53 protein-coding genes and 2 pseudogenes (1 of these 55 cut by a window edge) are annotated in these 49,592 nt (G+C 65.7%); 25 read left to right on the top strand and 30 right to left on the bottom strand.

Annotated features, from left to right (window positions below):
* Positions 1–78 precede the first annotated feature (78 nt).
* Both HCA61_RS12225 and HCA61_RS12220 read left to right on the top strand, forming a co-directional pair.
* Positions 79–1,305 carry an MFS transporter gene (locus HCA61_RS12225; protein WP_240959147.1) on the top strand — a complete coding sequence of 409 codons (1,227 nt, stop codon included), beginning with the start codon at positions 79–81 and terminating at the stop codon, positions 1,303–1,305.
* A gap of 37 nt (positions 1,306–1,342) precedes the next feature.
* Entirely contained in the window at positions 1,343–1,987 is a 645-nt protein-coding gene (locus HCA61_RS12220) for an NAD(P)H-dependent oxidoreductase (protein ID WP_169688429.1), read from the top strand.
* Between the two features lie 4 nt (positions 1,988–1,991).
* On the opposite strand, the gene HCA61_RS12215 is transcribed toward HCA61_RS12220, so the two are convergent.
* Complete coding sequence (locus HCA61_RS12215; protein ID WP_169688428.1) at positions 1,992–2,501, bottom strand: pyridoxamine 5'-phosphate oxidase family protein; 510 nt, start codon at positions 2,499–2,501, stop codon at positions 1,992–1,994.
* A gap of 55 nt (positions 2,502–2,556) precedes the next feature.
* Between HCA61_RS12215 and HCA61_RS12210 the strand changes: the two genes are divergently transcribed.
* The 7 genes from HCA61_RS12210 to HCA61_RS12180 all read left to right on the top strand — a co-directional run bounded on the left by HCA61_RS12210 (position 2,557) and on the right by HCA61_RS12180 (position 9,220).
* Positions 2,557–4,194, top strand: a complete 1,638-nt coding sequence (locus tag HCA61_RS12210; protein WP_169688427.1) for an ABC-F family ATP-binding cassette domain-containing protein — start codon at positions 2,557–2,559, stop codon at positions 4,192–4,194.
* Positions 4,195–4,569 carry an RNA-binding S4 domain-containing protein gene (locus HCA61_RS12205; protein WP_169688426.1) on the top strand — a complete coding sequence of 125 codons (375 nt, stop codon included), beginning with the start codon at positions 4,195–4,197 and terminating at the stop codon, positions 4,567–4,569.
* A 136-nt stretch (positions 4,570–4,705) separates the two neighbouring features.
* Positions 4,706–4,978, top strand: coding sequence for a helix-turn-helix transcriptional regulator (locus HCA61_RS12200; RefSeq protein WP_054806144.1), 273 nt, complete (start codon positions 4,706–4,708; stop codon positions 4,976–4,978).
* A gap of 3 nt (positions 4,979–4,981) precedes the next feature.
* Positions 4,982–5,512 (top strand): hypothetical protein, encoded by a 531-nt coding sequence (locus tag HCA61_RS12195; RefSeq protein ID WP_169688425.1) that lies wholly within the window; start codon positions 4,982–4,984, stop codon positions 5,510–5,512.
* A gap of 4 nt (positions 5,513–5,516) precedes the next feature.
* Positions 5,517–6,407, top strand: coding sequence for an ATP-binding cassette domain-containing protein (locus HCA61_RS12190; RefSeq protein ID WP_169688424.1), 891 nt, complete (start codon positions 5,517–5,519; stop codon positions 6,405–6,407).
* A complete protein-coding gene (locus HCA61_RS12185) occupies positions 6,404–7,597 on the top strand; it encodes an ABC transporter permease (protein ID WP_169688423.1) in 1,194 nt (397 codons plus the stop codon). Before HCA61_RS12190 ends, HCA61_RS12185 begins: the two co-directional genes overlap by 4 nt.
* A 105-nt stretch (positions 7,598–7,702) precedes the next feature.
* Positions 7,703–9,220 carry a carboxyl transferase domain-containing protein gene (locus tag HCA61_RS12180; RefSeq protein ID WP_169688422.1) on the top strand — a complete coding sequence of 506 codons (1,518 nt, stop codon included), beginning with the start codon at positions 7,703–7,705 and terminating at the stop codon, positions 9,218–9,220.
* 10 nt (positions 9,221–9,230) lie between these two features.
* On the opposite strand, the gene HCA61_RS12175 is transcribed toward HCA61_RS12180, so the two are convergent.
* On the bottom strand, positions 9,231–9,899 hold the full coding sequence (locus tag HCA61_RS12175; protein ID WP_169688421.1) for a GPP34 family phosphoprotein: 669 nt from the start codon (positions 9,897–9,899) through the stop codon (positions 9,231–9,233).
* 133 nt (positions 9,900–10,032) lie between these two features.
* Here HCA61_RS12175 and HCA61_RS12170 point away from each other — a divergent pair, with 133 nt between their 5' ends.
* The 6 genes from HCA61_RS12170 (at position 10,033) to HCA61_RS12145 (ending at position 15,117) form a co-directional block, all read left to right on the top strand.
* A complete protein-coding gene (locus tag HCA61_RS12170) occupies positions 10,033–11,925 on the top strand; it encodes a propionyl-CoA synthetase (RefSeq protein WP_169688420.1) in 1,893 nt (630 codons plus the stop codon).
* A 100-nt stretch (positions 11,926–12,025) separates the two neighbouring features.
* Positions 12,026–12,532, top strand: a complete 507-nt coding sequence (locus tag HCA61_RS12165; protein ID WP_169688419.1) for a flavin reductase family protein — start codon at positions 12,026–12,028, stop codon at positions 12,530–12,532.
* A gap of 38 nt (positions 12,533–12,570) precedes the next feature.
* On the top strand, positions 12,571–13,332 hold the full coding sequence (locus HCA61_RS12160; RefSeq protein WP_169688418.1) for a pyrimidine reductase family protein: 762 nt from the start codon (positions 12,571–12,573) through the stop codon (positions 13,330–13,332).
* Between the two features lie 115 nt (positions 13,333–13,447).
* Positions 13,448–14,020, top strand: coding sequence for a dihydrofolate reductase family protein (locus tag HCA61_RS12155; RefSeq protein ID WP_169688417.1), 573 nt, complete (start codon positions 13,448–13,450; stop codon positions 14,018–14,020).
* Positions 14,017–14,547, top strand: coding sequence for a CinA family protein (locus HCA61_RS12150; RefSeq protein WP_240959146.1), 531 nt, complete (start codon positions 14,017–14,019; stop codon positions 14,545–14,547). The genes HCA61_RS12155 and HCA61_RS12150 overlap by 4 nt, the downstream gene beginning before the upstream one ends.
* 81 nt (positions 14,548–14,628) lie before the next feature.
* Complete coding sequence (locus tag HCA61_RS12145) at positions 14,629–15,117, top strand: hypothetical protein (RefSeq protein ID WP_169688416.1); 489 nt, start codon at positions 14,629–14,631, stop codon at positions 15,115–15,117.
* Between the two features lie 7 nt (positions 15,118–15,124).
* Here the strand turns inward: HCA61_RS12145 and HCA61_RS12140 are convergent, their stop codons facing one another.
* The gene (locus tag HCA61_RS12140) at positions 15,125–16,924 is read right to left on the bottom strand and encodes an acyl-CoA dehydrogenase (RefSeq protein WP_169688415.1); all 1,800 of its coding nucleotides are present in this window, start codon (positions 16,922–16,924) and stop codon (positions 15,125–15,127) included.
* Positions 16,925–17,035: 111 nt separating this feature from the next.
* Here HCA61_RS12140 and HCA61_RS12135 point away from each other — a divergent pair, with 111 nt between their 5' ends.
* Positions 17,036–17,539 carry a hypothetical protein gene (locus tag HCA61_RS12135; RefSeq protein ID WP_206039921.1) on the top strand — a complete coding sequence of 168 codons (504 nt, stop codon included), beginning with the start codon at positions 17,036–17,038 and terminating at the stop codon, positions 17,537–17,539.
* A gap of 83 nt (positions 17,540–17,622) precedes the next feature.
* Here HCA61_RS12135 and HCA61_RS12130 read toward each other — a convergent pair whose 3' ends face one another.
* The gene (locus HCA61_RS12130; protein WP_169688414.1) at positions 17,623–18,261 is read right to left on the bottom strand and encodes a class I SAM-dependent methyltransferase; all 639 of its coding nucleotides are present in this window, start codon (positions 18,259–18,261) and stop codon (positions 17,623–17,625) included.
* A 124-nt stretch (positions 18,262–18,385) separates the two neighbouring features.
* Here HCA61_RS12130 and HCA61_RS12125 point away from each other — a divergent pair, with 124 nt between their 5' ends.
* Positions 18,386–18,691 (top strand): hypothetical protein, encoded by a 306-nt coding sequence (locus HCA61_RS12125; RefSeq protein WP_240959144.1) that lies wholly within the window; start codon positions 18,386–18,388, stop codon positions 18,689–18,691.
* 86 nt (positions 18,692–18,777) lie between these two features.
* Here the strand turns inward: HCA61_RS12125 and HCA61_RS26295 are convergent, their stop codons facing one another.
* The 5 genes and pseudogenes from HCA61_RS26295 to bla all read right to left on the bottom strand — a co-directional run bounded on the left by HCA61_RS26295 (position 18,778) and on the right by bla (position 23,071).
* On the bottom strand, positions 18,778–19,143 hold the full coding sequence (locus HCA61_RS26295) for an FKBP-type peptidyl-prolyl cis-trans isomerase (RefSeq protein WP_247273043.1): 366 nt from the start codon (positions 19,141–19,143) through the stop codon (positions 18,778–18,780).
* Between the two features lie 9 nt (positions 19,144–19,152).
* Positions 19,153–19,500, bottom strand: a pseudogene (locus HCA61_RS26290) (FKBP-type peptidyl-prolyl cis-trans isomerase); the annotation flags it as partial.
* Positions 19,501–19,554: 54 nt separating this feature from the next.
* A complete protein-coding gene (locus tag HCA61_RS12115) occupies positions 19,555–20,853 on the bottom strand; it encodes a citrate synthase (RefSeq protein ID WP_169688412.1) in 1,299 nt (432 codons plus the stop codon).
* A 221-nt stretch (positions 20,854–21,074) separates the two neighbouring features.
* Positions 21,075–22,028, bottom strand: coding sequence for an aldose 1-epimerase family protein (locus HCA61_RS12110; RefSeq protein WP_169688411.1), 954 nt, complete (start codon positions 22,026–22,028; stop codon positions 21,075–21,077).
* 83 nt (positions 22,029–22,111) lie between these two features.
* Complete coding sequence (gene bla, locus HCA61_RS12105; RefSeq protein WP_206039920.1) at positions 22,112–23,071, bottom strand: class A beta-lactamase; 960 nt, start codon at positions 23,069–23,071, stop codon at positions 22,112–22,114.
* Here bla and HCA61_RS26825 point away from each other — a divergent pair.
* Together HCA61_RS26825 and HCA61_RS26610 are read left to right on the top strand one after the other, a co-directional pair.
* Positions 23,050–23,409: pseudogene (locus tag HCA61_RS26825) on the top strand (LysR family transcriptional regulator); the annotation flags it as partial. The gene bla and the pseudogene HCA61_RS26825 sit on opposite strands and share 22 nt — an antisense overlap.
* A gap of 102 nt (positions 23,410–23,511) precedes the next feature.
* Positions 23,512–24,924 carry a serine hydrolase gene (locus HCA61_RS26610; RefSeq protein ID WP_346777555.1) on the top strand — a complete coding sequence of 471 codons (1,413 nt, stop codon included), beginning with the start codon at positions 23,512–23,514 and terminating at the stop codon, positions 24,922–24,924.
* A gap of 39 nt (positions 24,925–24,963) precedes the next feature.
* On the opposite strand, the gene pdxH is transcribed toward HCA61_RS26610, so the two are convergent.
* Positions 24,964–25,614, bottom strand: a complete 651-nt coding sequence (gene pdxH, locus HCA61_RS12095; protein ID WP_169688476.1) for a pyridoxamine 5'-phosphate oxidase — start codon at positions 25,612–25,614, stop codon at positions 24,964–24,966.
* A 324-nt stretch (positions 25,615–25,938) separates the two neighbouring features.
* Between pdxH and HCA61_RS12090 the strand changes: the two genes are divergently transcribed.
* From HCA61_RS12090 to HCA61_RS12075, 4 genes are all read left to right on the top strand, one after another.
* Entirely contained in the window at positions 25,939–27,066 is a 1,128-nt protein-coding gene (locus HCA61_RS12090; RefSeq protein WP_169688475.1) for a citrate synthase 2, read from the top strand.
* A gap of 66 nt (positions 27,067–27,132) precedes the next feature.
* A complete protein-coding gene (serC, locus tag HCA61_RS12085; protein WP_169688409.1) occupies positions 27,133–28,254 on the top strand; it encodes a phosphoserine transaminase in 1,122 nt (373 codons plus the stop codon).
* A gap of 246 nt (positions 28,255–28,500) precedes the next feature.
* Positions 28,501–29,403: a septation protein SepH gene (gene sepH / locus HCA61_RS12080; protein WP_247272779.1), complete on the top strand. Its 903-nt coding sequence runs from the start codon at positions 28,501–28,503 to the stop codon at positions 29,401–29,403.
* Positions 29,404–29,427: 24 nt separating this feature from the next.
* Complete coding sequence (locus HCA61_RS12075; RefSeq protein ID WP_169688408.1) at positions 29,428–30,144, top strand: hypothetical protein; 717 nt, start codon at positions 29,428–29,430, stop codon at positions 30,142–30,144.
* A gap of 12 nt (positions 30,145–30,156) precedes the next feature.
* Here HCA61_RS12075 and HCA61_RS12070 read toward each other — a convergent pair whose 3' ends face one another.
* The 4 genes from HCA61_RS12070 to HCA61_RS12055 all read right to left on the bottom strand — a co-directional run bounded on the left by HCA61_RS12070 (position 30,157) and on the right by HCA61_RS12055 (position 33,565).
* On the bottom strand, positions 30,157–30,429 hold the full coding sequence (locus HCA61_RS12070; protein WP_169688407.1) for a DUF2537 domain-containing protein: 273 nt from the start codon (positions 30,427–30,429) through the stop codon (positions 30,157–30,159).
* Complete coding sequence (locus HCA61_RS12065) at positions 30,426–31,232, bottom strand: RNA methyltransferase (protein ID WP_169688406.1); 807 nt, start codon at positions 31,230–31,232, stop codon at positions 30,426–30,428. Before HCA61_RS12065 ends, HCA61_RS12070 begins: the two co-directional genes overlap by 4 nt.
* A 73-nt stretch (positions 31,233–31,305) precedes the next feature.
* Positions 31,306–32,103 (bottom strand): SDR family NAD(P)-dependent oxidoreductase, encoded by a 798-nt coding sequence (locus HCA61_RS12060; RefSeq protein WP_169688405.1) that lies wholly within the window; start codon positions 32,101–32,103, stop codon positions 31,306–31,308.
* A gap of 49 nt (positions 32,104–32,152) precedes the next feature.
* The gene (locus HCA61_RS12055) at positions 32,153–33,565 is read right to left on the bottom strand and encodes a permease (protein ID WP_206039918.1); all 1,413 of its coding nucleotides are present in this window, start codon (positions 33,563–33,565) and stop codon (positions 32,153–32,155) included.
* Between the two features lie 217 nt (positions 33,566–33,782).
* Here HCA61_RS12055 and HCA61_RS12050 point away from each other — a divergent pair, with 217 nt between their 5' ends.
* Entirely contained in the window at positions 33,783–34,601 is an 819-nt protein-coding gene (locus tag HCA61_RS12050; RefSeq protein ID WP_169688404.1) for a GntR family transcriptional regulator, read from the top strand.
* Positions 34,602–34,640: 39 nt separating this feature from the next.
* Here HCA61_RS12050 and HCA61_RS12045 read toward each other — a convergent pair whose 3' ends face one another.
* The 15 genes from HCA61_RS12045 to HCA61_RS11975 form a co-directional block, all read right to left on the bottom strand.
* Complete coding sequence (locus HCA61_RS12045) at positions 34,641–36,575, bottom strand: FAD-dependent oxidoreductase (protein ID WP_169688403.1); 1,935 nt, start codon at positions 36,573–36,575, stop codon at positions 34,641–34,643.
* 72 nt (positions 36,576–36,647) lie between these two features.
* Positions 36,648–37,397: an aspartate/glutamate racemase family protein gene (locus HCA61_RS12040; RefSeq protein WP_169688402.1), complete on the bottom strand. Its 750-nt coding sequence runs from the start codon at positions 37,395–37,397 to the stop codon at positions 36,648–36,650.
* A gap of 28 nt (positions 37,398–37,425) precedes the next feature.
* A complete protein-coding gene (locus tag HCA61_RS12035; protein ID WP_346777550.1) occupies positions 37,426–38,238 on the bottom strand; it encodes a GntR family transcriptional regulator in 813 nt (270 codons plus the stop codon).
* A gap of 35 nt (positions 38,239–38,273) precedes the next feature.
* Complete coding sequence (locus HCA61_RS12030) at positions 38,274–38,525, bottom strand: hypothetical protein (RefSeq protein ID WP_169688401.1); 252 nt, start codon at positions 38,523–38,525, stop codon at positions 38,274–38,276.
* Positions 38,522–39,403, bottom strand: coding sequence for a nitrilase-related carbon-nitrogen hydrolase (locus HCA61_RS12025; RefSeq protein ID WP_169688400.1), 882 nt, complete (start codon positions 39,401–39,403; stop codon positions 38,522–38,524). The genes HCA61_RS12030 and HCA61_RS12025 overlap by 4 nt, the downstream gene beginning before the upstream one ends.
* Complete coding sequence (locus tag HCA61_RS12020; RefSeq protein ID WP_169688399.1) at positions 39,400–40,536, bottom strand: protocatechuate 3,4-dioxygenase; 1,137 nt, start codon at positions 40,534–40,536, stop codon at positions 39,400–39,402. Before HCA61_RS12020 ends, HCA61_RS12025 begins: the two co-directional genes overlap by 4 nt.
* Positions 40,537–40,539: 3 nt before the next feature.
* Complete coding sequence (locus tag HCA61_RS12015; RefSeq protein WP_169688398.1) at positions 40,540–41,553, bottom strand: hypothetical protein; 1,014 nt, start codon at positions 41,551–41,553, stop codon at positions 40,540–40,542.
* A 75-nt stretch (positions 41,554–41,628) separates the two neighbouring features.
* The gene (locus HCA61_RS12010; protein ID WP_169688397.1) at positions 41,629–42,402 is read right to left on the bottom strand and encodes an SDR family oxidoreductase; all 774 of its coding nucleotides are present in this window, start codon (positions 42,400–42,402) and stop codon (positions 41,629–41,631) included.
* Positions 42,403–42,436: 34 nt separating this feature from the next.
* Entirely contained in the window at positions 42,437–42,631 is a 195-nt protein-coding gene (locus tag HCA61_RS12005) for a ferredoxin (protein WP_169688396.1), read from the bottom strand.
* 2 nt (positions 42,632–42,633) lie between these two features.
* Positions 42,634–43,896 carry an NADH-ubiquinone oxidoreductase-F iron-sulfur binding region domain-containing protein gene (locus HCA61_RS12000; protein WP_169688395.1) on the bottom strand — a complete coding sequence of 421 codons (1,263 nt, stop codon included), beginning with the start codon at positions 43,894–43,896 and terminating at the stop codon, positions 42,634–42,636.
* The gene (locus tag HCA61_RS11995; protein ID WP_206039917.1) at positions 43,893–44,573 is read right to left on the bottom strand and encodes an isochorismatase family protein; all 681 of its coding nucleotides are present in this window, start codon (positions 44,571–44,573) and stop codon (positions 43,893–43,895) included. Before HCA61_RS11995 ends, HCA61_RS12000 begins: the two co-directional genes overlap by 4 nt.
* Positions 44,570–45,955 carry a Rieske 2Fe-2S domain-containing protein gene (locus tag HCA61_RS11990; RefSeq protein ID WP_169688393.1) on the bottom strand — a complete coding sequence of 462 codons (1,386 nt, stop codon included), beginning with the start codon at positions 45,953–45,955 and terminating at the stop codon, positions 44,570–44,572. Before HCA61_RS11990 ends, HCA61_RS11995 begins: the two co-directional genes overlap by 4 nt.
* Positions 45,956–46,051: 96 nt before the next feature.
* Positions 46,052–46,597, bottom strand: a complete 546-nt coding sequence (locus HCA61_RS11985; protein WP_240959140.1) for an aromatic-ring-hydroxylating dioxygenase subunit beta — start codon at positions 46,595–46,597, stop codon at positions 46,052–46,054.
* Between the two features lie 451 nt (positions 46,598–47,048).
* A complete protein-coding gene (locus HCA61_RS11980) occupies positions 47,049–47,480 on the bottom strand; it encodes a MarR family transcriptional regulator (protein WP_169688391.1) in 432 nt (143 codons plus the stop codon).
* 46 nt (positions 47,481–47,526) lie between these two features.
* Positions 47,527–48,996: an NCS2 family permease gene (locus HCA61_RS11975; protein ID WP_169688390.1), complete on the bottom strand. Its 1,470-nt coding sequence runs from the start codon at positions 48,994–48,996 to the stop codon at positions 47,527–47,529.
* An 81-nt stretch (positions 48,997–49,077) separates the two neighbouring features.
* Here HCA61_RS11975 and HCA61_RS11970 point away from each other — a divergent pair, with 81 nt between their 5' ends.
* The gene (locus HCA61_RS11970; protein WP_169688389.1) at positions 49,078–49,326 is read left to right on the top strand and encodes a DUF2530 domain-containing protein; all 249 of its coding nucleotides are present in this window, start codon (positions 49,078–49,080) and stop codon (positions 49,324–49,326) included.
* A gap of 26 nt (positions 49,327–49,352) precedes the next feature.
* On the opposite strand, the gene HCA61_RS11965 is transcribed toward HCA61_RS11970, so the two are convergent.
* On the bottom strand, positions 49,353–49,592 hold the 3' portion of the coding sequence (locus HCA61_RS11965; protein WP_169688388.1) for a phosphatase PAP2 family protein. It continues 309 nt past the right edge of the window; 240 of the gene's 549 nt are visible here — the last part of the coding sequence; its start codon lies beyond the right edge, outside the window; it ends in the stop codon at positions 49,353–49,355.

The following is a 49,592-nucleotide window of genomic DNA, read 5'->3' as shown; positions in this document are numbered from 1 at the left end:
TCACCATCGTGACATCACTCCTTCTGGGCCCTTCATGGCCCAGTGTTCAGGATGTCCACACTCCGGGGGGAATGCCCCATGTGGCTGATCGCGCTGGTGTGGCAAGTGATAGAGCTCGGCGGCGGACCCGCCCAGCTCTCGCTGGTCGCGACCGGTCCGGCGGTCGGCATCGTGCTCACGAGCCTCGTCGGCGGTGTGCTCGCCGACCGGATACCGCAGCGACGGATTCTGCTCGCCGCATTCTTCGCACGGGCCGCGATCGTGGCGATCGTCGCGGTACTCGCACTGACCGATCGGGTGACGTTCTGGCATCTCGCGGTCGCAGGCTTCGCTGTCGGCCTGTCGGAAGGATTCCACTACCCGGCCTATTCGGCTCTACTACCGTCGATCGTTCCCCCACAAGACCTGCTGGCCGCCAACGGAATCGAAGGACTACTCCGCCCGGTGTGCATGCAGGCCGCGGGGCCCGCGCTCGCAGGCGCAGTGGTCGCGTCGATCTCGCCGGGCGCGGCGCTGGCCGCGGTCGTCGTGTTGGAGGTCGCCGGAGCGCTATGCCTGCTCGCGGTGCGGCCCACACCGGTACGCCGCGATCTACCGGCCACGAACGGCCATCCGCTACGTTCGGCCACCATGGATCTCGTCGAGGGATTTCGCTATATGACGCGGACCCCGTGGCTACTCGGCACGCTCCTGTTCGGATCGATGCTCGTGCTCGTCCTGACAGGCCCGATCGAGGTGCTGATCCCGTTCGTCGTCAAGGACATCCCCGGCGGCGGGCCGGGCGCCCACGCGATCGTCCTGGCCGCGTTCGGCGCGGGAGGCGCCGTGGGCGCGCTGACGATGGCCTCCACGCGGCTACCTCGCCGCTATCTGACGGTGATGATGCTGATGTGGGGAGTCGGGTCGATTCCGCTCGTCGTCGTCGGATTCGCCGATTCGATCGTGCTGATCGTCGTAGCCGTGTTCGCCGTCGGAGTGCTGTTCGAAGCACCCACCGTGCTCTGGGGGACGCTGCTGCAGCGGCGTGTGCCGCCGCATTTGCTGGGCAGGGTATCGAGTCTGGACTTCTTCGTCTCGCTCGTGTTCATGCCGCTGTCGATGGCGGTAGCGGGTCCGGTTGCACTCGCAGTCGGTCTGGTCCCTGCATTCGTGCTCGCCGGTACGGTGCCCATCGTCGTCGCGCTCGTCGTGATCGTCGTGGCGAGGATGCCACGCGACGAAATCGCCAATCCGCTGGATGTCCAGATGGAGAGCGGACACTCCCCCTCCGTCGGCGGCGCTACGCAGCCGCAGACGGCGCAGTAAGCTCCGACGACATCACCGCCGGAACCCAGGAGACGCCATGCCTGCGCTGCTGCACCTCGATTCGTCCGCCGACCTGCATAACTCGGTCTCCCGTGGCCTGACCGCGCTGTTCGCCGACACCTGGCGTTCACTCGGCGACGAGCACACGGTGATCGTGCGGGATCTGCACCGATCGCCGCTGCCCCACCTGCCCGACGCCGGGCTGCACTACGCAGCGCGGTTGCGTACCGGAGCGGAGCGGCCGGATCCCGAGGCCGAAGCGTTGCAGGCCGCGCTGATCGAGGAGGTCACGAACGCCGACGTCGTCGTGATCGGCGCACCCATGTACAACTGGTCGATGCCGTCGACGCTCAAGGCGTGGATCGACTACATCCACGTGCTCGGTAGCACCGTGCCGTTCGACACCCCGGAGGCACCGCTGAAGGGCAAGCCCGCGGTGATCGTGTCGAGTCGCGGCAACACCTATGCACCCGGCACACCGGGCGACGGAACCGACTCGGTGATCCCGCCGCTCCAGCAAACGCTGGGCACCTCGCTCGGTATGTCGGTGTCGGTCGTGACAGCGGAACTCACCCTTGCCGAGAGAATTCCACCGTTGGCACCGCTCGCCGGGCAAGCCGCGGAGAGCCTCGCTGCCGCGCAGGACATGGTGCGTGAACTCGCGACGAAGCTGGGTTCCTGACCATCTACCCGAATCGGTGCGTCGTCTGACCGTGCGGCTTCTTGGCGAAGACCAGCACCTTCCGAGGTGGAATACGGAACACCCACGCGAACTCGTCGGCGATACCGAAACCTCCCTCGCCGACCTCGAAGCGCCAGGCTTCGTCGTATTTGGCGAGGTACGCGGCGGCGACGGCGGTGAGTGCCGCGTGGTCGGTGACGCGGTGAGCCTCCCCTTCGAGCACCACGTCGATGCCGGCATCCCACTCGTTGCAGCCGGTGGTGACCGCGATGTGTGGGTCCCGCACGAGGTTGAGCGCTTTCTGTTCGCCCGGGCCGACCGTCAGGTGGAAAGCGCCGTCGTGCCACACGCCGACGAGCGGTGCGACATGCGGCCGACCAGTCGTATGTATGGTGCTCACCCAATACAAGGGCGCCGACGCGAACAGGGCCTCGGTCTCAGGCCACGACGTGGGTTCGGCGCCGGGCTCGCCGTAACGGGAGTCGATCGTGGTGGTGACTGCAGCGTTGGTCATGCCGGTACAGACCCGCGGCGTACGTCGAACTCATCACGACGGCGATAATCGGGAGGTGAGCGCAACCCTACGTATCAGCGACCTGTCGGCATCCCGCGGCGAACGCACCTTGTTCGACGGACTGAACCTGACGGTCGCGCCCGGCGACGTGATCGGGCTGGTAGGCGCAAACGGCGCAGGCAAGTCGACCCTGCTCACAACCCTTGCCGGTACGGGAAGCGCCGACGTCACCGGTTCCGTCACGTTGAGCCCGCCCGATGCGACTGTCGGGTACCTCGCGCAAGAACCCGAGCGGGTGCCCGGGGAGACCATCCTCGGTTTCCTGGGACGCCGCACCGGCGTCGCCGACGCCGAGAACACCATGAATGCCGCAGCCGAAGCGCTGGGCACCTCCGACGTCGACGACTACACCCCCGCACTCGAACGATGGCTCGCGCTCGGCGGAGCAGATCTCGCGGAACGAGCCAAGAAGGTCGTCGCCGACCTCGGCCTCGACGTGGGTCTCGATGCCCCGATGGAGGGTCTGTCCGGGGGGCAGGCCGCCCGCGCCGGACTGGCAGCGCTGTTGCTGTCGCGCTACGACGTGCTCTTGCTCGACGAGCCGACGAACGATCTGGATCTGGCCGGGCTCGACCAGCTCGAGCGGTTCGTCGCCGACACCCGGATTGCGCTGATGGTCATCAGTCACGATCGGGAGTTCCTGGCCCGAACAGTGACGGGGATCGTCGAACTCGATCCTGTGCAGCAACAGATCTCTGTGTACGACGGGGGTTACGAGGCGTATCTCGTCGAGCGCGAGGTTGCGCGAAGACACGCACGCGAACAGTACGACGAGTACGCCGACACCAAGTCGGCGCTCGAGGATCGCGCGCAGATGCAACGCAACTGGCTCGAACACGGCGTGCGCAATGCCCGACGCAAAACGAAGGACAACGACAAGGCCGGACGGAAGGTTCGGGCCGAATCCACCGAGAAGCAAGCAGCGAAGGCGCGGCAGACTCAGCGACGGATCGAGCGCCTCGAGGTGGTCGAGGAACCCCGTAAGGAATGGGAACTGCGCATGTCCATCGCCGCGGCGCCGCGCAGCGGCACGATGGTTGCGTCCCTCGACGGCGCGGTCGTGACTCGGGGCGCGTTCACGCTCGGCCCGGTCAGCACCCAGGTGCAGTGGGGCGACCGGATCGTCGTCATCGGTCCCAACGGTGCGGGAAAGACGACTCTGCTGCGTCTGCTGCTGGGCACGCTCACCCCGGACGCGGGTCGCGCTTCACTCGGGTCCGGGGTTCTGGTGGGCGAAATCGACCAGGCGCGTGGACTGTTCGAGGGCAACGAGCCTCTGGTCGAAGCCTTCGGCACACACGTGCCCGAGTGGCCGGATGCCGATGTCCGCACACTGCTCGCGAAATTCGCGCTCAAAGGTCATCACGTGATGCGGCCGGCGTCGTCGCTGTCACCGGGCGAACGCACCCGGGCAGGTCTCGCCCTGCTCCAGGCCCGCGGCGTGAATCTGCTGGTGCTCGACGAACCCACCAACCACCTCGACCTTCCTGCAATCGAACAGCTCGAGCAGGCCATCGAGAGTTTCGACGGCACTCTGCTGCTGGTGACCCATGATCGGCGCATGCTGGAGACCACCCGCGCGACGCGCAGGTGGAAGCTGGAAGGCGGAGAACTGAGCGAGGAGTTGCTGTAAATGGGTGGAAGTGTTCGGGTCGACAGCTGGACGTGGTCGGTGCGGTTGTTCAAGACCCGCTCGGCAGCGGCGAGCGCATGCCGGGGCGGGCACGTACGTGTCGACGGGGTCACGGCGAAGCCGTCGACTCCCGTCACGATCGGCACCGAGGTGCGGGTTCGTGTGCACGGCATGGAGAAGGTCGTCGAGGTCGCGCAGCTGGTGAACAAGCGGGTCGGTGCACCGATCGCGGCCACGACGTACATCGATCACAGCCCTCCCCCGCCGCCGAAGGAGGTTCTCGCGTCCATTCCACGTCGTGACCGCGGCGCAGGACGGCCGACCAAGAAGGAGCGGCGCGAGATGGACCGGCTTCGCGGCTTCAACGAGGACTGACACCCTCACAGTCCTGACACCCTCCCCGTGTACGACGCCGGGTTTGTGCGGTCTTCGAGGCGATCAAAAGTTGGAAATCCGTTCTATCTGAATGTTCACGTTGACAAATCGTTGTGTTTTCACAACACTTTGTTCTATGAGTCCGGTACGTCGTGGGGAAACGCTCCCCATCTACAACCGCATCCGCGTACTGCGCGCGGAGCGTGGCATGAGCCGCGCACAGCTTGCCGAGCTCATCGACGTGAACCCGCAGACGGTGGGCGCGCTCGAACGCGGCAACCACTATCCGAGCCTGGACCTCGCGTTCCGCATCTGCGATGTGTTCTCCCTACCGGTGGAAGCCGTCTTCTCCCGCACGGAGTTCACCCCCTTGTCGACCGAGCTCTACAAACCTCGGAAGGAGGCCTGAGACATGCCCGCCGAAACACTGCTCGACCGCTACGAGACCTATCGCACCCGACGGTTCCTCGAGAACGAGGCCCTGACCGCTCACTGGCTACCGAACTGGCGCACCCAGAAACGTCGACGCGCTCTCGCAGGCACCGTGATGACCCTGCTCGCAATCATGTTCGTCATCGCGATCGTCTCGTACTTCTCGATCACCGCCGCACTTGCCTGGCTGCCGACAACCCTGGTGTTCCTGCTCACCTGGACGTGCCTCCAGATCGTGTCGGGCCGCCAATCGGACGCACCGCGCCATGCACTCGACGAACGCGAAATCGCCGAACGGAACAGCGCCCGTTCCATCGGTCTGTCGGTTGCTCAAACCCTGCTGCTGATACCGATTTTCGCACTTCTGTTCGGCGGGGCAACCGATTCGCTCGACCATCAATCGCTCGCGTACTCAGCGGGCGGATTCGCGCTCGCATCGATACTGTTCAGCGGATGCCTCCCCGCGGTCCTGCTCGCCTGGAACCGCCCCGACGACGACCCTGAGGACTGAAAACGTGACACTCACAATCGACAATCTCTCGAAACGCTACGGCAGCACAGTCGCTCTGGACGGCGCGAGCTTCGACGTCCACCCCGGCGAACTGTTCGGCTTCGTCGGCAGCAACGGCGCAGGCAAGACCACCACCATGCGCATCATCCTCGGAGTGCTTGCCGCCGACTCCGGCGAAGTCCGGCTCGACGGCAACCCCGTCGACCTCGACGTGCGCCGCACCATCGGGTATATGCCGGAAGAGCGCGGTCTGTACCCGAAGATGAAAGTGGGAAAACAACTTTCCTACCTCGCTCAACTCCACGGTCTGTCGAAGACAGAAGCATCCGACGCGGTGCAGCGCTGGACGAAGCGACTGGGAATCGCTGAGCGCCTCGGCGACACGGTCGATTCGCTCTCGCTCGGCAACCAGCAGCGAGTGCAGCTCGCCGCAGCCCTCGTCCACGACCCGAAGGTTCTCGTCCTCGACGAGCCGTTCTCCGGACTCGACCCCGTCGCCGTGGACGTCATGAGCGACGTGCTGGTAGAGAAGGCGAATGAGGGTGTCCCCGTCATCTTCTCGAGTCACCAACTCGATCTCGTGCAACGTCTGTGCCAGCGCGTCGGCATCATTTCCAAGGGGCAGATGCGTGCCGTGGGTACCGTGGACGAACTGCGCTCCGGTGGAGAGTCGCGCCTCGTGGTGCACGCTCCTCAAGCCCCGACCGGATGGGCGAACGGGCTCCCGGGTGTCACGACCGTCGAGCACTCAGGTGATCGGACCGTCCTGTCGGTCTCACCCGGTGTCGACGACCAGCAGATCCTCAAGACCGCGCTCGAAACAGGTCCCGTCCACGAATTCTCCCTGCACCAGCCGTCCCTGACCGATCTGTTCCGAGAGGTGGTTGCCGCATGAGCGCCCCGTTGTCCACCACGCGCGCCATCGGCCTCGTCGCCGGTCGCGAGTTCCAGACTCAAGTTCAGAAGAAGAGCTTCCTCATCAGCAACGCGATCATCCTGGTCGCGATCGTTGCGGGCATCGTTGCCATGTCCGTCTTCGGTGGGGGTGACGAGGAGCGGCCCACCGTCGGCATCGTCGGAACGCCGAGCCTGAGCACGACCCTCGGCGCGCTCGGCGACGCCACCGGATCACCGCTCGAGATCTCCGAACTTCCGGACGCCGACGCCGGACGCACCCAAATCGCCGCAGGTGAACTCGAAGTCGCCCTGATTCCCGGCGACGACGGCAGCGTCGTCGCCCTCACCGAATCCGACATCGACTCCACGTTGAAGACCCTGATCGATGCTGCTGTTGCGCAGGAAGCACAGTCCGCTGCGCTGACCGGCCAGGGTGTCGATCCGGCAGAGATCGCCGCTGCGGCCGCACAGGCCACCGTCACGGTCGAAGCCATCGACCCGCCGGACCCCGAACAGGGTGAACGCATGATCCTCGCGATCGTCGCGGTGATCCTGCTCTACATGCAGATCCTCATGTTCGGAATGTACGTCGCCATGGGTGTCGTCGAAGAGAAGTCGTCGCGCGTGGTCGAACTGCTGCTCTCGACACTGCGTCCGCTGCAGTTGCTGTGGGGCAAGATCCTCGGTATCGGCGCCGTCGGCTTGCTCCAGCTCGCGGCGTACGGTGTCGTGGGCGTCGGTGCTGCGCTGGCCACCGACACTCTCACCATCACCGGAACCGCGATCAGCGTGTTCGCAGGCACTCTCGGCTGGTTCGTACTCGGCTTCGCATTCTTCGCGGTGCTCTACGCCGCTGCCGGGTCGATGGTGTCGCGGCAGGAGGACGTCAACTCCACCTCCGGTCCGCTCATGTTCATCATTCTGGCGATGTTCTTCGCGGCGTTCTCGTCGATCGACGATCCCGAGGCCACGTGGAGCACCGTGCTGAGCTGGATCCCGCCGTTCTCCGCCATCCTGATGCCGCTGCGCATCGCGGCCGGCGTCGCGTCGCCGTTCCAGATCGTGGGCACCATCGTGCTGATGGTCGCGGTCACCGCACTCCTCGGCCTGGTGGCTGCGAAAATCTACCAGCGTTCGATCCTGCGCATCGGGCGCACGGTGACTTGGAAGGAAGCACTCGGCCGCTGAACCCGAACGAGGGGGCGGTTGTGCGCGAGATTCTCGTCGAACTCGCACACAACCGCCCCCTCGTCTGTCCAGGACGCGTCGTAGAGTCGCACGTGACCGGATCGAATGGGAGGCAGCGTGGCAGGCAGTAGGATCTCTGCACATCAGTTCATCGATGCCGTGCTCGACAAGGGCAGTTTCACCTCGTGGGACGAGGCGCCGCTCGATGTCGGGCCCGACGACTCCTACCGCACCGAACTCGAGCGCGCCGCGGAGAAGTCCGGCGTGGACGAGTCGGTACTCACCGGAGTCGGAACCGTACACGGACGCCGGGTCGCGCTGATCGCCTGCGAATTCGCTTTCCTCGCAGGGTCGATCGGGGTAGCTGCGTCCGAGCGAATCGTCTCCGCGATCGAACGTGCCACCGCGGAGGGACTCCCGCTGCTCGCGTCACCCACCTCGGGCGGAACCCGCATGCAGGAGGGCACCCTCGCGTTCGTGCAGATGGTGAAGATCGCGGCTGCGGTAGCGGCGCACAAGGCCACGCATCTCGGCTACCTCGTGTACCTGAGAAACCCCACCACCGGCGGGGTGTTCGCGTCCTGGGGGTCGCTCGGTCACGTCACCGCGGCAGAGCCCGGTGCACTCGTCGGCTTCCTCGGTCCACGCGTCTACAAGGCCCTGTACCAGGAGGATTTCCCCGAGGGAGTCCAGACGGCCGAGAACCTGCATCGGCGCGGCGTGATCGACGGGGTGATCCCGCTCCCTGGCATCCGACAGGTGGTGCATCGGCTGCTGCGGGTTCTCGTCGAACCCGATCAACCCGACACCTCCGCAGAGTCTGCACTCACCGATGTCGACGACATCCCCGATATTCCGGCCTGGCAGTCGGTGATCCTCACCCGCCGACCCGAGCGTCCCGGAATCCGTCAGCTGTTGCGGCACGCGGCGTCAGCTCAGGTGCCTTTGTCCGGTACCGGTGAGGGCGAATCCGATGCCACGGTGATGTTGTCTCTGGCGCGGTTCCGCGGTGTGTCGTGCGTGTTGTTCGGACAGGACCGCAGTGGCCAATCTGCCGCAGCACCAATGGGTCCCGGAGCGCTACGGGAAGCACGGCGCGCAATGAGACTTGCCGACGAACTACAACTCCCCCTGGTCCTCGTCATCGACACACTGGGTGCTGCGTTGTCGAAGGAAGCCGAGGAACGTGGGCTCGCGCCAGAGATCGCCCGTTGCCTCGCGGATCTGGTGACATTGCCGACGCCGACCGTGTCCGTGTTGCTCGGCCAGGGCACCGGAGGCGGCGCTCTCGCATTGCTTCCTGCGGATCGGGTGCTGTGCGCGCAACACGGCTGGCTGGCACCGCTACCCCCGGAAGGCGCAAGCGCGATCGTCCACCGCGACACCACCCACGCTCCTCGGATGGCCGAGGCGCAGGGGATTCGCTCGAGGGATCTGTTGCGCAACGGGATCATCGACGGTGTCATACCTGAGCAGCAGGATGCAGCAGATGAGCCGATCCAGTTCCTCAAACGGGTCGGCGCCGCAGTAGCGTGCGAGTTGTCCTCTCTTGCAGATGAACCCGCCGACGAGCGTTACCAGCGCCGAATCTCCCGCTTCCGGGCTCTGGGCTTGCCCGCCTGAGTCGCGGCGCTCAGCTGCTCGCTACCACTGCGGGCACGGTGACGGCAACGAGGATCGCGGTGTTGATCGCATCGACCGCTTGACGAACTGCCTGACCTGCCCACTGACCTTCGGCTATGTCCTTGGCACGCTCTGCAACTCTCTTCTTGTCGGCATCGGGGAAGATCTTCGGCGTCAGTTTCGTCGCCGACAACAAGGAGATCAGCGCTGCTGAGCGGGGCGAGGGTGTCGTCCCGTCGACCAGTACGGAATGAAGCTCGCTGCGTACCCGCCGTTCATGACTCTCGTCGACCGCGGGCCAACGACGAGCCGGGAACAGCCCGAGTACCTTGCCGCGCTCTTCGCGAACCCAGCCGTTCGCCACGACACGTTCGAGCACGGAGTCTCTCATGTTCTTGCTCAGCTTCTCGATCGCTGCCGCCGGTTTCATCGGCCTGCGCTGGTCGAGGCGCGCCACCGCGTCGGTCAGTATCGGGTCAGTGGTCACCGCACTGCCCACCACGACCCGGCCCTTCTTTCCCCTCTCCCCTTTCTCATCGAGGAGAACGACATTGTCGAGTGCCAGTTCGAGGAGCACAGCGCCTGCAAGCGCACGGGGCAAGGTGATGCTGTCGACGATCGCCTTTCCCGAGTCGTCGTCGAGCGCGAGAAGCAGCAGATCCTCCGCAAGCAAAGACATGCTCACACGGTACGGCCGTTCACCGACCCATCGGTACCACCCGGCGCAGATGCGTCCGATCCTGTCCCGCCCGGCAGACGGTGTCGAATAGGGTGGTCGCGGTCACGTCGATGTCGAGGAAGGACACGAACCGATGAGCTCGTACGAGGACGCGTTCCGGCGAAGTGTGGAGGATCCGGAGTCGTTCTGGCTCGCGGCCGCGCAGGATGTCGAGTGGGACACCGCCCCGACCCGTGCCCTCGACGACACTCGGGCCCCGTCGTACCGGTGGTTCCCGGACGGCACCCTCAATACGAGCGTCAATGCCCTCGACCGGCACGTGGGCGCCGGTCACGGCGACCGGACGGCTCTGATCTGGGATTCGGCGATGGTGCCTGCCAAGCGCACCTACACGTATTCGGAGTTGCTCGGCGAAGTGGCCACGTTCGCGGGCGCCCTGCGGGACCAGGGCGTAGTTGCCGGCGATCGCGTCATCATCTACATGCCGATGATCCCCGAGGCCGCCATCGCGATGCTCGCGTGCGCCCGTATCGGCGCAGTGCACTCGGTGGTGTTCGGCGGGTTCGCTGCCAAGGAACTCGCCACCCGTATCGACGATGCGCAACCGGTGCTGCTGGTGACGGCATCCGGCGGACTCGAGCCGGGACGCACCATCGAGTACCTGCCGATGGTCGATCAGGCACTGCAGTTGTCGCAGACTCCCCCGCACACGGTGATCGTGAAGGACCGCGAGCAGATCCCCGGTTCCGCAGACGATTACAAGGCATCCTCGGCCGCATGGTTCGACTGGGATGCGCTCGTCGCGGACACCTCCCCGGCCGAACCGGTGGCTGTGGCTGCAACCGATCCGCTCTACATCCTGTACACCTCCGGCACCACCGGGAAGCCGAAGGGCGTCGTTCGCGACAACGGCGGCCACGCAGTCGCACTCATGTGGTCGATGCGCAACATCTACGACATCGCCGCGGGCGATGTCTGGTGGACCGCCTCCGACGTCGGCTGGGTAGTCGGCCATTCGTACATCGTGTACGGACCGCTGCTGGCCGGAGCGACGACCGTCATGTACGAAGGCAAACCCGTCGGTACCCCCGATGCGGGCGCGTTCTGGCGAATCATCGCCGAGTACGGAGTCAAGGCTCTGTTCACCGCACCCACCGCCGTTCGGGCCGTGCGTAAGGCTGATCCCGACGCCGACGAGCTGAAGAAATACGACATCTCCTCGATGCAGACGCTGTTCGCGGCCGGTGAGCGTCTCGACCCCGATACCTACGAATGGGCGACGAAGGTCCTGGGACGTCCGGTGGTCGACCACTGGTGGCAGACCGAGACCGGTTGGGCAATCGCCGCGAACCTGCGCGGACTCGACCCGATGCCACTCAAGGCCGGCTCCCCCACCGTCCCGGTCCCGGGTTATCGAGTCGAGATCGTCGACGGCGAAGGCAAGCAGGTCGAGGCAGGCACCGAGGGCAACATCGTCGTCGGCTTGCCGTTGCCACCCGGCACCCTCACCGGGTTGTGGCACGATGACGACCGCTACCGCCGGTCGTATCTCGACACGTTCCCCGGCTACTACCTCACCGGCGACTCCGGCTTCATCGACGACGACGGCTACGTCTTCGTGCTCGGCCGCTCCGACGATGTCATCAACGTCGCAGGCCACCGTCTGTCCACCGGAAGCATGGAGGCCGTAGTGGCGTCACATGCGGCGATCGCAGAATGCGCCGTCGTCGGAATCCGCGACGAACTCAAAGGTCAGCGTCCGTCCGGATACGTCGTGCTCAAGGCCGGTGTCGACATCGACCACGAAACCCTTCGCCAGGAACTGGTGGCGCTGGTGCGCGACCAGATCGGGGCTGTTGCCACATTCCGCGACGTGACAGTCGTGGACGCGCTTCCCAAGACCCGATCCGGCAAAATCCTGCGAAAGACCATGCGGCAGATCGCCGACCACGAGCAGTACACCGTGCCGTCGACCATCGAGGACCCCGCCGTACTCGACGCGCTGAGGGAGCAGCTCGGCGGCTGACGGACGCGGCTCCGAATGGTCCGTCATGGCCTCTCGGGTACCGCATGAACGGACAGTCAAACCGGGCCGGCTCGGACTACTTGCCACGTACGATGCGTGCATGCCCACCGACGACCACGGCTCGGCCGACGGCTTCTCGGCCATCGTCGGCCGGCTCGACTATCCGATGTTCATCGTCACCACAAAGGCAGTGAACGAACGCAGCGGATGTCTGGTCGGCTTCGCCACACAGGTCGCGATCGATCCGCCGAGATTTCTGGTGGCCCTGTCCGACAAGAACCGGACGTTCCGGGTAGCGGGTGCCGCCGAGCATCTCGCGGTCCATATACTCGACCGGTCGCAGCTGGCATTGGCCGAGCTGTTCGGTTCACGAAGCGGCGACGACACCGACAAATTCGCACAATGCAACTGGAGCGACGGACCACACGGGCTACCGATCCTCGACGACGCGGCCGCGTGGTTCACCGGCGCCATCGTGGGGAGAGTCGACCTCGGAGACCACGTCGGATTCTTGCTCGCCCCGGATAGCGGCGAACTCCGCTCGGATCTGAGCGACCCAGTGATGTTCGACGACGTGCGGCACTTGGATCCCGGGCACGGCGCGTGACGTGACGGTACTGCCGCCTCCGTGATCTGATCGACGGCATGCGACGACTCGACGACCCCACAGTGCCCGGCCAAGTCCTCGGCGGCTCCGATCTGCACGAGTTGTACGCCTATCCGCCCGACCTCACCGAGCCGTGGGTGCGTACGAACTTCGTGTCCTCTCTCGACGGCGCGGTCGCTGTCGACGGCCGTTCGGGCGGGCTCGGGACACCGGCGGACAAGGTCGTGTTCGGGCTGCTCCGCGAACTCGCCGACGTGATCGTCGTCGGTGCAGGCACCGCGCGCACCGAAAACTACGGCGGTGCACGGACGAGTAATTCTCTTCGGGAACGCCGCACCGCCGCGGGTTTGTCGGCGGTGCCACCGATTGCGGTGGTCACTGCATCGGGCAATCTCGATCCGGGGATGCGGTTGTTCACCGACACCGTCGTACCACCGGTTGTGTTCACGAGCGGCGCAGTGCCGGAGGAGAAACGTCGCACACTCGCTGACGCCGGCGCGGACGTCCGTGTCATCGCGGACGGTGACATCGGCGGTGAGGCCATCGTCGCCGCCGTGGCTCGAGCGGGGTGGAACCGAGTCCTGTGTGAGGGAGGCCCCCGACTGTTCGGTCGTATGATCGCCGACGGCGTCGTCGACGACCTGTGCCTGACCTGGGCGCCGCTGCTCGCTGCAGGGTCTGCGGACCGTATCGCTCATTCCCCCGCCTCCGCTGTCACCGAGATGCGGCGCACTCACCTGGTGTGCGACGACGACGGCACGATCCTCACTCGATGGGTCCGCGATACGGCCACCGACTAGCGAATGACAACTTTTCGGTGGAAACCGGTCGAATGTGCTGGCTTCGGTGCTGAGCCCGTTCTAGCGTTGCAGTTCGATCAGGTCTCGGCCTGTACCCAGATTCGAGGAGGGCTGCGTGCGCACACTGACCTATTACGTCGCGACGACACTCGACGGATTCATCGCCGACCCCTCCGGTGGCACCGAATTCTTTCCCACCGAGGGCGATCACATGTTTCACCGGATCGAGGAGTATCCCGAGACACTGCCGGTGCACGTTCGCGACCAACTCGAGGTCACGGCGCCCGGCAAGCACTTCGACGCGGTGGTCATGGGTCGTCGCACATGGGAGCCCTCGCTCAGCGTCGGCCTCACCAGCGCCTATCCGCATCTCCAGCAGTACGTCTTCTCGAAGACGCTGCAGCAATCCCCCGACGACACCGTAACCGTGGTGGCGACCGACCCACTCGAATACGTTCGCGACCTGAAGAAGCAGGACGGCAGGGGAATCTGGTTGTGCGGCGGCGGGACCCTCGCGGGTGAGCTGCTCTCGGAGATCGACGAACTCGCAGTCGAGGTCACTCCGATCATCACCGGAAACGGGATTCCCTTGTTCCGAACCGGTTTCGAGCCACAGTTCTTCGAGCTGGCGGAAAGTCGTGTGTTCGACAGCGGTGTCGTCTTCAATCGCTTCACGACGAAGGCATGACGCCGACCATGGCGCGCCGGGGGAACGACCCCGATGTCCACGATGACGATGTCGTCGAAGGGACGGACCTGTCCGATGCACTGATCGACGAACTGGGCACACTCGCATCCGGCCGCCATTTCACCATCGGATGCGCCGAATCTCTCACGGCGGGCACACTGGCGGCACGACTCGGAGCAGCAAAGGGAAGCTCCGAATGGTTTCGCGGCGCGATCGTGGCCTACTCACGATCCGTCAAACACGGATTGCTCGAAGTGCCCGAGGGGCCGGTGGTATGCGAATCGGCAGCGCGCACGATGGCCGAGTCGACGGCCGGGTTACTCGCCTCCGACATCGTCGTCGCCGTCACCGGCGCCGGCGGCCCCGACCCACAGGACGGACGGCCGCCCGGCACCGTATGTTTCGCGACGACCGGACCGCGTGGAACACGCTCCGAAGAACAGCATTTCGACGGAGACCCGGAAAGCGTGCTGGCACAGACGGTACGTCACGCGCTGCGGCTGCTGATCGACGAAGTATCTTCCTGACGCGGACCGGCCGATTCACACCGACCCAGCGGCGCCGAAAACCACGTGCGCATACCGTGCCCGTCACCTACCGTGCACGGTATGCGTGTCATGTTCACGAAAGGCCCGGGCACGAGTTACGAGATCGCCGTACACCGTGAGACCGGGGCGGCGCTCGCTCCTCGCAACGGTCCCGGCGGGCATCCCTATCTCCCCCACGACCTGCTGCATTTCCTCGTCGAAGTCGAGGCAGGCATTCCCAACGGGGTGTTCGGGCAGCTCGCTTCCGGCGACAACGGCCTGTTCTGGCCCGCCGACCCCGCCGCACGAGCCAAGGCAAACCGGCGCCGAAAGACAAAGGGAGACAACGCGCATTCCCGATCGAAGGCCGACCTGATCCGCTCCGAGGAACTGGTGGGAATGACGCTACCCGTCTGGGAGTACCGACGCGGCCACGCGCGGGCACTGCCACCGCCTATGACGGCAGACGCAGTCCCCCCGCTGGTCGAGCGCATCGTCGGCCGATTCGACGACTACGCCGACCGCTGGCACGCCCTGGAGGTGGGCGGGACTCTCACGATGAAGTGGTGAAGTCGTATCAGAACGCAGCCGGTGAGACGTCGAGCGTCGTACGGTCGAGGCCGTCGAGCAGATCGAATTGCGGTCCGGTCTTCGGGAGCTCGAAACGATAGAAGTACCTCGCCGCCGCACGTTTTCCGTCGAAGAAGTCGCCCTCGCGGCCGGCTACGGCCAGCACCTGCTCGAGCCATATCCATGCGACCACCACGTGACCCACCGCTTCGAGATACACCGTCGAATTCGCCAGCGCCAGGGCAGGGTCACCGGTCGCCCACAGCGTCGCCGTCGTGGTGCCGACACGCTCGGTCGCGGCGCGCAACAGCTGCGCGTACTCGGCCGCATCGCCGCCGGCTGCGAGCGCCTTCTTCACGGTGGCCTCGATCGTCGAACCTAGCAGCGCCAGTCCGGCTCCACCCTGCATGACGACTTTGCGCCCCAGCAGATCCATCCCCTGAATGCCGTGCGTGCCCTCGTGGATGGGGTTGAGCCGGTTGTCGCGATAGTACTGCTCGACGTCGAATTCGCGGGTGTAGCCGTAACCGCCGAGAACCTGGATCGCCAGACTGTTGGCCTCGAGGCACCACTGTGACGGCCAGGACTTCGCAATCGGTGTGAGCACGTCGAGGAGCAGCCCTGCTTCGGCACGTGCTTCGTCGTTCGTGGCGGTGTTCTGCTCGTCGACGAGCTTCGAACAGTACAGTCCCAGGGCGAGAGCACCTTCGACGTACGATTTCTGCGCGAGCAGCATCCGCCGGATGTCGGAGTGCTCGATGAGCGGAACCTGTGGCGATGCAGGGTCTTTCGCCCCGATCGGCCTTCCCTGTGTGCGGGTGCGCGCGTAGTCCAGCGACTGGAGGTAGCCCGCGTAGCCCAGCGAGGTCGCCAAGAAGCCGACACCGATACGCGCCTCGTTCATCATGTGGAACATGTACTGCAGGCCCTTGTGCGGTTCGCCGAGGAGATAGCCGACGGCCCCTGCCTGCCCACCCGGTGTGAAGGCGCCTTCACCGAGATTGAGCAATGCGTTGGTGGTGCCACGGTTGCCCATCTTGTGGTTGAGACCCACCAGCGCAATATCGTTGCGGTCGCCCAGCGTGCCGTCGTCGTTCACCAGGAATTTCGGGACGATGAACAGCGAGATTCCCTTGACCCCGGCGGGGCCGCCGGGAATCTTTGCGAGGACCAGGTGGACGATGTTCTCGGTCAGCTCGTGGTCTCCGCCGGAGATCCACATCTTGGTCCCGGTGACCCGGTAGGTGCCGTCGTCCATTGGAACGGCCCTGGTCGTGATGTCTGCCAGCGACGATCCCGCCTGCGGTTCGGACAGACACATCGTGCCGAAGAACCGGCCCTCGAGCAGCGCCGGAACGAACCTCTCGATCTGCTCCCCGCTACCGTGAGTGACGAGAAGGCTCGCATTGGCGGCGGTGAGGAACGGGTACGACGAGGTTCCGGCATTGGCAGCCTGGAACCACGCCATCGATGCACGCAGCAGCGTCATCGGGAGCTGCATTCCACCGAGGGACTCGTCGAAGCCCCCGGCGATCAGCCCGGCTTTGGCAAACAGATCCAGCGCCGCCTTGACCTCGGGAATGATCTCGACGCGTCCGTCTTCGCCGATCTGCGGCTCCTGGGCGTCGGCCTTCTTGTTGTGTGTCGCGAAATGCTTGGTGGCGAGATCGGCGCTCAGATCGAGGACGGCGTCGAACGTGTCTCGTGAGTGCTCGGCGAAACGCTCCCGCGACGTCAGGGATTCGACGTCGAGCCAGTCGTAGAGCAAGAAGTCGAGGTCGCGACGGGACAGGACGGGAGCGGGCACGGACAATCCTTTCGGAGGATCTTTCGCGGGGGACACTGTGCCAACAAGTACACCAACGAGCATGCATGATGTCCAGCAAGGGCAGTGTTCCTCAGAGAGGAAGCGGAACCGATGAGCAACGAGATCGTCGTCGAGCACGAGTCGGCCGTCGATGCACCGAATACGGTTGTGTGGGCCCGGGTCACGAGCGCCGAGGGGATCAACGACGAGCTCGCACCGGTACTCGCAATGCGCATGCCCCGGTGGGCTCACACACTGTCCGAGGACACGGTCCCCATCGGACGCCCACTCGCCCGAGTTCCACTACTGCTATTCGGCGTGCTGCCGGTGGACTACGACCACCTGTCCATCGCTGCGCTCGAACCCGGGCGTCGGTTCCACGAGAAGTCGACGATGCTCCTCATGAGTCGCTGGGAGCACGAACGCACTCTGGATCGGCTCGCTACGAACCGCACCAGGGTCCGTGACCGACTCACATTCGAGTTGCGCGTGCCGCTGTCGAGGATTCCGGGCGCAGGCACGCTCGCGCGCCGCCTCGTCGCTGCCCTGTTCGCGCACAGGCACAAACGGCTGGCCACGTTCTTCGACTCGCCGTACAACAGCCGGCCGTCATAGAAACGGAGCAACGGACAGATACAACCTCCGCAAGGTCCTGTATCTACCCGTTGTCGTTGTAACTACCGTCTTTCCAAGAGGATTCAGTCTCGGCGCCGTGCGGCGATGGCGCCATGCGGTCTATGGCCGCTCGCCGTTCGCGTGTGGGCCTCGATCACCTCGAAGCCGGCGTCGGCGAGTTCGCGACCGAGCTCGTCGACCGGCCATCGAAACGCCGTGGTGACGGCATGATCGAATGCTTCCACGGCCGGACCTTCGAAGAAACCCACCAGCAATCCTCCACCGGGCCGGATCACACGCGCGAACTCGCTGAGCGGAATCGCGATGTCCGCCGGATCGTGATGGATCAGCGAATACCAGGACAGCACACCTCCCAATGATGCTGTGGTGGCGTCCAATTGTTCGAATCGGCCGAGATCGAAGGTGAGCTCCGGATACCGGTCGCGAGCTCGTGCGAGGAACTCGGGCACCAGATCGATTCCGCTGACGTCCAGTCCGCACTCGGCCAGAAAGCCCGTCCACTGCCCCGGACCACAACCGGCATCGAGTACAGCGCCCGTGAGCGCGGTGGCCCAACTGCCCACCAGCGCACGGTCGGAAGGGTGCGTCGAGGTCATGGTGCCGAACAGATCCACATATTCCTGCGATCTCGCCGAGTAGGCCTCCCGGACCGAACTCGACTTCCGGACAGTGTGAGCAACCCGGCCGTGTGCGCTCTCCATACCGTCGATGATCACATATCGCGCCCAGCCGGGTGCCTCGAACCCACCCCTGGGGTGGGTTCGGTGAACACCGCCGAGGGCGCACTCTTGTATCAGCCACCACGCCCCGCCCCAGGAGAATCGAATGTCGAAGCACCACAAAGTTTTCGCCGCCACCATCATGATCGCCGCAGCTGTGCTCGGCGGGGCCGCCACGGCCTCCGCGGAACCGAAGGTCGATCCGGTCGGGGGACCCGGAAAGGGCTGCCCGATCGTGCACGAGGACGACAACGGCAACGTCGTGAAGGTGGAGTACGCCTCACCCGGCACCCGGAATGGTGCCCTCGTGTGCGGCAACGACGGCGAGTGGAGTTTCGGCAGGACCGTCGGCAACTCCGGAGCCATCCGGGGCAGCATCACCGACAACGGACTTGCCACTTCGGGCTACTGATCGTAGCCACCCGAAACAAACGCAGGCCGCGCATCACCATGGATGCGCGGCCTGCGAATGTGATCGGAATCAGCGGACTGCGCTGATCAGTTGGTGCCCATCAGGTCGATGACGAACACCAGGGTCTTACCGGACAGCTGATGCCCCGACCCCGCCGGACCGTAAGCGAGCTCCGGCGGCACCGTCAGCTTGCGACGGCCGCCGACCTTCATGCCGGGGATGCCGTGCTGCCAGCCCGGGATCAGACGCGCGAGTGGGAACGCCACCGACTGGCCGCGGCTCCACGACGAGTCGAACTCCTCGCCCGTGTCGAACTCGACACCCTTGTAGTGGACGTCGACGGTGGCGCCGGGCTGAGCTTCGGCGCCGTCGCCGACCTCGATGTCCTCGATGACCAGCTCTGTGGGAGCCGGACCTTCGGGCTTCTCGATCACCGGCGGCTCCGGCGGCACCTGGACGCCGAGCAGGTCGATGATGAACACCAGGGTCTTGCCGGACAACTGGTGCCCCGACCCTGCCGGACCGTAGGCGAGCTCCGGCGGAATCGTCAGTTGGCGGCGCCCACCGACCTTCATGCCGGGGATGCCTTCCTGCCAACCGGCGATCAGACCTGCGAGCGGGAAGCGGATCGATTCACCGCGGCTCCACGACGAGTCGAACTCCTCGCCCGTGTCGTACTCGACGCCCACGTAGTGGACATCGACGATTGCGCCCGCAACAGCCTCTGCCCCGTCTCCGACGGTGATGTCCTTGACCACCAGCTCGGTGGGGGCGGGCCCTTCCTGGAATTCGATCTCCGGTTTGGTCATAGGTCCAGCTCCCTCGTCGAACGGTCGATCGTCGAACTCATGGTCGATCGCACGTCAGCGTGCGTCGAGTCCCTTGTAGTCGCGCTCGGTGTACCCGGTGTAGATCTGACGCGGACGGCCGATCTTCAGGGTCGGATCCGAGTGCATCTCGCGCCAGTGCGCAATCCAGCCCGGCAGACGACCCAGCGCGAACAGCACGGTGAACATGCGGTCCGGGAAGCCCATCGCCCGGTAGATCAGGCCCGTGTAGAAGTCGACGTTCGGGTACAGCTTGCGCTCGATGAAGTAATCATCGGTGAGCGCGGCTTCCTCGAGCTTCATCGCGATCTCGAGCAGTTCGTCGCCGGCGCCGAGCTTGTTGAGGATCTTGTCCGCGGTCTTCTTCACGATCGCAGCACGCGGGTCGTAGTTACGGTAGACGCGGTGACCGAAGCCCATGAGCTTCACACCGTCTTCCTTGTTCTTGACCTTGCGGACGAACTCCGTGACGTCGCCACCGGACTTCTGGATCTCGTCGAGCATCTCCAGCACGGCCTGGTTGGCACCGCCGTGCAGCGGACCCCAGAGTGCATTGATGCCGCCGGAGATCGACGTGAACAGGTTCGCATCCGAGGAACCGACCAGACGCACCGTCGACGTCGAGCAGTTCTGCTCGTGGTCGGCGTGCAGGATCAGCAGCATCTCGAGAGCCTGCGCGACCTCGGGGTCGATCTGGTACGGCTCGGCCGGGAATCCGAACGTCATCCGCATGAAGTTCTCGACCAGCGACAGCGAGTTGTCGGGGTAGAGGAACGGCTGACCGACCGACTTCTTGTAGGCGTAGGCCGCAATCGTCGGCAGCTTGGCCATCAGACGGATGGTGGAGAGCTCGACCTGCTCGGGATCGTCGGGGTCGAGGGCGTCCTGGTAGTACGCGGACAGCGCGTTGACAGCGCTGGAGACGACGGGCATCGGATGCGCGTTGCGCGGGAAACCGTCGAAGAATCGCTTGAGATCCTCGTGCAGCAGCGTGTGCCGGCGAATCTGATCGGTGAAGACGTCGAGCTGCTCGGTGGTCGGCAGCTCGCCGTAGATCAGCAGATAGCTGACCTCGATGAACGTCGACTTCTCCGCGAGCTGCTCGATGGGGTATCCGCGGTAGCGCAGGATTCCCTTCTCGCCGTCGATGTATGTGATCGCCGACTTCGTGGAGGCGGTGTTGACGAATCCGGGATCGAGGGTGGTGTACCCCGTGTCCGCAAGGAGCTTGCCGAGCTCGATGCCGTCATTGCCTTCCGTCGCCTTGGCGATAGCCATTGTGTGCTCGCCACCGGGGTAGCTGAGGGTGGGCTGTGTGTCATTCTCAGCGGGCACGAAGGATCCCTCTCAAGCTCAGACCTACCAGAAACTTCCGAACATTCACGTAGAACCTAACGGTTCCGTGGCCGCAGCGCGGAGGCAGGGTCGGTCGAAAGTCCCCGAACGGTGTGTCGCACCTACCGCCGAGGGCGACCCGACAGCACCTTCCGAATCTCCGACGGGACGTCGATGCACGCCGCTCACCAGCATCGATCGTACGCGAAGTGCGGCAGAACTCAGCCCTGGGAGTCGTACGCCCGCAGACCCCATCGTCCGCTCCACCGCTCCCCGGACTGCAGGACGAGCAGATCGATACCGAGATTGAACGCATCGGGCGGGCACGTCATCGGGGTAAGGGCGAGCGCGCGCGTTCCGGCATCCTCGATCGTCGTCGCCTGCAGCCATCCGAATCCCGGGCCGGTCCAGAGTTCGACACCCCGGCCGTCCGGCCCACACAGGCGATGCCGGGAGTGACCGTCCAGATCCGCGTCGAGGGCACTGAAGGGAACATCGAGGTGCACGTCCCCCAGCAACCTCGCCCGGGTGAAGTCGTATTCGGTGTCCGTGACGGACTGCGAATATGCATCGGGCAGACCTCGCGCGCGGTCGAGAGGCATCCTCGTCCCCGCCGCCAACTGCAGCGTGCATTCGTCGAGCGGGGTGTCACCGGCCCGCAGGTAGGGACGCACCCCCAACCCGAACGGCGAATGGTATCCGCCGACGTTCGTCGCCGTGTGTGTGACGGTGAGTCCGTCCGGACCCAGTTCGTGCGCGACCGTCAACCGCAATTGGTACGGCCAGCCTTTGTGCAGCCCGACTTCCAAGGTCTGCTGGATCCTCGAGTCGGTGTGTGCCGTCACCTCCCATCGCCGATGCCAAGCGAGACCGTTGACCGCAGTACCTCGCTCCGGATCGGTGAGGGCGAGCTGATGCTCGATTCCGTCGAAATAGAAGTGCCCGTCGCGGATGCCGCCGGGCCACGGGGCGAGCACAGCTCCGACGTAGCCCAGTGGGGGTTCGTGGCCGGGCGAGCTCTCGACCAGCCGGTATGCCTCCACCGACCCTCGAGAAGCCGATTCGGGCGCGTCCGAGCTGCCGTCGTAGTCGAGTGCGAGCAGCGCAGCACCGGTACCGGACACCTCGGCCCGGTATCCGCCGCCCCGGATGGAGTGATGGATCGGCTCGGACATGATCAACAGTCTGCCCGGCGGACACCGTCTTCACTGCGGATTCGGCCTGCCGATTCGGGGCGTCACGGCAGGAGTGCCAACCGTCAGGGCACAGCACTCATCGCCGAGACGAGTGCCGCCGTCGTGTCCACGATCGAAGCGTCCGCGAACGGAGCATCGCGGTCGCCGGTGGTGGTGTCCGAGAGAATCACCAGTACCAACGGCTCCCCCTCCGGCGACCAGACCACCCCGGCGGCGTTCAGCGTGGCGAAATTTCCTCCCCCCGACTTGTCTGCGGCCACCCAGCCCGGCGGGAGACCTGCACGCATCCTCGTATCTGACGTGACGCTCGCACGCATCCATCCCGTGAGGATTCGTCGGCGCGCCGGGTCCAGCGCCGAGCCGAGAAGCAGTTCCCGGTATCCGCGTGCCGCTCCGGCAGGAGTCGTAGTGTCACGCTCGTCGCCGCGCGCGGCGTCGTTCAGCTCGGGTTCCCACCGGTCGAGGCGTGTCGCATCGTCCCCGACCGAGCGTGCGAACGCGGTCACCGCATCCGGGCCGCCCAGCCGCCTCAGCAGCAGATTGCCTGCCGTGTTGTCGCTACGGGTCAGTGCGGCTTCGCACAGTTGTGCGTAGGTCATCTGTCGACCCTGGTTCTCGGCGGTGACCGGTGAGTTGACGACGATGTCACCCGGTTCGACGGCGACGGTGTCGTCGAGCCGCAGCCGTCCTTGGGATTCGAGTTGCAGGATGCCCGCGGCGGCGTACGGCTTGAACGTCGAACACATCGCGAACCGCTCGTCGCCGCGATACGTGTAGGTCCGGCCTGTCCCCGGTGAATGTGCGGCCACTCCGAGACGCACCGCATGCATGTTCTCGATCTCGACGAGGCGCTCGTCGAGTGCCGCCAGGTGGACCCCCATACCGCGTGGCGCGTCCGATGGACGATCCGGAACGGACGCGGCAGTCGGTGCGCCACATGCTGAAACGAGGGGAATCGACACCGCAGCCAACGCTGAGTTGAGAAACCATCTGCGGGACAATGTTGTTCGCTGCTCGGTCATGCCATCACCACAGCACCCGAGCAATCCGGACCGCCAATATCTGCATCGGTCGGGAACGGGTCGCAAAAAGTATCGCCGCCGGTGAGCGACCCGCAGGAGACGGACATCGAACTCCCGAAGCGCCACTGCACACTGCGCACAGCAGGCGCTGGTTGAATAGCGGAATGGATCTGATCCGCCATCTCCGCTTCTTCGTCACCGTCGCGGAAGAAGGTCACTTCGGTCGCGCTGCAGCCGCCCTCGACATGACGCAACCTCCTCTGTCACAAGGACTTCGAAGGCTGGAGCAGCACATCGGCACCACCCTTGTGCACCGCACGCAGCGGGGAGCCGTCCTGACCACCGCCGGCGCCACACTGCTCCCCCGAGCACGGCTGCTCGTCGACGACTCCGAACGGTTCCTTGCCGAAGCCGAGCGCGTCTCGCGGACCCGCGGTGTCGTGCGCTGGGGCGCGACGGCCGCACTCCCCGATCGGATCATTACCACCTGCGCCGCAGTGCTGCGTACCGACCCGGACGTGACGATCGCGACCGAGGTGGCTGCAACAACCGACCTGATCACGGCAGTCCGCTCCGGCATGTGTGACCTCGCGGTCGTCGAACACCCTGCACTACTCGACGGTATCGAGGCCGGACCGGTGACGAAGGTGCCTCGATGGGTGGTTGTCCCTGCCGGGCACCGCAGCGCCCGAGCGGAGCGGCCCCGCTTCCCGATGCTCTGCGACTTGTCGTTCGCGACAGCCCCGCGAGCCGGAAAACCGGCGGGTTTCGATGCCACACAAGACATTCTGCGAGAGCGCGGACTCGATGTAGATCCGACGACCGTCCCTGACGACCGGACGATCCTCGCGGCGGTCGCAGCCGGAAGGCACTTCGGAATATCCACCGCACCACCGGGCTCGGCGCCCGGCGTCGCGTGGCTGACACTCGCTCCGGATGCCATCGCGCTGCGCGTGCGCATCGTGTGGCGTCCCGACGCCGGGTGCAGCGGCTGGTTGCACGCGCGCCGCTGCTCGACCGACGACGTCACGTTGTCGGTGCACGGTGATGAGCGGGTGGTGCTCGCGTCGGTCTACAAGCTTCCGCTGTTCCTCGCGTTCTGCGCCGAGGTGGACGCGGGCAGGATCGACCCGGCGTCCGAACTGCGGATCGATCCGTCCGAGTGCACACCGGGGTCGACCGGCATCGCGAGCATGCGTGATCCGGTGACCATGAGCAGACGCGATCTCGCCGCGTCGATGATGACGGTCTCCGACAACGCCGCCGCTGACGTGCTGCTCGGAGAGATCGGCCCCGTCGCAGTCCACGACATGCTCGCCCGGCTCGGTCTCGAGCGCACGAACATCGTCGGTGGTACCGCCGATATGTACCGGCGACTGGTCGAGGAGACCGACAGCCGCACCACCGTCGAAGCATTCAAGGCCCTCACCGACAGCGACGCGGCGTGGTCGGTCTCCGCATACGATCCGGCATTCACCAGCGCGACCACCGCCGAGGAGATGACGCGGCTGCTCGCCGCTGTGTGGGCAGGCGACGCACTCTCCGCCGAGCAGACGACCTTCGTCAAGAACGTGATGCGCAACCAGATCTGGCCGCACCGCATCGCCGCGGCCTTCCCCTATCGCGGAGTATCGATTGCGGGTAAAACCGGCACGATCGGCATCATCCGCAACGAGGTCGCGGTCGTCGAGTTCCCCGGTGAGCACCCGGTAGCGGTCGCGGTCTTCACCCGCGCCGCACGCGCGGAACCTGCACTACCGGTGGTGGATGCGGCGATCGGCGAGGCCGCACGGATCGCAGTCACCGAATTGCGGGCACCGAACATGTCGAGTGTGGAGTTCTCCTCGGCTTGAATCCTCCGGGGGCAGGTCGCGACAACAGCTACACCCGAATCACGGTTGCAGCCGTTGCGTGTACCACCTGCCATCGACGAGCCGGGACCGGACACGGTTGTGCATCCTGTTGGGCCTGCCCTGCCAGAACTCGACGAACTCCGGAGAAATACGGAATCCTCCCCAGAAAGGAGGCCTCGGAATGTCGTCGTCGACACCGAACCTCTCGCCTGCCTCGACGAGTGCGTGGTCAAGGTCGGCGCGCGAGGCGACGGGCTGCGACTGATGTGACGCCCACGCACCCAGCTGCGACCCGCGCGGCCGAGTCCGCCAGTAGGTTTCCGTCTCCTCGGCCGGGATTCGAGTGACCTGGCCTCGGATGCCGATCTGCCGGTGCAGCGGTAACCACACGAATGTGGCGGACGCGTAGGGCACGGCGTCGAGGTGACGTGCCTTGTCCGATCCGTAGTTGGTGAAGAAGGTGACGCCGTCGACATCGATTCCTTTGCACAACACGGTCCGGGTCGCGGGATGTCCGTGTTCGTCGACGGTGCCGAGAACGATGGCGTTCGGTTCCGGGGCACCTGCGGACACCGCGTCGGCCAGCCATCGTCGTGCCAACGGAAACCAGCCGTCGGCGAGGTCTTCCGGTGTCAGATCGGTCTCCGGCGACGCCGTTACCGGGGTCGCGGGGGTGTAGTCCACGCGCATGGACGCGAAGGGGTTCTGCGGATCGTGCTGCACGGATGTGGACGCTACTCCGCGATCGCCGCCCCTCGCCGGTCGGCGGATTCGGAGCGATCGCCCCAGCCGAGACGTCGCTCATCCGACTCTCGGACGTCCTTGATTTCCTGCTGCGAGTCGGCCATTCGCCGATTATCCACAGCGAGCACCTCCCGGAGGTCGAAGATGGTCTGGGAGACTAGAGTCCTCTTCGACGACAGAGATGAGCTGCCGATCACAACACTGCGCACTCATTCCACCGGCAGTGCCGCCCGGACCGGGCCGCACGTGAACGAGGAGAGCCACACCGTCATGGCACCACACGCGTCCGTACCCGAGGATTTCGTCGCAGGACTCGAAGGCGTCGTCGCCTTCACCAGCGACATCGCCGAACCCGACAAGGACGGCGGGTCACTGCGATACCGCGGCGTCGACATCGAGGAACTCGTCGGCAAGGGTGTCACCTTCGGCGACGTGTGGGCGCTGCTCGTCGACGGCGAGTTCGGGCGCGGACTGCACCCCGCCGAACCGTTCCCCCTGCCGATCCACACCGGTGACGTGCGTGTCGACGTCCAGGCAGGCCTCGCGATGCTCGCACCCATCTGGGGTTTCTCACCGCTGCTCGACATCGACGACGACACCGCCCGCGACAACCTCGCCCGGTCCGCGGTGATGGCCCTGTCCTACGTCGCCCAGTCCGCGCGCGGCATCTACCAGCCTGCCGTGCCCCAGAAACGGGTCGACGAAGCACAGACCGTCACCGAACGCTTCATGGTGCGCTGGAAGGGCGAGCCCGACCCCAAGCACGTCGAAGCCATCGACGCCTACTGGGTCTCCGCCGCCGAGCACGGCATGAACGCCTCCACCTTCACTGCCCGTGTCATCGCCTCGACCGGCGCCGACGCCCCGGCCGCACTGTCCGGCGCAGTCGGCGCGATGTCCGGTCCCCTCCACGGCGGGGCACCGGCGCGCGTGCTGCCGATGATCGAGGAAACCGAGCGCACCGGAGATCCGCGCGGCATGGTCAAGGGCATCCTCGACCGTAAAGAGAAGCTCATGGGCTTCGGGCACCGTGTCTATCGTGCAGAAGACCCTCGTGCCCGCGTGCTGCGCGCCACCGCCGAGCGCCTCGACGCGCCGCGCTACGAGGCCGCCGCTGCGCTCGAGCAGGCCGCCCTCGCCGAGCTGCGTGAACGTCGTCCGGACCGCGCGATCGAAACGAACGTCGAATTCTGGGCCGCGGTCATCCTCGACTTCGCGGAGGTTCCCGCCGCGATGATGCCCGCGATGTTCACGTGCGGTCGTACCGGTGGCTGGTGCGCACACATTCTCGAGCAGAAGAAACTCGGCAAGCTGGTGCGTCCTGCCGCGATCTACACCGGCCCCGACCCCCGCGCAGCCGACACCGTCGCGGGATGGGATTCGATCACACATCGGTGATCGGCCGGGCGAGGCGGTTTAGACTACTCCTGCACTTGTCCCTCGACGCTTAGGACACGCTTTCCGATGGCTGACGCTTCACCGATCATTCCCGCCGATCTCAAGCCCGCAGACGGCCGCTTCGGCTGCGGTCCCTCCAAGGTCCGCCCCGAGCAGCTGCAGTCGCTGGTCGACGTCGGCGCTTCGGTGTTCGGCACCAGCCACCGCCAGAAGCCTGTCAAGGACGTCGTGGCTCGGGTCCGCTCGGGGCTGCGCGATCTCTTCTCGCTGCCCGAGGGCTACGAGGTGGTCCTCGGTAACGGTGGCACCACCGCATTCTGGGATGCCGCAGCATTCGGCCTGGTCCGCGAACGCTCGCAGCACTTCACGTACGGCGAGTTCTCGTCGAAGTTCGCGACCGTCACGAAGAACAACCCGTTCATCGGCGACCCGGTAGTTGTGAGCGCCGATCCGGGTTCGGCTCCCGAAATCGTCGCCGACTCGTCGGTCGACCTGATCGGCTGGGCACACAACGAGACGTCCACGGGTGTCGCTGTGCCGGTGTCCCGTCCCGCGGGGTCCGGCAACTCGCTGATCGCGATCGACGCCACGTCGGGTGCGGGCGGACTCCCCGTGAACATCGCCGACACCGACGTCTACTACTTCGCGCCCCAGAAGTGCTTCGCGGCCGATGGCGGTCTGTGGATCGCGCTGATGAGCCCGGCAGCGCTCGAGCGGGTCGCCGAGGTCAAGGCATCGGGCCGGTTCACGCCGGAGTTCCTGTCGCTGCCGATCGCCGTCGACAACAGCAGCAAGGACCAGACCTACAACACGCCTGCGCTTGCAACGCTGCTGCTGTTCGCCGATCAGATCGAGTGGATGAACAGCAACGGTGGCCTGGACTGGACGGTCGCGCGCACCAAGGATTCGTCGTCGCGTCTGTACGAGTGGGCCGAGGCTTCCGAGTTCGCCACGCCTTTCGTCACCGATCCGGCTCTGCGGTCGCAGGTCGTCGGCACCATCGATTTCGTCGAGTCCGTCGATGCGGCGCAGGTCGCGAAGATCTTGCGGGCCAACGGGATCGTCGACACAGAGCCGTACCGCAAGCTGGGCCGGAACCAGCTGCGTGTCGGAATGTTCCCGGCGATCGACCCCGAAGACATCACCCAGCTGACCAAGAGCATCGACTGGGTCGTCTCCCAGCTCTGATCCTCGCGGCTCCGACAGCCGGCGCAGCATCGGGCGAGGGCCGGACCCTGTGGGTCCGGCCCTCGCGCCGTTTCCGAAACTCTCAACCACACATCGAGACATAATCGGCAAACTCAGTACGATAACGCCTCCGACCCGAATTCCTGTGATCCGACCCGGCGTGGCGCGGCGTGTCCGCCTCCCGGATCGCGGACAACTCCGATAATCTCGGGCAAGTCGATCGCGAGCCGGCGCGAGGAGGTCAGTGTGCGAGAACTGAAGGTGGTGGGTCTCGAGCCGGATGCTAAGCATGTGGTGCTCGCGGATCCCACAACGGGGGACAAGTTCCGCATTCCAGTCGATGACACACTCCGCGCCGCATCACGCGGCGATCTCGCCCGACTGGGACAGATCCAGATCGAAACCGCCAGCACCCTCCGACCGAGGGAGATCCAGGCCCGCATCCGGGCAGGCGCATCCGTCGAACAGGTTGCCGAGGAAGCAGGAATCCCGACCTCGAAGGTCGAGCGATTCGCTTACCCGGTGCTCCTCGAACGTTCCCGTGCCGCCGAGATGGCACAGCAGGGACATCCGGTGCGCCCCGATGGTCCCACCGTGCAGACACTGCTCGAGATCGTCACACAGGCATTCCGCTCGCGTGGCCACAACCTCGACGAGGCGACGTGGGATGCGTGGCGCGACGACGACGGGCACTGGGTCGCTCAGCTCGAGTGGCAGGCCGGTCGCTCCACCAATGCGGCGCACTGGCGTTATCAGCCCGATGCACACGGCGGCACCATTTCGGCGCTCGACGACATCGCCGCCGACCTCGTCGATCCGGATTGCGGTCGCCCCTTGCGATACCTGACGCCCGTGTACTCGTCACGCGACATCGACGACACGGTGGAGTCGGAGACCGAGCGGTTCGTCGCCCCACCGGCCGACGCCGTCGTCATCGATCGCCAGCCGGAATCCGAAGAGCACGAGCTACCCGTCGTGGATACGGGCCGGACGATGCCGACCGCCACCGAGCACGACACCGACACCCAACGCGGCGCTACCGCATCGGCCAAGGCAGTAGCGAACCCGAGCAAGGACAAGCGCGGTAAGCCCGCACTTCCGTCCTGGGACGACGTACTCCTCGGCGTCCGAAGCAACGGACGCGCCTGAGAGCCGACGCCGATGGCGGCGGTCGTGTCGACGCTCTGGTACGTCGACGCCCCGGATCCGGCTGCGGTACTGCGTAATTCGACTCCCAACCGCGACATCGCGCATGCTCTGGTCACGCGCTTGCATCCCGATCGGCACGTCACTGCGGGCGGGCGCGCGACGCTCGCACAGGTCGCTGCAGGAAAAGGGCCGGACGATACGGAGTTCGACGACAACACAGTTTTCGTCGGCAGCTTCCCCGGTGTGACAGTGGTGTGCAGCCGCGAACTCATCCATCGTCGCCCCTCCGCAGTGGGTGCCAACTGGCTGCACACACTCGCATCGGAGAACACCTACCTGATCGTGTCCGACGCAGCCGGTGGGTGGGGCTCGTTCGCAGCATGGGAGCGCGGTACGCTCCGGCGCGCATTCGGGGCCGGTGCCATCGAGTTCTACGAGGACGAGGGCATCCCATTTCTGTGGGAGCGTCCGTACTGGTCGGGCGAACACCCCATGCGGTGGCCTGCCGGCTCCGTTCCGCACCCCGAAGCACTGCCGTTCCACCCCCGGCGCCTCGTCGAAGCCGCCAATGCTGCGTGGCTCGGCTTCCGGTATGTCGGTCGCACCGAGGGCGAACCCGAGCCGAGCGGTATCGACGTCTGGAGTTTCATCCTGCACAGGCCAGGGGAAGCCACACCGCCTGCCGCACCGGCCGGGCAACAGCCCACGCGCTCCTGGTGGCGTCGCGCAGTGGGCCTCTAGTCGACTCCGCACTCATCCGAACAGCAGCACACCCCACGCCACAGGCACCGCGGCGGCGATACCCCACGCCATCCACCGCCACACCTCTCGCTGTCGCCAATGAAGGAAGGTCGGGAGGGCTCCCACGACGGCGACGACATTGACCAGTACCGCAACCGCGGGATGAATGTCGGCGAGCACATCGCCGATCGCGATGAGAGTGACCGTGCTCATCGCGAAGACGAACACCGACAGCGGTAGCCCCGTCGCCCACGGGGTCGGTGAGGACCCGGAGGTCGTGTTCACCGCGGGATCCGAACCCGTTCGTAGAACGCCATCGCCGCAGCCGTCGCAACATTGAGCGAATCTGTCCCCGGCGCCATCGGTATCCGGGCACGTACATCGGCGGCGCCCATCGCCTGCTCGGTCAACCCGGGTCCTTCCGCACCGAGCAGCAACGCAACCTTCTCCCCCGTCATCGCCTCGGCGAGCGGCATCGCCTCCGGGTTCGGGGTCAGCGCGATCAACTGGAAGCCGCGGTCACGCAGCGTATCGAGGTCGCTGGGCCATTGCTCGACCTGCGCGAACGGGACGCGCAGCACATGCCCCATCGACACGCGCACCGCGCGCCGGTACAGCGGATCAGCGCAGCTCCTACCGAACAGCACAGCGTCGACACCGAGCCCTGCGGCATTGCGGAACATCGATCCGATGTTCTCGTGATCGTTGACGCCTTCGAGTACCGCAACGGTGGTTGCCTTCTCGATCATTTCGACGACGTCCAGCGGTTCGGGCCGATACGAGACCCCGAGTACGCCTCGATTGAGATGGAAACCGACCACCTCTGCCATGGTCGCCGCGTCGGTCCTGTAGAACGGCACATCCACGTCGTACAGGTCGTCAGCGAGTTCACTCAGACGACGATCGACACCGAGCATGGCGTGCAACGGGAATCGGGAGTCGAGCATGCGCTGGACGACCAGCACGCCCTCGGCGACCACCAGTCCCTTTCCGCCGGGAAGATCTGGCCGCCTGTCCGAGGAGTTGAGATCGCGGAAGTCGTCCAGCCTGGGATCGGCGGGATCGTCGATGTCGATGACGTGAACCACGACGACCATTCTCCCAGCCGCACACGCGATCGCAGCATCCGACTCGATCGGAGCTCATCCGACAATGTCCGGGCTACGCCCTGACGCGACCGCCGGGACGGGCGATTCCGCGAATCGACAACCCGCTGTCGACGGTCACGAGGGTGCCCGTCATCGCGGCCGACTCGGTGCGCGATGCGAACATTGTGAACACGCCGTCGTAGGCGCTCACCGACGCTACCTCCTGCAACGGCAGCGCCTTCTCGGTGCCGTCGAGTACCGAATCGGACATCTGCTGCCCCAACGACTCGGTGCCCCGCAAGCGCGTCGGCGCGACGCCCGGCGCGATGCCGTTGACACGGACATCGGGAGCGAGTTCATAGCCGAGTTGGCGGACGAGGCCGTGCACCGCGTGCTTGGATGCCGTGTAGAGGGCGCCGCCGCCTGCGGCATTGGTGCTGGCGAAGGATCCGGTGAGGATGATGCTGCCGCGGGAGGCGATCAGGGCATCGAGGCATGCCTTCGCACCGAGCATCGGCGCGAGGACGTTGACACCGAACAGCTCACCGAAGGCACCGGACAGCTGATCGCCGTCGATGTCCTCGAGGGCCTGGGCATTGTCGGTGATACCGGCGTTGCCGACGAAGACGTCGATGCGTCCCCATGTATCGAGGGCGGCCCGGGCAGCGGTGACGTTGTCGTCCCAGTTCACGACGTTTCCCACGATCGGGATCACCGAGTCGCCGAGTTCGGCGGGCAGTTCCTTCACCGATTCCGAGAGGTCCAGCGCGACGACTCGTGCCCCTTCGGCGACGTAGCGCGTCACCACTGATCGACCGATTCCCGCGCCCGCGCCTGTAAAGACGACGACCTGGCCGTCGAGTGCACCCATAATGTCGCTCCTGATCTGATCGTGCTGATTGTTCGAAGTTGGTGGGTGGTCAGGCGACCGGTACTCGGTCGCCGGTCGCGCGCGTCCGATCGCCGGCCGAGCCGGAGCGGCGAGAAATGCAGCTGATCACCGTGTAGGACACCACGGCCAGAGCCAGGACGACGAGCTGCGCGGATTGCGCGAGTAGTGTTGGTACACCGTCGACCTCGAGGAGTGCGATGCCGATCACCGACGGCACGATCCACGCGGCGAGTCCGACGCCGACTGCGGGCACGGCGGCATCGTCGACGGCCGGGCCCTGCCGACGATCGCGGACGTGGAGCGCGAAGTGGGTGAGGACGACGCCGACCCAGCCGACGACGAGAACGCCCTGCCAGTTGAGGGCGGTCTGCAGGTAGTGGAAGACATCGGTCAGCATGAGCGCGAACACGGCGAGGGACACGCCGCCAACCCACACGACCCGGGGTAGGCGTACCGAGGAGAAGCTGCTGAGGATCCTCTCGAAATTGGTGGTGGACAGGTAGTAGTTGACGCTGTTCACGCGAGTCTGGGAGACGACGATGAACAGGAGTCCGAGGAATCCGAGGCTGGCCAGGATCGCCCGCACCACACCGTCTTCGGTGGCGGGTTCGGTAGGCAGGACGGTCTGCACGAGGTAGATGCCCGCGATCCCGTTGACGACGAACAGTCCGGCGTAGAAGACCCATCCGAAGGTGACGCGCTCGTGGAAAGTCTCGTCCTCGAGCTTGGAGAATCGCGCGAAGTCGATGGTGTTCGGCATGTTGACGAAGATGCCCATGTAGAGGATCGCGCCGAGTAGCCAACCGGGGAGCGAGCGGCCCTCGTCAGGGACGACACCGGCGAAGGCGAGCCAGTCGGAGTTGCCGCCGAACTTGACGTGTGCCGCGATGAGGACACAAACGAGGCCGATCACATAGAACGGCAACAGAATTCCGTTGAGTTTACCCATCCACGATTGCACGCTGCCGAGCATGAGCGGCATCATCGCGATCACGACGACGGCATACCAGATGCGGATGTCGCCGGCGTCGAAGTACAGCTGGAAGGCGACAGCGAGGGTGCTGGACTCGAAGAGAGCGTAGTAGAGCGTGGTCGCAGCGAGGAGCACCGCGGTCAGTATCGAGCCCCAGCGGCCGAAGATCGTTTTGGTGAGGAGGGTGCTGTTCAGGCCGAAACGAGCGCCGAGGCGGGCGGTGAAAATGTTGACGATCGAGTAGACGACGGTGGACAGGGCGATCGCGAGGATCGCGTTCTTCGTGCCGTACAGACTGGCAGCGAGGGCACCGTAGAAGAGCCACACCATGGCGGACAACAGCGACCAGTACGACATCGTGACCTGCCAGCGGCCGAGTCGGGCAGTCAGCGGTACGGGGGCCGCGCTGAAATTCCCGTCATCGACGGCATCGCACGTTGACGATGCGGGTACGGGCACAGCAGGCATGTCCACCTCCAGAAGTGTGTGCAGATTTGAATACAGTTGTAGAGAGTCAGTGTAAGGAGCGTCACGTTAATTGGAAGACCCCCACGTAACGGTCCAGTTACAGATCTTCGGAGCGCCGCGTGGCGCGCCGTGCGGCGGACACGGGACGCATTCCGACCACAGGAGGTGCGAAACTGTATGCAAAAGCGGAACCGCCCTCGACAGCTAGGAGCAGACGATGACTTCGGTGACTGCCCGCACACGCTCCGGCACCACAGTCGACGAGCTGTGCACCGTCCTGCGTGATCGCATCATCACCGGCACCTATCCACCGGGACAACGGATGTCACAGGAACAGCTGGCAGCCGAATTCAACGTCAGCCGCACTCCCCTACGCGAAGCGTTGCAACGCCTCGAAGCGGACGGACTCCTCGTCGCAACCGCCAACCGCGGAATGCACGTCGCACCGATCGTCAACTCGGAAACCGAGCAGAACTACGCGCTCCGGATCCTCGTCGAACCCCCGACACTCGCAGCCGTCATCGACGACCTCACCGACGACGACGTCGCCGAGATGCGCGTCGCACTCGACGACATGCAAGCCCACCGCGCCCACAATCGAAGGTTTCAGCAGGCTCACCAGCGGTTCCACGATGTCGCGCTGACCCGCTACCCCCAGACGTTCGCCGATCTGACCCGCTCGCTGCACACGATGATCTACCGGCACCAGAGCGTGTACCTCTCCCACCAGCGGACGCCCGAGGATTTCATCCATTCCGACCGCCACTTCCTCGCGGCGATCGAGGCCCGCAATGCACCGTCCGCCCGCCGAATCATGGAGTTCCACCTGATCGACGCCGCGCTCGGACTGGTCCTCGACGCGGATCCCGACCACGAGTTCGACTCTCTGCTCGTGGCACTGCGCGGACGCGAGATCGTCATCGAGCACGACGACGCCGGGCGGATCAACCGTCCGGCCCCGATCTACTGGCTCGATCACGACCCGATCCTTCCGGAGGTGGCGACCTCCAATCTCATTCTGCGACCGGCCCCCTGACCCCGCGCCGGCCGGGGCTTCCGGCCGGCGCGGGCACCGTCAGACGAGCCGCGCCGCGAAGAACGCGGAGTGGATCGCGTCGAACACTCGTCCGGGCGCCACTGCCGAACCGACGACCCGGACGTCCAGACCCGCCGCCCGGAGCTCGGATTCGAGGCCGCCGTCCGCCGGGACACGGCCGAGTGCGAGCACCACCGTGTCCGCGGCGATCACCGCACTCTCGTCGCCGATCTGCACGTGCACCCCGGTCGTGTCGACGCCGACCACCCGGGTGTCCAGTCGCACGTCCACCGCGGCGGCGTCGACGTGACGGGGCAGTCGCTCGACGTCGGTGAACACCTCGTCGCCTTGCAGCAGCCCACTGCCCTGTTCGACGAGTGTCACCTTGGCGCCGGGCATCTCGGCGAGCCGCAGGGCCGCCTCACAGCCCTGCAGTCCGCCGCCCACGACCACCACGTTGCCGGAGATCGGAGTGCCGGCGCGGACGGAACTCGCCAGGATCACCGGGGCAGCCTCGTCGACAGGGAAGCCGGGGCGGCGGTGTGGCGCACCGGTCGCGACAACTACCGTGTCGTGGCCGGCGGAGGTCAGCACCTCGACGTCGGCGGCGGCCGGAACGACGGTGACCTCCCGTCGGCGCACCTCGTGGACGAGGTGGTCGACCAGGCCCGAGAGGTCCTGTTTCACAGTCGATCCCGTGGCGTGCGTGAGCAGTCCACCGAGATGGTTCGGTTCGTAGACTGTCACGTCGTGGCCGCGGTCCGCAAGCACCGCGGCGCTGCGCAGACCCGCAGGGCCCCCGCCCACCACGGCGACGTTCTTGCGGATCGCGGAGGCCTCGACGGGGAACCGACCCTCCTCCGCCATGTGGGGGTTGACGCTGCATCCGGCGCTGCGGCCTTTGTTCAGCCCGCGATGCAGGCAGCCGTCGTTGCAGCGGATGCACGGGGTGATCTCCAATACCCGACCTTCCCGGGTCTTGCGGGCCCAGTCGGGGTCAGCGAGCATCGCCCGGCCGAGGGAGACGAAGTCGGCAGAGCCGGATTCGACGATCTCCGCGGCGATGTCGGGGGTGACCAGTGATCCCGAGGCGACGACCGGGATGGTCACCGCGTCCTTGATCTTCTCCCAACCCCAGCGGTGAGGTGTGCGCACCTGGTACCAGGGGCTGACCTCCCACTCCATCGTGGCGTGGTGTCCGCCGGAGGCGTGGATGACGTCGACGCCGTGTTCCTCGAGTAGCCGGCAGAGTTGCACGGTCTCCTCGATCGGGATGCCGTCCTGCTCGTAGTCGGTAACCGAGACCCGGATGCTGAGCGGAAACTCGCGCGGCACGGACACCCGGATCGAATCAACGATCCGCAGCAGCAGCCGAGAACGGTTCTCGAAACTTCCCCCGTACTCGTCGGTGCGGGAATTGGTGTGCGGAGACAGGAAGTTGGTGATCAGATAGCCGTGGCCGGCGTGCACTTCGACGAGGTCGAAGCGGGCGGCGTGCACACGTGCCGCGGCTTCACCGAACGCCTGTACGACGCCGTCGATCTCGTCGAGAGTCATCGGCGTGGGAACGACACCGTACTGCGCTTCCACGTCGTACCACGACGAATCCGATGCCGACTTGATGGGGGCGGTGCCGAGGAACTTCTGCCTGCCGCCGTGAGCGATCTGCAGCCCGATCTTCGCGCCAGTCGAGTGCACCTCGTCCGCGAGCCAGCCCAGTCCGGGGACGTGCTCGCGGCGGCTGACGCCGACCTGATTGTGGATGGCCTTGCTGGCGTCGTCGTCGACGTAGCTGTACTCGACCATGACGAGCCCGACACCGCCCTCACCCAGGCGCCGGTAGTGGTTCACGGTCCGCTGACTGACGGTGCCGTCGGGGTTGGACGTCGCGGTGCTCTGCGGCGACTTCACGATACGGTTCCGGACCTCGACGGGTCCGATCTGTCCGGGGGTGAACAGCGCTTGGTGGTTCACTGGGGCCTCCGTGGGACGGGGATCGGCTTCGATATGTGCAGCCTCACCAGAATGTGCGCGTGCCGAGGGATGTCAGGGCGCCAACAGGGCGCCTGCGCGGGGAACGACCTGCTCGAGGCCGAGTCGTCCCAGCAGCCGCCACGTCGTCGCGGCGGCGGCGGACAGCACGGGGATGTCGAACTGCTGCTGCAAGCGGTCCAGGATCGGCAACGAGGGCATCTGGACGCAGGCGCTGATCACGAGGGCATCAGCGCCCGACGTGTCGACACGGCGGGCATGTTCGAGCAGGTTCTCCGGGTCGAGGCGGCCTACCGCGAGGTTGTCGGGCACCTCGAGGCTCAGCGAGTCCACGACGTTGAACCCCTGGTGCTCGATGTAGTCGCACACTGTCGCGGTGAGCGGCTTCATGTAGGGGGTGACGACGGCGATGTTCTTCACGTCGAGATGCGCCAGGGCCTCGGTCAAGGCTCCCGCCGACGACAACACGGGGATGTCGACGCCGCTCTCCTCCTTGGCGATTCGCGCCAACTTGGGTTCCGATTCGCAGTGGTAGCCGCGGCCCTGGGACATGATTGCGACCAGGCACGCGTAGGCCATGACATCGACCCGGGCATCGGCGAGTTCGGCGGCGCACCGCAACGAGTCCGCGTCCATAGCGGCGAGCTGCTCCGGGGTCACGTGCTGCATACGCATCCGTGACGAGTGGAAGGTGAATCCCTCCGGCCGGATCTCCTCACGGGCACGGAGCATCGCCGGGATCTCGGTCTCCATGGTGGTGTTCGAGCTGGGAACGATCATGCCCACGCGATAGTTGGCACTCATGTGTGTCTCTTCCTACTTGTCGTGCCGGCTACGCCGACAACATCGTGTGATGCCCGTGCGGGTGAGCCGCACCGGAGTTCAGATTGCTCGTCCCGAGGACCGGCACCCGGTGGCAGCCGCCAAGGTCCCAGCTGACGTGGGCACGGCCGCCCGTACGCAGCGATTCCAGGTCGTGCAGTCGGATGGACATGCCGCCCAGCACGACTGGAAGCGAGCCGAACTCGTGGTCGGGGTCGTCGGCGAGGATCATTCCCAGCGCCGCGTCGAGCAGGTGGAATTCGAGCAGCAGCCGAGCCTGGTCGCCGTCGCGGTCGCGGACCGCCTCCAGGAACATCCCGTCGGTGACCGTGACGTCCTCCAGCGCCTCCGGGTGAGTGAAGTAGAGCCGCTGGTGGCGGTCGATCCGAGTCAGGTGCGACTCGATCAGTTCACGCATCCCGGTGGGGCACCGACCGAGGATCACCCGATGGTACTCCCAGTGCGCAAGCTGGAACTCCCGCGGTGAGACACCAGTCCTGCGCATGCCCGCCAGCGCGGATTCCATCGCGTCGATGTCCGCGTCCACGACCCGGTCGAGGGTCGCCGAGATCAGCGCCGGCTCCACGAGCAGACGGACCGCATAGGAGTCCTCCACGTCCGACAGCGCCAGTGGCGCCACGATGACACCGCGGTTCGCCTCGGTGACGACGAGCCGCTCCGCCTCGAGCCGACGAAAAGCTTCCCGCAGTGGTGTTCGCGAGACATCGAGTTCGGAAGCCAGCTGCACCTGTGACAGCGTCACGCCAGGTCGATAGTGGCCGTCGATGATTCGCTCCCGAATCGCGATGTACGTGTCGTCCACGGTGGTTCCCCGGCGCGCCCCCCTGCTGCTCACGGTCAGTCGTGCGATCCGAGTCGGGTGGCGATCAGGCCGGTGAAGAACGCCGGCTCCTGATCGGCGAGCACTTCCAGCGCCATCGGGTCGAGCAGGATCCGCGAACCGGTCCGCGGTACGTACAGCTCGAGCCGTTCACCGTTGCGAGTCCACACCTTCCGGAACTGGACGCCGGCGAACTCGTTGCCCAGCCCGGTCCATTCGTCGGCCCGGACCACACCGGCGGGCAATCCCTGCGATGCCTTGTCGCTCATACCACCGGCTCCTTCGCATGTACGCCCGTCGACACGATGCGCGGCGGGGTTCGGTAGACGTCCGCTGCACGGCGGCCGGCGAGCACCGGGAGTGTCGCGCGGGCCTTGTCGACCTGCCCGAGGTCGAGTTCGACCACCTGCACCGCCGCGGGTGACTCGTCGAGGTCGGCGAGTACTTCTCCCCACGGAGAGACGGCCAGCGCGTGCCCATAGGTCGGGAACGCATCGACGTAATCAGGTGTGGGCGAGTGGACGGTCGCCGGCGCCACCACGTACGCGAGATTCTCGATGGCGCGGGCGCGCAGCAGGGTATGCCAATGCGCCTCACCGGTCGATTGCACGAACGCCGCGGGCACGAGCAGAACCTGTGCGCCCGCAGCTGCGAGTTCCCGTGACAGCTCGGGGAATCGGACGTCGTAGCAGATGGTGAGCCCGAAACGCACGCCGTCGACGTCGAGGAGCACCGGGCACGCCCCCGGCCGTTCCACCGAGGACGCCTCGAAGGAGCGGCCTCCGATGGTGGCGTCGAACAGGTGCAGTTTGTCGTATCGGCCGGCGATCGTGCCGTCCCGGTCGATGACGAGCGCCGAGTTGAAGATTCCGTCGTCGGTGCGGTTCTTCATGCCGCCGAGGACGACGACCACACGTCGCTCTGCGGCGACGCGGCACAGTTCCAGCACCGGGGTCGCGTCCTCGCTCAGAGCCGCTTCCCGCATCTCGACATTGGAGCCGAGCATCAGCCCGTTCTCAGGCAGCACGACAAGGGTGGCACCTTGGTCGGCGGCCTCGCCGATCAGGCGTACCGCGGTCCGCAGGTTGGCGTCCATCTCGGTGGTGGCGTGCCACTGCGTGAGCCCGACCCGCACTACGCTGCTCATGACGAACGGGCTTCCGCGAGCGACTCGCTCCCGCCTGCTGCGGCCCGAGCCAGGTCCATGTTGACGACGGTCCACCCACCACCGGATGCTTCCATGGGCTCGTACGTGTATACGTCGCCGTGCACACCGGGCCCGAGCAGCCCGAGCATGATCATCCAGTTCATGATTTCGTACTGGCCGTGTTCGAGGAGCGGGAACGGCTCGAGGGAACACAGGTCGAGTCCGCGGCCCGTCTCGAGCAGTTTCAGAATGTACGTGTCGAATTCGACATCGACACCGCCGAAGTGTCCGGGGTCGAGCCAATGCGAGAGACCGCCGGTGGCGAGGAACGCGACCTTCAGTCCCGACTCTTCCACCGCCGCGCGCATCGCCTCGCCGAAGCGCCGCGCGTTGAACGGGGAGAAGGTGCGAGCAGGCTGGGTGATCACCGGAATCACCGGCAGGTCGGGGCGCGGCAGCAGCAGGCGCAGCGGCACGATCAGGCCGTGGTCGAGTTCGACGACATCGGCTTCTTCGACCTCCTGCCCGGCAAAGCGCACCGCGTCAGCGAGGGTCCGCGCGAACTCGGGGTGGCCCGTCAGATTCAGGTCGAGGTCGGGTCGCTTGAAGAACTCCATCGACCCCCCGTGCTGTACACCCGTTCCGAGGACGAAGTGCCCGGTTCGGAAGCTCTGGAAGTGGCAGTCGGCGGATACGAGGATGACGTCGGGATCGGCGGCTGCCAGGTCGCGCTTCAACTTCTCGTAACCGGCGAGCAGACGCTCGACAGCATCCTCCGGGTCGATCTCGGGACGCGCCAGCAGATCCGGCACATGCGAGCAGCCTCCGGCGAACACCAGGTTCCGCGGAAGATCCGGGGCAGGAACGGGAATACTCTCGTCGACAACGAATCCGCCGGCGCTCGACGAGTCACCCAGATCGTCCTTGAACCATCGGCTCACCAAAATGGTGAGTCCGTCGTTCAGGCCCACCGCGCGCAGCCGATCACGGTTGCCGCTGATGATGGTCTCGGCCCACTCCTGGTCGACGCCGAGCAGTTCCGGTGCCCGGGCTGGTTCCGCCTTGACGGCGGCGAGCAGCTCGGCGTCCTTTGCCATGGCGAGGATCGCCTGTTCGATTGCGTTCTTGTCCATTGCTCACTCCTCCACGAGTGCGCCGTCGCGGACCACCGCGACGCCGTCGATCTCCACGGTGCATCCCCGCATCGGGACGTCGAGGTGCGCGGGGGTCTCCCGGTTCGCGAAGCGGTTCGATCCGGTAGACCACATGAAATTTCCTGCAGTGGAACGGAGTTCCTGACCATACAGGCTTCGGGGGTCGTACACGTCGAAGGCCGACCACCGGGCACGGGGAAGCAGACCCCACCCCATGTGGCTCAGCGCCCACACCTCGCTGTCGTGCCAGGCCTCGAAGTAGTCGTTGAGAACGTGGGCGTCCGTGCCGGATCCGGAGACCCTGGTGATGAAACCCTTCTCCACCTCGATCGTCACCACATCCTGGACGTACCGCTGCCACGGGATCAGCGCGTCGCCGGGCTGCAGGACGATCTTGCCTTCGGCGGTCCGGTCGTTCGGGAAGCAGGCAACGAATCCGGACGGCCAGTGATCCCAGCGGCCGGGTTCGTCGACGTAGCCCCACTGGTGCGTGATCGGCAGGCCGTCACCGGAGATGTCGGCCGTGAGGTCCGTTCCCGCCGCACTGGTGACGTGCAGGGTGCTGCCGGCCCGCAACCTGCTGCCTCCGGCCTCGACAGTCTGGCGCAGATCGCCGTCACCCATGAGCCGCTCGAGGACGTCGTTGGGCTCGGCCACGAACAGCATCCGCTTGCCGTTGCCCGTGATGCGGGTCCGCACGTCCGAGTGGATGAGTCCGCCGACGGTCACATCCACGACGAAGTCGCACTCTCCCGCCGCGGCGAGCAACGGAGCCACCTCACGTCCGTCCGCCTCATACGGCGGCAGCATCGGGCTCGACAGGCTGGACGCGTGCAGCACCAGTGCGCCTGCGCCGAGCTGGCGAGCTGCGGCCACCGCCGCGGCCACGTACTCGTCCTTGTGACCGAGTTCGGCGATGATGCCGACCGTCTCGTCAGCGGTCACCCTGCATCGCTTGAACTGCTCGACGAAGTTCTCGGTCAAAGTATTCGGCATGTCGTTTGCTCCTTGTCGCTGTTGCTTCTGCTGCGGCAGTGCTTGTCCTGCCGGGGGCTGTGGATGGTCCGGTGGTCAGTGCGCTGCGCGCACAGCGCCACCGTCGACCGTGAGGGACGTTCCGGTCACGAAGGAGGACCGAGGAGACGCGAGGAAGGCGATCGCATCAGCGATCTCCGAGGCGACGCCCCAGCGCCCCATCGGAATGTCCTTGACCACCTTGGCGATTTCGTCATCCACGCTGGTGCCGTTGGTGCGGGCTTTCATCTCGACGATGCCCTGCATGCGGTCTGTTCCGGTCGCGCCGGGCATCACCTGATTCACACGGACCCCGTCTCCGGCCAGCTCCGCCGCCAGCGTCTTCGCGAAAGCCGATGCGGCCGAGCGGTACGACGACGACAGCACCCCGCCGAGCGCCGGCTGCCGCACCCACGTCGAGGTCAGCAGGACGATCGCACCGGCACCCTGCTCGCGCATGACGCGCGACGCCGCAGTGCCCAACTGGACCACCGGACGCAGCAGCTGGTCGTGCGCCCGCTGCCAGTCTTCCCATCCGAGGTTCAGAGCGGGAAGGATGCGCGGTCCGGGCGTGTTGAGCACCATGACGTCGAGCCGGCCGAAGCGGTCGACCACAGTCTGCACCAAACCGGCAGTAGCGTCGCTGTCGTCGAGGTCGAGGGCGAGCTGTTCGATCCGCCCATTCCCTAACTTCTCGGTGTTCCCGGTCGCCGAACGCGAGGTGGCGACGACCGTCATCCCTTCGCCGGCAAGGCGCTCCGCCGTGGCCCGTCCGATTCCCCTCGACGCGGCCGTGACCAATGCGACGCCGTTCTCCAAGCCCAAGTACACAATATCTCCTTACTCGTTCCGAAAGCGCTCGGGATCAGCCGATCTGGCGGACAGCGTTTTCGGCGCACAGCGATATCGCACGCAGTGCCTTCGGTTCGTCCCCAGCCGGGACGGTGCCGTCGCCTCGTACGGCTGCGTATCCCCAGTCATCGGATTCGAAAGCCGACGGACACACGTCGAAGCAGGTTCCGTATCCGTCACACCTGGTGGCGTCGATTGCAATTCGCATCCTCAGCTCTCCTTCCCATCGAGCGGCTCCGCGGCGAGCAGGGGTCCCGCAGTACGCGCCAGATTCGCTGCGCCGTCGATGAACGAACACGCGCCACGACCGGAAAGTGTGCTGCCCCAGCGAATGAGATTCTCGTGGTGCGTCGCGGCGGCATCGCCTCGCAGGACCTGCCTGAACGCCCGCGCGATCGCGTTGGTTCCGCTGACGCACACTCCACACTGCATCGCGGACTCCGACTGGAACCATGCGCTCAGCTCCCCTGCGAGCGCGACCACATCCTGGCCGGCGTCGAGAACGGTGACCGCGGCGCACCCCAATCCGCCGCCCGCCTCGCGCACCGCGTCGTAGCAGCATCGCAGGGTCGAGTGGTCGCCGGTGAGGACGCCTCCGAACCAGCCCCCGACAAGCAGACCCGCTGTGTCGGCGGCCGATCCGCCACCGGCGGCGATGAGCGCCGATATCGGCTCACCCAGTGACATCTCGTAGACGCCGGGCTCGGCAACCGCACCGGTGAGGGTGAACAGCGCGGTCCCTGTCGAGGACGCCGATCCGGTGGCAGCGAACGCCTGAGCGCCGTGGCGGCGGATCCACGCGACATGAGCGAGTGTCTCGACGTTGTTGATCAGCGTCGGCAGGCCGCGCACACCGGATTCGAAGGGGCGCGGCGGTTTGCTGGTCGGCTTGGCCGGAAATCCGTTGATCGACCGGCACACGGCCGACTCCTCGCCTGCCACGTAGGTGTGTTCGGCGAGATGCGTCCGAACTGTCACCTCCGCCGGCACCAGGCCTGCAGCCGTGATCTCCGATACCGCGCGGTCGACGATCTCGCGCAGCTCCGGGTCGGAGACGTACACGATGGCATCGGATGCGCCGGTGACCGCGGCCGCGACGAGCAACCCGTCCAGCACCAGGTGCGGGCGATGCGTGAGCAGCCACCGATCCTTCGCCGACGCCGGTTCGCCCTCATGTCCGTTCGCGACGACGACACAGTCACCAGGTGCGGAGGCGACCGCGGCGAACTTGCGGTGTGCCGGGAACCCTGCACCGCCGCGGCCTCGCAAGCCCGAGACCTCGAGTTCGGCGAGGAAGGCGTCGCCTTCCACAGGCGCCCCGAAGAATCCGAGAGCCCGTTCGTCCGCGAGCCCCCATGCCGGATCGTTCGCCGCGGGCAGCGCGAGTCGTGCCGGCGTGCCGCCCACGACACGTGCCGGGGCACGGAAGTCCGGGGCTCGGTGCAGGGCCGTCTGCGGCATGGCGAGTGTCATGGCAACCCCTTTGCGTGAGGCTCGGCGACGCCGGTGGTTCCGGCGATCGCGGCAAGCATGGTCGTGGCAGCCTCCAGGGAGACGACCTCGCCGTATTTGGCGTCGATGTCGAGCAGTGAGGCATCGTGCGGTGGAATCTCCCTGTCGCCGACGCACTCGCGGACCACGAATGCCGGGAGGTTTGCGGCGCAGGCGTCGACGACGGTGGCCCGCACACATCCCGAAGTGGTTGCGCCCGCGACGAACACCGTATCGATTCCCGCCTCAGCGAGCAGGTCGGCGAGTGCGGTGTGTGCGAAGGCCGACGCAGCCTGTTTGACGATCAGGGGCTCACCCTCGTGCCGTCCCATGCGGGCGTCGATCTCGGTGCTCCGGTGCCCGGACCGCAGCCCGGACAGTGCGGGCATCTTCTGCAGCCACGTGGCCGCCGCCCCGTCGTGCTGGGGAAATGCGATGGTGGTGAAGTACACCGGGATCCGGTGTGCCCGTGCTGTGTCGACGAGGGACCTCGTCGCCGCCACCACGATGTCGAGGTCGAATCCGGGGCCGAATTCGGGGTCGGTGAACCCGTACTGCAGGTCGACGACGATCACAGCGGGGGCGCTGCCGGGGGTGAGCTTCCCGAGAAGTCCGCCGGCCGCGTACCGTTCCCGCACCCCGGCCGTGCCCGCGCTCAAAACTCGAACTCCGGCCACTCACCCGGCTCTGCGCGCATCATGTCGGCGTAGAACTGGTACATATTGCGCTGGACGCCTTCCTCGTACCTGGTCCAGAAGACCTTTCCCGGTCCGGGCCAGTCGGACACGGGTGTGGCCATACCGATTCCTGGCATGCCCATCTCGTAGTTCAGTTCGAACCCGAGCATCTCCGCAGCCACCGAGCCACCATTCTTCGTCACGCTCAGCCACGGTTCGGTGTCGTCCATCTCGAACGAGCCGCCCAGCGAAAAGGTGCCCAGGCCCGCCTGGTACGCGCGTTCCTTCTGTTCCGCAGTCATGTTCTTGTAACCGACGAACCAGTTCCAGATCTCGATCTGACCCGGCCCCTTCGGCTGCCACGTGCGGATCGTGAGGATTCCGGTGGGCGCGTGATGCGCACCGTCCTCGGTCATCGGTAACGCCAGGATCGAGAAGTTCGGAAACACATTGCCCACGAACACCCGTGACCGCCGAGCCACCTCGAGTTGCTCGGGCGAGATGTTGACGCTGTCGAAGTGCTCGGCCAGCGACTCGGGGAACCCGAAGAAGTTCGGCCCCGGCTCGTCCGCGTACTCCGCCATGGAGAACGACAGCGAATGACCGGGCGACGCCTGAATGTGGTACCCCATCATGTTCTCGCTGAACGGCACCGGGAAGGCACCGATCGACCACACCGACTTGTGCAGGGTGCCGAGATGGTAGTCGTCGCCGGAGAAGTTGTCCGCACCGGACTTCCAGTTGGCATCCACGATGAAACGCTGTGGCTTGCCGAGGATTTCGACGCCGTCTTTGTCGAGGCCGAACACCAGGTCGAGGTACCAGGCCATTCCACCGAGATACTCCCGCAGAGGCGGCGCCGTCGGGTCGAGTGTCGCGAAAACGAGCCCGTGGAACGACTCGACCTGCGCGGCGCGGGCAAGCCCGTTGGCCTCCTTGCTCATGTTGCCGAAGGCGTTCTTCCACATCGGCGCCCCGACGAGCGACCCATCCGACGAGTACGTCCATCCGTGGTAGGGGCACCGGAAATGTGACGAGTTGCCGGAGTCGGCGCGGCAGATCTGCACACCACGGTGGCGACACGCATCGAAAAGTACGTTGATACAGCCATTTTCATCTCGGGTGACCACGAACGAGTCCTCGCCGATCTTACGGACGACGTAGTCGCCGTTCGCCTCGATCTCGGATTCGTGAGCCATGTACACCCAGGCGCGGCCGAAGATCCGCCGCAGTTCGGTCTGATACACGTCCGGGTTGCCCATGATGGCGGACGGAATCCGGCCTTCGGGCAATCCGGTGTCGATGCGGTCCATCAGTTCCTGGACTCGCGGCGGCAGCGCGCTCTGCGTCGCCACTGGCTTCATAGGTCACTCCTGGCTGGGGGGATTTGGCGAGCGGGCTCGCGGTCGTCACAGCCGCATTCGACTGGGGCGGGCCCGGGGAGTTCTCGGGGTCGAATCTCAGAAGAAGAGAGAAAGATTGTGCGTACCGATGACACTGAGGTCGAGGTACACGGTGCGGCGCAGAAGCTTGAGTTCGCCGCCCTCGCGCCGGAGGACGTCGTCGCGTTCACCGGAGAGCATCTGCGGAGTTGTCTGCGACTGCCGTGTCCGGTAGATCAGGATGTTGCTCTTGACCCGGATGAGATCGTCGGCGCTCTCGTGAGGTCGAACGCGAATGTTGGTGACGAAGTGACGAACTCGTGATGGCGGATCCTCGGCCCACGCGTACTTCGTCTCACCTCGGGTCACCCGTGAATCGAGCGAGCCGAGATTCTCCTTGAGATGAAAGGTCGTGGCGGAGAATCCGGTACCCCGAGCCCTCTCCACGGTCTCGCGGACGGGCACCTGGTACTCGATGTCGCGACTGACCAATTCACTCAGCCAGCGACGCTCTTCCAGATTGTCGAGCAACTCGGCCTCGTAATGCAGGAAGTCCACCACATCGACATGGCGTGGGTCAGACGTCGCGAGCGGGCGCTTCGCGATCAGGGACTGCGTGGTCAAACCTGTACCTCCCTCCAACTGCATACATTTTTGGATGCAGTTGAGTTTGTGGCACGGATCGCAGTTTGGCAAGACCCAATTTCGATCGTTACGACGCGGAAACAAACGAAGCGGGGAGGTTCCGTAATGGAACCTCCCCGCAACATTCCCTCTCGGGGAGCTACGCCACCGACGCGGTCCGCCGCTCCGTGCAGGGCAGCCGCAACCGCGTCTCGAGGACGGTCAGGCGCGCGAGCCCATGCGGCAGAGCCGCGTCGGCCCCTCTACCAGCCCCCAGGATGATCGATCCGAATCCCTCTGAGCTGCAGGGGTTTCGATGTTGTGCGGCAATTGCGCGACGCAGCGTTACAATGCTGCGTAGTGACCGGATCGGGCGCGATGACACGATCACCGCATGCAGCGACCGTGATGAGGTTTGCCGCGCTCGACGTCGCGGCGGGGGCTCAGAACACTAGCCGTCCTCGGCCACCAACTCGGTCAGAATGACGACCGCCTCGCGCAAGGTCGCGATGGCGTCGTCGTCGAGCTTCGTGAGACGTTCGGTCAGCCACACTTCACGCGCCTGGTGCTCATCGGCGAGCAAGCTGTCTCCCGTAGAAGACAACTTGACGATGATCTGCCTGCCGTCGGTGGGATGCGGAGTGCGATCTACGAGGCCGAGTTCGTTCAGCGAGGCGATCACACGGGTCATCGACGGCGGCTGAACCCGTTCGCGGGACGCGAGCACTCCAGGCGTCATCGCACCTTCCGTCCGCAACGTCTGCATGGCCGACAATTGCGTCAGAGTGACTCGGGAATGGCTACGCTGTCCCCGCAGATGCCGCGTCAAACGCACCACAGCAAGCGCGAGGTCGCCTGCGAGTGCCCGTGTGTCCGAGATCATGGCGAGCACAATACGGGACAGATCGGGCCTTCGACCCGCCGCTGTGTCAGGTGAGCAATTCCGTGAGCGGGTCCACGGCGAAGTACAGCCCGAACAGTATCGCCACGATCCACAGCAACGGATGAATAGTGCGTGCCTTGCCGCTCACCGCATGGAGGACGACCCAGGTGATGAAGCCGACGCCGATGCCGTTGGCGATCGAGTAGGTGAACGGCATCGCCATGATCGTCAGGAAGGCGGGGAGCGCGACAGCAAACTTCGTGAAGTCGATTTCGCGGACCTGGCCGATCATGAGCGCACCGACGACGACGAGTGCGGGCGCAGCGGCCTCGATCGGCACAACCTCGTAGAGGGGTGTCAGGAACATCGCGAGCAGGAACATCAGGCCGGTTACGACGTTGGCGAGGCCGGTACGGGCCCCTTCGGCAATGCCCGACGCGGACTCGACGAACACGGTGTTCGACGATGCGGAGGCTCCGCCACCGACGATGGCTCCGGCGCCTTCGACGACGAGGGCTTTGCCGATGCCCGGCAGATTGCCGTCCTTGTCGGTGAGGTTGCCTTCCTTACCCAGGCCCGTCATGGTGCCCATCGCGTCGAAGAAGTTGGCGAGCACGAGGGTGAACACCAGCAACGACGCGGCGATCACGCCGATACGGGTGAACGCGCCGAACAGATTGACGTCACCGACCAAGGACAGGTCGGGGAGGCCGATGAAGGAATCGGGCGCTGCGGGAAGGCCGAGGTTCCAGCCCTTCGGGTTGGTGCCCTGCGACGGTCCGACCTCCGCGATGGCCTCGACGATCATTGCGAGGATCGTGGTGGCGACGATGCCGATGAGCAGGCCGCCCCGCACCTTCCGCACCACGAGGACACCCATGAGCAGCACACCCACGATGAAAACGAAGGTCGGCCACGACGCGATGGAACCGTCGATTCCCAGTCCGACGGGGACCGTGGTCCCTGCCGCGTCGGGGATGCGCCTCACGAAACCGGCGTCGACCATCCCGATGAAGGCGATGAAGGCGCCGATACCTGCGGCGATCGCCGCCTTGAGTTCCTTCGGGATCGCGTTGAACACCGCTGTGCGGAAACCGGTGAGGGCGAGCGCCACGATGATGATGCCGTCGATGACGACCAGACCCATCGCTTCGGGCCATGTCACCTGAGGGGCGATCGTCACGGCGAGCAGGCTGTTGATACCCAGGCCTGCGGCGATCGCGAACGGATAGTTGGCGACAACACCGAAGACGATGCTCATCAGACCGGCGACGAGAGCGGTGACCGCGGCAACCTGGTTGACCGGCAGGATGTTGCCGAGGACGTCGACCTTCGCGGTCGCGTCGTCAGCGGAGAAGCTGCCGAGAATCAAGGGGTTGAGCACCACGATGTACGACATCGCGAAGAACGTGACGAGTCCACCACGTACCTCCCGCGAGACCGTCGAACCTCGTTCGGTGATCTTGAAGTACGTGTCCAGGAATGATGATCTCTTGGAATCGGTGCCTACGGCCATGTCCACTTTTTCCGCTCGTCGAGTACGGTGCGTCGCAACGGGTGAAGATTATTGCAGCGATGAGGATCTAATCTGCAATTCGTGAGAGATTCAGAAATCATCGCCGGACGGATCCGTGCCATCGCCGACCCCCGGCCCGCACTCGCGATCGGAACGGGGCTCTGGGTGGTCGTCACGCTCGCGGTCCTGATCATCGGCGAGCGCTGGTCGGCTGCACTTCCAGTCTGCATCGCCGGAATCATCGTGGGGCTCTTGGGAACTGGACTGTTCCTCGTTCAACGCTCGGCGTCGCGTCGCGGTCGGCGGGGTGCGCAGGTGGGTCTCGAGTGAGACCACCGAGGCCTCGGCGTCACGAGCTAGCCGCGTAGCCGGTTGCCCTGCACCCACGTGAGCAACCACACCCACAGTAACGCCCAGCCGAAGCCGAGAATCCACCCGGCGAGGACGTCGGTCAACCAGTGCACCGCGAGGTACACACGGCTCAGCCCCACCAGCACCGTGTAGGTACCGAGACCGACGATCGCGACCGTTCTCCGGCCATCGCCACGGGGCCACACGCGCATCGCGACGACCGCGAGGGTCGTCGCAAGCACCGC

The organism is Rhodococcus sp. HNM0563 (assembly GCF_012726195.1).
Taxonomy (GTDB): domain Bacteria; phylum Actinomycetota; class Actinomycetes; order Mycobacteriales; family Mycobacteriaceae; genus Rhodococcus.
This window is presented reverse-complemented; position numbering and strand designations above follow the sequence as displayed.

Excerpts from the sequence above, each read along its gene's own strand:
- HCA61_RS12060 (WP_169688405.1), bottom strand. The coding sequence starts at position 32,103 with ATGGGTGCACTCGACGGCCAGGTCGTCGTCTTTACAGGCGCGGGCGCG.
- HCA61_RS12175 (WP_169688421.1), bottom strand. The coding sequence starts at position 9,899 with ATGTCTTTGCTTGCGGAGGATCTGCTGCTTCTCGCGCTCGACGACGAC.
- HCA61_RS12160 (WP_169688418.1), top strand. The coding sequence starts at position 12,571 with ATGCGACGACTCGACGACCCCACAGTGCCCGGCCAAGTCCTCGGCGGC.
- HCA61_RS12135 (WP_206039921.1), top strand. The coding sequence starts at position 17,036 with ATGAGCAACGAGATCGTCGTCGAGCACGAGTCGGCCGTCGATGCACCG.
- HCA61_RS12215 (WP_169688428.1), bottom strand. The coding sequence starts at position 2,501 with ATGACCAACGCTGCAGTCACCACCACGATCGACTCCCGTTACGGCGAG.
- bla (WP_206039920.1), bottom strand. The coding sequence starts at position 23,071 with ATGACCGAGCAGCGAACAACATTGTCCCGCAGATGGTTTCTCAACTCA.
- HCA61_RS12090 (WP_169688475.1), top strand. The coding sequence starts at position 25,939 with ATGGCACCACACGCGTCCGTACCCGAGGATTTCGTCGCAGGACTCGAA.
- HCA61_RS11990 (WP_169688393.1), bottom strand. The coding sequence starts at position 45,955 with ATGAAGCCAGTGGCGACGCAGAGCGCGCTGCCGCCGCGAGTCCAGGAA.
- pdxH (WP_169688476.1), bottom strand. The coding sequence starts at position 25,614 with ATGCGCGTGGACTACACCCCCGCGACCCCGGTAACGGCGTCGCCGGAG.
- HCA61_RS12220 (WP_169688429.1), top strand. The coding sequence starts at position 1,343 with ATGCCTGCGCTGCTGCACCTCGATTCGTCCGCCGACCTGCATAACTCG.
- HCA61_RS12205 (WP_169688426.1), top strand. The coding sequence starts at position 4,195 with ATGGGTGGAAGTGTTCGGGTCGACAGCTGGACGTGGTCGGTGCGGTTG.
- HCA61_RS12170 (WP_169688420.1), top strand. The coding sequence starts at position 10,033 with ATGAGCTCGTACGAGGACGCGTTCCGGCGAAGTGTGGAGGATCCGGAG.
- HCA61_RS12015 (WP_169688398.1), bottom strand. The coding sequence starts at position 41,553 with ATGCCGAATACTTTGACCGAGAACTTCGTCGAGCAGTTCAAGCGATGC.
- HCA61_RS12000 (WP_169688395.1), bottom strand. The coding sequence starts at position 43,896 with ATGACACTCGCCATGCCGCAGACGGCCCTGCACCGAGCCCCGGACTTC.
- HCA61_RS12225 (WP_240959147.1), top strand. The coding sequence starts at position 79 with ATGTGGCTGATCGCGCTGGTGTGGCAAGTGATAGAGCTCGGCGGCGGA.
- HCA61_RS12055 (WP_206039918.1), bottom strand. The coding sequence starts at position 33,565 with ATGCCTGCTGTGCCCGTACCCGCATCGTCAACGTGCGATGCCGTCGAT.
- HCA61_RS12200 (WP_054806144.1), top strand. The coding sequence starts at position 4,706 with ATGAGTCCGGTACGTCGTGGGGAAACGCTCCCCATCTACAACCGCATC.
- HCA61_RS11975 (WP_169688390.1), bottom strand. The coding sequence starts at position 48,996 with ATGGCCGTAGGCACCGATTCCAAGAGATCATCATTCCTGGACACGTAC.
- serC (WP_169688409.1), top strand. The coding sequence starts at position 27,133 with ATGGCTGACGCTTCACCGATCATTCCCGCCGATCTCAAGCCCGCAGAC.
- HCA61_RS12030 (WP_169688401.1), bottom strand. The coding sequence starts at position 38,525 with ATGAGCGACAAGGCATCGCAGGGATTGCCCGCCGGTGTGGTCCGGGCC.
- HCA61_RS12110 (WP_169688411.1), bottom strand. The coding sequence starts at position 22,028 with ATGTCCGAGCCGATCCATCACTCCATCCGGGGCGGCGGATACCGGGCC.
- HCA61_RS12125 (WP_240959144.1), top strand. The coding sequence starts at position 18,386 with ATGTCGAAGCACCACAAAGTTTTCGCCGCCACCATCATGATCGCCGCA.
- HCA61_RS12020 (WP_169688399.1), bottom strand. The coding sequence starts at position 40,536 with ATGGACAAGAACGCAATCGAACAGGCGATCCTCGCCATGGCAAAGGAC.
- HCA61_RS12025 (WP_169688400.1), bottom strand. The coding sequence starts at position 39,403 with ATGAGCAGCGTAGTGCGGGTCGGGCTCACGCAGTGGCACGCCACCACC.
- HCA61_RS12130 (WP_169688414.1), bottom strand. The coding sequence starts at position 18,261 with ATGGAGAGCGCACACGGCCGGGTTGCTCACACTGTCCGGAAGTCGAGT.
- HCA61_RS12050 (WP_169688404.1), top strand. The coding sequence starts at position 33,783 with ATGACTTCGGTGACTGCCCGCACACGCTCCGGCACCACAGTCGACGAG.
- HCA61_RS12180 (WP_169688422.1), top strand. The coding sequence starts at position 7,703 with ATGGGAGGCAGCGTGGCAGGCAGTAGGATCTCTGCACATCAGTTCATC.
- HCA61_RS11980 (WP_169688391.1), bottom strand. The coding sequence starts at position 47,480 with ATGATCTCGGACACACGGGCACTCGCAGGCGACCTCGCGCTTGCTGTG.
- HCA61_RS12040 (WP_169688402.1), bottom strand. The coding sequence starts at position 37,397 with ATGAGTGCCAACTATCGCGTGGGCATGATCGTTCCCAGCTCGAACACC.
- HCA61_RS12005 (WP_169688396.1), bottom strand. The coding sequence starts at position 42,631 with ATGCGAATTGCAATCGACGCCACCAGGTGTGACGGATACGGAACCTGC.
- HCA61_RS12185 (WP_169688423.1), top strand. The coding sequence starts at position 6,404 with ATGAGCGCCCCGTTGTCCACCACGCGCGCCATCGGCCTCGTCGCCGGT.
- HCA61_RS12150 (WP_240959146.1), top strand. The coding sequence starts at position 14,017 with ATGACGCCGACCATGGCGCGCCGGGGGAACGACCCCGATGTCCACGAT.
- HCA61_RS12145 (WP_169688416.1), top strand. The coding sequence starts at position 14,629 with ATGCGTGTCATGTTCACGAAAGGCCCGGGCACGAGTTACGAGATCGCC.
- HCA61_RS12195 (WP_169688425.1), top strand. The coding sequence starts at position 4,982 with ATGCCCGCCGAAACACTGCTCGACCGCTACGAGACCTATCGCACCCGA.
- HCA61_RS12165 (WP_169688419.1), top strand. The coding sequence starts at position 12,026 with ATGCCCACCGACGACCACGGCTCGGCCGACGGCTTCTCGGCCATCGTC.